General features: G+C 64.5%; 45 protein-coding genes. 28 read left to right on the top strand and 17 right to left on the bottom strand.

All coding sequences use genetic code 11. The features are described 5' to 3' along the window. Nucleotides 1–294 precede the first annotated feature (294 nt). From BLT09_RS07720 to BLT09_RS07710, 3 genes are all read left to right on the top strand, one after another. Nucleotides 295–2316: a hydantoinase/oxoprolinase family protein gene (locus BLT09_RS07720; RefSeq protein WP_091591925.1), complete on the top strand. Its 2022-nt coding sequence runs from the start codon at nt 295–297 to the stop codon at nt 2314–2316. Nucleotides 2317–2484: 168 nt separating this feature from the next. Beyond that, a complete protein-coding gene (locus BLT09_RS07715; protein ID WP_091591923.1) occupies nt 2485–4677 on the top strand; it encodes a malate synthase G in 2193 nt (730 codons plus the stop codon). A 141-nt stretch (nt 4678–4818) separates the two neighbouring features. Next, complete coding sequence (locus BLT09_RS07710) at nt 4819–5361, top strand: hypothetical protein (protein ID WP_091591921.1); 543 nt, start codon at nt 4819–4821, stop codon at nt 5359–5361. A gap of 61 nt (nt 5362–5422) precedes the next feature. On the opposite strand, the gene BLT09_RS07705 is transcribed toward BLT09_RS07710, so the two are convergent. Together BLT09_RS07705 and gshB are read right to left on the bottom strand one after the other, a co-directional pair. Continuing rightward, nucleotides 5423–6955 carry a YifB family Mg chelatase-like AAA ATPase gene (locus tag BLT09_RS07705; RefSeq protein WP_091592418.1) on the bottom strand — a complete coding sequence of 511 codons (1533 nt, stop codon included), beginning with the start codon at nt 6953–6955 and terminating at the stop codon, nt 5423–5425. A 181-nt stretch (nt 6956–7136) separates the two neighbouring features. After that, nucleotides 7137–8078 (bottom strand): glutathione synthase, encoded by a 942-nt coding sequence (gene gshB / locus BLT09_RS07700; RefSeq protein WP_091591919.1) that lies wholly within the window; start codon nt 8076–8078, stop codon nt 7137–7139. A gap of 443 nt (nt 8079–8521) precedes the next feature. Here gshB and BLT09_RS07695 point away from each other — a divergent pair, with 443 nt between their 5' ends. The 12 genes from BLT09_RS07695 (at nt 8522) to BLT09_RS07640 (ending at nt 19462) form a co-directional block, all read left to right on the top strand. Then, nucleotides 8522–9289 (top strand): SDR family NAD(P)-dependent oxidoreductase, encoded by a 768-nt coding sequence (locus BLT09_RS07695; RefSeq protein WP_091592416.1) that lies wholly within the window; start codon nt 8522–8524, stop codon nt 9287–9289. Next, nucleotides 9286–10239 (top strand): 2-dehydro-3-deoxygalactonokinase, encoded by a 954-nt coding sequence (locus BLT09_RS07690; RefSeq protein WP_091591917.1) that lies wholly within the window; start codon nt 9286–9288, stop codon nt 10237–10239. Before BLT09_RS07695 ends, BLT09_RS07690 begins: the two co-directional genes overlap by 4 nt. Beyond that, a complete protein-coding gene (locus BLT09_RS07685; RefSeq protein ID WP_091591915.1) occupies nt 10236–10877 on the top strand; it encodes a 2-dehydro-3-deoxy-6-phosphogalactonate aldolase in 642 nt (213 codons plus the stop codon). Before BLT09_RS07690 ends, BLT09_RS07685 begins: the two co-directional genes overlap by 4 nt. Then, a complete protein-coding gene (locus BLT09_RS07680; RefSeq protein WP_091591913.1) occupies nt 10874–11755 on the top strand; it encodes an SMP-30/gluconolactonase/LRE family protein in 882 nt (293 codons plus the stop codon). The genes BLT09_RS07685 and BLT09_RS07680 overlap by 4 nt, the downstream gene beginning before the upstream one ends. Before the next feature lie 174 nt (nt 11756–11929). After that, on the top strand, nt 11930–13000 hold the full coding sequence (locus tag BLT09_RS07675; RefSeq protein WP_091591911.1) for a D-alanine--D-alanine ligase family protein: 1071 nt from the start codon (nt 11930–11932) through the stop codon (nt 12998–13000). 107 nt (nt 13001–13107) lie between these two features. Continuing rightward, nucleotides 13108–13776, top strand: a complete 669-nt coding sequence (locus tag BLT09_RS07670; RefSeq protein WP_091591909.1) for a helix-turn-helix domain-containing protein — start codon at nt 13108–13110, stop codon at nt 13774–13776. A gap of 29 nt (nt 13777–13805) precedes the next feature. Continuing rightward, entirely contained in the window at nt 13806–14876 is a 1071-nt protein-coding gene (locus BLT09_RS07665) for an extracellular solute-binding protein (RefSeq protein WP_091591907.1), read from the top strand. A gap of 10 nt (nt 14877–14886) precedes the next feature. Then, nucleotides 14887–15777, top strand: a complete 891-nt coding sequence (locus BLT09_RS07660) for an ABC transporter permease (protein ID WP_091591906.1) — start codon at nt 14887–14889, stop codon at nt 15775–15777. Continuing rightward, nucleotides 15777–16562: an ABC transporter permease gene (locus BLT09_RS07655; RefSeq protein ID WP_027154694.1), complete on the top strand. Its 786-nt coding sequence runs from the start codon at nt 15777–15779 to the stop codon at nt 16560–16562. The genes BLT09_RS07660 and BLT09_RS07655 overlap by 1 nt, the downstream gene beginning before the upstream one ends. 1 nt (nt 16563) lies before the next feature. Then, the gene (locus BLT09_RS07650) at nt 16564–17673 is read left to right on the top strand and encodes an ABC transporter ATP-binding protein (protein WP_091591904.1); all 1110 of its coding nucleotides are present in this window, start codon (nt 16564–16566) and stop codon (nt 17671–17673) included. Nucleotides 17674–17697: 24 nt separating this feature from the next. Continuing rightward, entirely contained in the window at nt 17698–19083 is a 1386-nt protein-coding gene (locus BLT09_RS07645; RefSeq protein ID WP_091591902.1) for an NAD(P)/FAD-dependent oxidoreductase, read from the top strand. A 25-nt stretch (nt 19084–19108) separates the two neighbouring features. Continuing rightward, nucleotides 19109–19462: a cupin domain-containing protein gene (locus tag BLT09_RS07640; RefSeq protein ID WP_091591900.1), complete on the top strand. Its 354-nt coding sequence runs from the start codon at nt 19109–19111 to the stop codon at nt 19460–19462. A gap of 63 nt (nt 19463–19525) precedes the next feature. On the opposite strand, the gene BLT09_RS07635 is transcribed toward BLT09_RS07640, so the two are convergent. From BLT09_RS07635 to dnaK, 6 genes are all read right to left on the bottom strand, one after another. Beyond that, nucleotides 19526–19813, bottom strand: coding sequence for a DUF1330 domain-containing protein (locus BLT09_RS07635; RefSeq protein ID WP_091591899.1), 288 nt, complete (start codon nt 19811–19813; stop codon nt 19526–19528). 17 nt (nt 19814–19830) lie between these two features. After that, nucleotides 19831–20514 (bottom strand): orotidine-5'-phosphate decarboxylase, encoded by a 684-nt coding sequence (gene pyrF, locus BLT09_RS07630; RefSeq protein ID WP_091592414.1) that lies wholly within the window; start codon nt 20512–20514, stop codon nt 19831–19833. 20 nt (nt 20515–20534) lie between these two features. Beyond that, nucleotides 20535–21131 carry an NADPH-dependent FMN reductase gene (locus BLT09_RS07625; RefSeq protein WP_091591897.1) on the bottom strand — a complete coding sequence of 199 codons (597 nt, stop codon included), beginning with the start codon at nt 21129–21131 and terminating at the stop codon, nt 20535–20537. Between the two features lie 278 nt (nt 21132–21409). Continuing rightward, the gene (pmtA, locus tag BLT09_RS07620) at nt 21410–22015 is read right to left on the bottom strand and encodes a phospholipid N-methyltransferase PmtA (RefSeq protein WP_027154687.1); all 606 of its coding nucleotides are present in this window, start codon (nt 22013–22015) and stop codon (nt 21410–21412) included. A gap of 142 nt (nt 22016–22157) precedes the next feature. Then, nucleotides 22158–23288 (bottom strand): molecular chaperone DnaJ, encoded by a 1131-nt coding sequence (gene dnaJ / locus BLT09_RS07615; RefSeq protein ID WP_023801455.1) that lies wholly within the window; start codon nt 23286–23288, stop codon nt 22158–22160. A 311-nt stretch (nt 23289–23599) separates the two neighbouring features. Then, nucleotides 23600–25516, bottom strand: a complete 1917-nt coding sequence (gene dnaK, locus BLT09_RS07610) for a molecular chaperone DnaK (protein ID WP_091591896.1) — start codon at nt 25514–25516, stop codon at nt 23600–23602. Between the two features lie 559 nt (nt 25517–26075). Here dnaK and BLT09_RS34865 point away from each other — a divergent pair. From BLT09_RS34865 to BLT09_RS07590, 4 genes are all read left to right on the top strand, one after another. Further along, the gene (locus BLT09_RS34865; protein WP_236473011.1) at nt 26076–29594 is read left to right on the top strand and encodes a hypothetical protein; all 3519 of its coding nucleotides are present in this window, start codon (nt 26076–26078) and stop codon (nt 29592–29594) included. A 167-nt stretch (nt 29595–29761) separates the two neighbouring features. Beyond that, on the top strand, nt 29762–31720 hold the full coding sequence (locus BLT09_RS07600; protein WP_091591894.1) for a hypothetical protein: 1959 nt from the start codon (nt 29762–29764) through the stop codon (nt 31718–31720). Between the two features lie 132 nt (nt 31721–31852). After that, a complete protein-coding gene (gene rpe / locus BLT09_RS07595; protein WP_091591893.1) occupies nt 31853–32530 on the top strand; it encodes a ribulose-phosphate 3-epimerase in 678 nt (225 codons plus the stop codon). Between the two features lie 231 nt (nt 32531–32761). Then, nucleotides 32762–34141 (top strand): malonyl-CoA decarboxylase, encoded by a 1380-nt coding sequence (locus BLT09_RS07590; RefSeq protein ID WP_091591891.1) that lies wholly within the window; start codon nt 32762–32764, stop codon nt 34139–34141. 41 nt (nt 34142–34182) lie between these two features. Here the strand turns inward: BLT09_RS07590 and nagA are convergent, their stop codons facing one another. The 4 genes from nagA to BLT09_RS07570 are packed head-to-tail and all read right to left on the bottom strand — an operon-like array spanning nt 34183 to nt 38061. Beyond that, nucleotides 34183–35361: an N-acetylglucosamine-6-phosphate deacetylase gene (gene nagA, locus BLT09_RS07585; protein ID WP_091591890.1), complete on the bottom strand. Its 1179-nt coding sequence runs from the start codon at nt 35359–35361 to the stop codon at nt 34183–34185. After that, nucleotides 35358–36368 (bottom strand): SIS domain-containing protein, encoded by a 1011-nt coding sequence (locus tag BLT09_RS07580; protein ID WP_208602487.1) that lies wholly within the window; start codon nt 36366–36368, stop codon nt 35358–35360. Before BLT09_RS07580 ends, nagA begins: the two co-directional genes overlap by 4 nt. A gap of 32 nt (nt 36369–36400) precedes the next feature. Next, the gene (locus tag BLT09_RS07575) at nt 36401–37183 is read right to left on the bottom strand and encodes a GntR family transcriptional regulator (protein WP_091591886.1); all 783 of its coding nucleotides are present in this window, start codon (nt 37181–37183) and stop codon (nt 36401–36403) included. Then, nucleotides 37180–38061, bottom strand: a complete 882-nt coding sequence (locus BLT09_RS07570) for a glucosamine kinase nucleotide-binding domain-containing protein (RefSeq protein ID WP_091591885.1) — start codon at nt 38059–38061, stop codon at nt 37180–37182. Before BLT09_RS07570 ends, BLT09_RS07575 begins: the two co-directional genes overlap by 4 nt. A 200-nt stretch (nt 38062–38261) precedes the next feature. Here BLT09_RS07570 and BLT09_RS07565 point away from each other — a divergent pair, with 200 nt between their 5' ends. The 6 genes from BLT09_RS07565 to BLT09_RS07530 all read left to right on the top strand — a co-directional run bounded on the left by BLT09_RS07565 (nt 38262) and on the right by BLT09_RS07530 (nt 45055). After that, nucleotides 38262–39218 carry an N-acetylmuramic acid 6-phosphate etherase gene (locus BLT09_RS07565; protein ID WP_091591883.1) on the top strand — a complete coding sequence of 319 codons (957 nt, stop codon included), beginning with the start codon at nt 38262–38264 and terminating at the stop codon, nt 39216–39218. Between the two features lie 2 nt (nt 39219–39220). Further along, a complete protein-coding gene (locus tag BLT09_RS07560) occupies nt 39221–40480 on the top strand; it encodes an ABC transporter substrate-binding protein (RefSeq protein WP_091591882.1) in 1260 nt (419 codons plus the stop codon). A gap of 247 nt (nt 40481–40727) precedes the next feature. Beyond that, the gene (locus BLT09_RS07555) at nt 40728–41651 is read left to right on the top strand and encodes a carbohydrate ABC transporter permease (RefSeq protein WP_091591880.1); all 924 of its coding nucleotides are present in this window, start codon (nt 40728–40730) and stop codon (nt 41649–41651) included. 242 nt (nt 41652–41893) lie between these two features. Then, on the top strand, nt 41894–42733 hold the full coding sequence (locus BLT09_RS07545; protein WP_023801468.1) for a carbohydrate ABC transporter permease: 840 nt from the start codon (nt 41894–41896) through the stop codon (nt 42731–42733). After that, a complete protein-coding gene (locus tag BLT09_RS07540) occupies nt 42730–43791 on the top strand; it encodes a Gfo/Idh/MocA family protein (protein WP_091591879.1) in 1062 nt (353 codons plus the stop codon). Before BLT09_RS07545 ends, BLT09_RS07540 begins: the two co-directional genes overlap by 4 nt. A 265-nt stretch (nt 43792–44056) precedes the next feature. Next, a complete protein-coding gene (locus BLT09_RS07530) occupies nt 44057–45055 on the top strand; it encodes an ABC transporter ATP-binding protein (RefSeq protein WP_091591877.1) in 999 nt (332 codons plus the stop codon). A 165-nt stretch (nt 45056–45220) separates the two neighbouring features. Here the strand turns inward: BLT09_RS07530 and BLT09_RS07525 are convergent, their stop codons facing one another. The 5 genes from BLT09_RS07525 to BLT09_RS07500 form a co-directional block, all read right to left on the bottom strand. Then, nucleotides 45221–46066, bottom strand: a complete 846-nt coding sequence (locus BLT09_RS07525; RefSeq protein WP_091591875.1) for a fumarylacetoacetate hydrolase family protein — start codon at nt 46064–46066, stop codon at nt 45221–45223. A 61-nt stretch (nt 46067–46127) separates the two neighbouring features. Next, entirely contained in the window at nt 46128–46859 is a 732-nt protein-coding gene (locus tag BLT09_RS07520; RefSeq protein ID WP_091591874.1) for an SDR family oxidoreductase, read from the bottom strand. A gap of 380 nt (nt 46860–47239) precedes the next feature. After that, nucleotides 47240–49612: an aldehyde dehydrogenase family protein gene (locus tag BLT09_RS07510; protein ID WP_091591872.1), complete on the bottom strand. Its 2373-nt coding sequence runs from the start codon at nt 49610–49612 to the stop codon at nt 47240–47242. Nucleotides 49613–49841: 229 nt separating this feature from the next. Continuing rightward, nucleotides 49842–50906: a deoxyribose-phosphate aldolase gene (gene deoC, locus BLT09_RS07505; protein WP_091591870.1), complete on the bottom strand. Its 1065-nt coding sequence runs from the start codon at nt 50904–50906 to the stop codon at nt 49842–49844. A 545-nt stretch (nt 50907–51451) separates the two neighbouring features. Next, a complete protein-coding gene (locus BLT09_RS07500) occupies nt 51452–52279 on the bottom strand; it encodes a ferredoxin--NADP reductase (protein ID WP_091591868.1) in 828 nt (275 codons plus the stop codon). A gap of 222 nt (nt 52280–52501) precedes the next feature. On the opposite strand from BLT09_RS07500, the gene BLT09_RS07495 reads away from it, so the two are divergent. The 3 genes from BLT09_RS07495 (at nt 52502) to BLT09_RS07485 (ending at nt 57236) form a co-directional block, all read left to right on the top strand. Further along, on the top strand, nt 52502–54595 hold the full coding sequence (locus BLT09_RS07495) for a hydantoinase/oxoprolinase family protein (RefSeq protein ID WP_091591867.1): 2094 nt from the start codon (nt 52502–52504) through the stop codon (nt 54593–54595). Nucleotide 54596: 1 nt separating this feature from the next. Further along, complete coding sequence (locus tag BLT09_RS07490) at nt 54597–56342, top strand: hydantoinase B/oxoprolinase family protein (RefSeq protein ID WP_091591865.1); 1746 nt, start codon at nt 54597–54599, stop codon at nt 56340–56342. A 117-nt stretch (nt 56343–56459) separates the two neighbouring features. Next, nucleotides 56460–57236 carry an ABC transporter substrate-binding protein gene (locus tag BLT09_RS07485; RefSeq protein ID WP_091591863.1) on the top strand — a complete coding sequence of 259 codons (777 nt, stop codon included), beginning with the start codon at nt 56460–56462 and terminating at the stop codon, nt 57234–57236. The last annotated feature ends 435 nt before the right edge of the window (nt 57237–57671 follow it).

The raw sequence follows: 57671 nt of genomic DNA, 5'->3' as shown, positions 1-57671 counted from the left end.
GGCAAAGGTCGCGATCCTTCGCACCCCCCTCTGTCCTGCCGGACATCTCCCCCGCACGGGGGGAGATTGGCAGCTTCGCCGGCGGCACCCTGTTTGCAGCGTTGAAATTCGCAAAGGCGTCGGCGACATCCGATCTCCCCCCTTGCGGGGGAGATGTCCGGCAGGACAGAGGGGGGTGCTGTCCCTCCAGCGTTGGGCGAGCCTGCAGCGTATCCATCGTGGCCCAGCGCTCACAGCTTTATCGGCCGCCCGGTATCGGCTAAGGGGCGGGAACGCAAAATCCCGGACCCGCCAATGACCGCCAAATCCTCCCCCCTGTTCCTCGGCATCGACACCGGCGGCACCTATACCGATGCCGTGCTGTGGTCTGAAGCCGGTGGCGCTAACGGAAAGGTTCTGGCCAAGGCCAAGGCGCTGACCACCCGCCACGATCTGGCGGTCGGCATTTCGGGCGCGGTCGATGCGGTGCTGCAAAAAGCCGCCACCGATCCGGCAGCAATAAAACTGGTGTCGATGTCGACGACGCTTGCCACCAACGCGCTGGTCGAGGGCCAGGGCGGCCGCGTCGCGCTGGTGATGATCGGCTTTTCCGAGGGCGACCTTGCCCGCGACGGGCTGAAGGCCGCACTCGGCACCGACCCTGTCGTGTTCTGCCCCGGCGGCCACGATGTCCACGGCAATGCGGCAAAACTCGATCTGTCCGGGCTGGAGGCAGGGCTGCCGGAACTCGGCGCCTCGGTGTCCGGCTTTGCCGTCTGCGCCTATTTCGCCACTCGCAACCCGGCGCATGAGCTAAGCGCGCGGAACCTGATCCGCGGCATAACAGGCCTGCCGGTCACCGCCAGCCACGAGCTTTCGGCCAAGCTCGGCGGCCCGCGCCGGGCGCTGACGACGCTGCTCAACGCCAGGCTGATCTCGATGATCGACCGACTGGTGGCGGCGACCGAGGGCTTTCTTGCCGCGCGCGGCATCGCCGCCCCGCTGATGGTGGTGCGCGGCGACGGCGCCCTGGTTTCGGCCGCCTTCGCCCGCCAGCGGCCGATCGAGACGATTCTTTCAGGCCCGGCCGCCAGCCTTGTCGGCGCTCGCCACATGACCGGCCTCGACAATGCAGTCGTCTCCGACATCGGCGGCACCACCACAGACGTTGCCGTGCTCGACCGGGGCCGTCCCAGGCTTGACCCGGAAGGCGCCACCGTCGGCGGCTTCCGCACCATGGTCGAGGCGGTGGCCATGCGCACCTTTGGGCTCGGCGGCGATTCCGAAGTGGCGCTGGAGGATGGCGCGCTCAACCCAAGAATCCTGCTCGGGCCGCGCCGCCTGGTGCCGCTGGCGCTGGCCGGCATGATGCATGGCGAAGCGGTGACCGTCGAACTGGAACGCCAAATCCGCGCGGCCAACCCCAGCCGCATGGATGGCCGGCTGGCGGTCAGGACTGGCGTGCCGCAGCGGCTGGCTGCCGGCCTGACCGGCGCCGAGGCCAAGCTTTATGAACTGATCGGCGCGACGCCGCTCGCCGTCGACCGGCTTTTGACATCAAATGCCCAGAACGCCACCTTGAACCGGTTGGTGTCGCGCGGGCTGGTGCATGTCGCCGGCTTTACGCCGTCGGACGCCGCCCATGTGCTGGGCAAGCAGGCCAACTGGGATGCCGCCACGGCTCGGCTCGGTGCCGAGCTGTTCACCCGCAAGCGCGACGGCCGCGGACAGGCGATCGCCGCCACGCCGGAGGCGATCTCGGAACGGGTACTGACCACGCTGACCCGGCTGTCGGCGGAAGTCATCCTCGAAACCGCCTTTGCCGAGGACGGGCTGGATGGCGCGGCGACCGTGGCGCACGCGCTGGTCCAGCGCGCCGTCGATTCCCATCCCGGCATCGCACGGCTCAGCGTCGCGCTCGACCGCCCGGTCATCGGCCTCGGCGCCTCGGCGCCGCTGCATTATGCCGGGCTGCCGCCGCTGGTCGGCCATGACTGCGTGGTGCCCGAAGATACCGATGTCGCCAATGCGCTCGGCGCCGTCGTCGGCCAGGTCAGGGTTTCGGCGGAGGCGCGCGTCAGCCAGCCCCAGGAAGGGCTGTTTCGCGTCGCCTCGGGCGAAAGCGTGCGCGACTTCAATGACGAGGCGGCGGCGATCGCGGCAGCGGAAACCGATGTCCGCGCCATTGCCGCCGGGCGGGCCAGGGACGCCGGCACCGACAGCGCCGAAATCGAGATCGCCAGCGAATTCCGCGTTTCGACCGTCGAGGGCCAGCGCATGTTCATCGAGGCGCATGTGGTGGCGGTGGCGTCGGGCAGGCCAAGGATCGCGGTGTAGGGCGCCTTGTGGGAGAAGGGGGAGCCGCACCAGCCTGCGTCAACGCAGAGGGTGAGGCGGCATTCGAAATGGAAGCGATTTGCCCTACCTTCACCCTAAGCTGAATTGACCCTGCCACCCTGACATGTCAAAGGCCCGGCCAAAGCCTTTCGCCTGGAGAAAGCCCCGATGACCGATCGCGTCGAAATCGCCGGATTGCGGATTGCCCGCGAACTTTATGATTTCGTCGTGAACGAGGCGCTGCGGGGCACCGGCATTGCAGCCGACGCCTTGTGGACCGGCTTCTCGGCCATCGTGGATGATTTGGCGCCGAAGAACCGGGCTCTGCTCGCAAAGCGCGACGCGCTGCAAGGCCAGATCGACCGCTGGTATCACGACAATGGCGCGCCCAGCGACATGGAAGCCTACAAGGATTTCCTGAGGGAAATCGGCTATCTCGTGCCGGAAGGGCCGGCCTTCTCCGTAGCGACGGACAATGTCGACCCTGAGATCTCGATGGTTGCCGGGCCGCAATTGGTGGTGCCGGTGATGAACGCGCGTTACGCGCTGAATGCCGCCAATGCGCGCTGGGGCTCGCTCTATGATGCGCTCTACGGCACCGACGCCATTCCAGAGACCGACGGCGCCGAGAGGGGCGCCAGGTTCAATCCCGAGCGCGGCGCCAGGGTCATTGCCTGGGCGAAGGGTTTTCTCGACGATTCGGTCCCGCTGACGACCGGCAAATGGGCAGGGGTGAACGGGCTTTCCGTGGCCAACGGCATGCTGTGGCTGGGCGAGGGCGCCGGCGCCACCACGCTCGCCGATCCCAAACAGTTTGCCGGCTATCGCGGCGACGCCGATAATCCCGAAGCCGTCCTGCTCACCCGCAATGGCCTGCATATCGAGATTGTGATCGACCGCAGCAACCAGATCGGCAAGACCGATCCGGCAGGCATTGCCGACATCGTGCTGGAATCGGCGCTGACCACCATTCAGGACTGCGAGGATTCGGTCGCGGCGGTCGATGCGCAGGACAAGGTTTTGGTCTACCGCAACTGGCTCGGCCTGATGAAGGGCGACCTTGCCGAGGAGATCACCAAGGCTGGCAGCACGTTTACGCGTAAACTCAATCCCGACCGGTCGTACACCGCGCCTGATGGGGGCGCGCTGTCCCTGCCCGGCCGCTCGCTGATGCTGATCCGCAACGTCGGCCACCTCATGACCAATCCGGCGATTACGGACCGCGACGGCAACGAAGTGCCGGAAGGCATCATGGATGCGACGATGACGGCGCTGATCGCGCTACACGATGTCGGCCCGAACGGCCGCCGGCTAAACTCGCGCGCGGGCTCGATGTATGTCGTAAAGCCCAAGATGCACGGCCCGGAAGAAGTTGCCTTCGCCGTCGAGATATTCGACCGTGTCGAGGCGGTGCTCGGCATGGCGAAAAACACCATCAAGATGGGCATTATGGACGAGGAGCGGCGCACCACCGTCAACCTCAAGGAGGCGATCCGCGCCGCCAAAGATCGCGTCGTCTTCATCAACACCGGTTTTCTCGACCGCACCGGCGACGAGATCCACACCTCGATGGAAGCCGGCCCGATGATCCGCAAGGGCGACATGAAGCAGGCCGTCTGGATTGCCGCCTACGAAGGCTGGAACGTCGACGCCGGGCTGGAATGCGGGCTGGCCGGCCGCGCCCAGATCGGCAAGGGCATGTGGGCGATGCCCGATCTGATGGCGGCGATGCTGGCGGAAAAGATCGCCCATCCCAGGGCCGGCGCCAACACCGCCTGGGTGCCGTCGCCGACAGCGGCGACGCTGCACGCCACCCATTACCACAAGGTCGACGTCGGCGCTATGCAGGCGGCGCTGAAGAGCCGCCCCAAGGCAAAGCTCGACGACATCTTGTCGGTGCCGGTAGCGGTGCGGCCGAACTGGTCGCCGGCGGAGGTCCAGAACGAGCTCGACAACAACGCGCAAGGCATTCTGGGCTATGTCGTCCGTTGGATCGACCAGGGCGTCGGCTGCTCGAAAGTGCCTGACATCAATGACGTAGGCCTGATGGAGGACCGCGCCACGCTGCGCATCTCCTCGCAACACATCGCCAACTGGCTGCATCACGGCGTGTGCACCTCAGACCAGGTGATGGAGACGATGAAGCGCATGGCCGGCGTCGTCGACCGCCAGAACGCAGGCGATCCGCTCTACCGGCCGATGGCCCCTGACTTCGACAAGTCGATTGCCTTCCTCGCCGCCTGCGATCTCGTCTTCAAGGGCCGGGTCCAGCCCAACGGCTACACCGAGCCGGTGCTTCATGCGCGACGGTTGGAGCTGAAGGCGAAGGAAAGACCCTCGCTAGCGCGCACAGAGTTCTAGTATAACCCGACAGATATTAGCAATTGCTAAAACATCGTTGTCCCGGTGCACGCGATCTGCTACGATTTAACCACCGACAAACGGCTCTGGGAGGCCGTGCGTCCGACATCATGCACAAGAACTCAAAACCGGAGAACGGCCATGACACGGCTTCTGACGGTCGCTGCCCTTGTGGCGGCGGGCAGTTTGGTTGCGATGCAAGGCGCAGCCGCCGATGACGCTGCGATGATCAAGAGCGCTGAATCCGCCGCACCCCCCGCTGTATCAAGCGGCGCTGCGATCCACGCTATGGCTGAGAAGGGAGCAATGCGCACACTGCGCGAGGGCACAAACGGCTTCTGGTGCATGCCGGACAACCCGGCCACACCTGGCCCGGATCCAATGTGTGGCGATGCCAACGCGATGGAATGGGCGATGGCGTGGATTGGAAAAAAGGAACCGCCCAAGGGCAAGGTCGGCTTCATGTATATGCTGGCCGGCGGCACCGACGGCAGCAACACCGATCCTTATGCGACGAAGCCCGAGGAAGGCAACAATTGGGTGGAGACCGGACCGCACGTGATGATCGTCAACGCAATGGATATGATGCAGGGCTATCCGGCTGACCCCAAACCTGACACGTCCAGGCCATATGTGATGTGGGCGGGCACTCCCTACGCACATCTCATGGTCCCGGTTAAGTAGCTGCCGCGGCGGGCCGGGCCGGTCACTCTCCCTCAAGGGACCCTCAAGGGGGAGGGGAACGTCACGCCGCCTGCGCCATTCGCTCCGAACTCATGCGGTACGAAATCGCCTCGGCCAGATGGATGCGGCCGACAGTCTCGCTGGCCTCGAGATCGGCCAATGTCCGCGCCACCTTCAGCACCCGGTGATAGGCCCGCGCCGAAAAGCCGAGCTTTTCACTGGCATCCCTGAGCAGCGACAGGCCTGATTCATCCGGCATCGCGATCTCCTCGATGACAGAGGGGGAGCAGTGCGCGTTGGTGGTGACGGAGGTCGCGCCGAGCCGCTCGAAACGTTCGCGCTGGGTTGTCCGCGCGCGGGCCACGCGCAGCGCCACATCGGCACTTTTCTCCGCCCGGTCCGGCCGGATCAGATCGCTGGCCGAGACCGCCGGCACCTCGATCCGGAGATCGATGCGGTCGAGCAGCGGGCCTGATATGCGCGCCTGGTAGTCGGTGCGGCAGCGGTCGCCGCGCAGGCAGCGATAGCCCGGCTCGCCGGCCATGCCGCAGCGGCACGGGTTCATCGCCGCGACCAGCTGGATGCGCGCCGGATAGGTGACGCGATGATTGGCGCGGTCGATCATGCAGTCGCCGGTCTCCAGCGGCTGGCGCAGCGCGTCGAGCGCCTGCGGCGAGAATTCGGGAAACTCGTCGAGGAACAGCACGCCGTGGTGGGCCAGCGAGGCCTCGCCCGGCCGCACGCGCAGGCCGCCGCCGACCAGCGCCGCCATCGAGGCCGAATGGTGCGGCGCGCGGAACGGCCGCCGGTCGGTCAGCTTGCCTTCACCAAGCTCGCCGGCCACCGAGGCGATCATCGAGACTTCGAGCAATTCCCTCGGCGCCAGCGGCGGCAGGATCGACGGCAGCCGCTGCGCCAGCATCGATTTTCCCGATCCTGGCGGACCGATCATCAGCATGTTATGGCCGCCGGCCGCCGCCACTTCGAGTGCCCGCTTGGCGGTCTCCTGGCCCTTGATGTCGGCAAGATCCGGCAGGTCGCGCGCCGAGGCATGGATGCCGGCCTCCGGCCGCGACAGCACTTGCGTGCCGCGAAAATGATTGGCGATGGCGATCAGGCTGCGCGGCGCCAGAATGTCGAAATCCTTGCCGGCCCACGCCGCTTCCGGGCCGCAGGCGAAAGGACAGATCAGGCCCTTGCCTTCGGCATTGGCGCCGATCGCTGCCGGAAGCGCGCCGGCCACCGCGGCGATGGTGCCGTCGAGCGACAGTTCGCCAAGCACGACGTAGCCGGCCAGCATGTCGCCTGGAATGGCGCCAAGCGCCGCCATCAGGCCAAGCGCGATCGGCAAATCGTAATGGCTGCCTTCCTTGGGCAGGTCGGCAGGCGCCAGATTGACGGTGACCTTCTTCGACGGCATCGACAGGCCCGATGCGTGCAGCGCCGCCTGCACCCGCTCCCGGCTTTCGGCCACCGCCTTGTCGCCGAGGCCGACGATGTGCATGTTGACCTTGCCCGGCGCGATCATCACCTGCACGTCGACCGGCACGGCCTCGATGCCCTGGAAAGCGACCGTGCGGACCCGCGCAACCATTTTTCTGCCCCCGGACATGGGCTCGCCCGAGCCCATGCGATCATGCCGCGAACGGCGTCATCCGAGACAACCACAGATTTTGCGCAAAGGCAAGAACATTACGGGAACAATCGAACGTTGTGCCTTGATGGCGCCGCATCGGCTACGGATCGGAAAGCCCCTGTTCCGCCAAGCATGGACGCTACTTGCGCTTGTCCTCAACCGCATCCCAGAACAGGCTGGCGATATCGGCGCCGCCGAAGCGTTTTACCTCGCGCACGCCGGTCGGCGACGTCACGTTGATCTCGGTCATGTAGTCGCCGATCACGTCGATGCCGACGAGGATAAAACCGCGCTCCTTCAGCGACGGGCCGATGCGGGCGCAGATCTCGCGTTCGCGCTCCGTTAGTTCGGTTTTTTCGGCGCGGCCGCCGACATGCATGTTGGAGCGTGAATCAGTCTCGGCCGGCACCCGGTTGATGGCGCCGACCGGCTCGCCGTCGATCAGGATGATGCGCTTGTCGCCGGCTCGCACCTCCTTGAGATAGCGCTGCACGATGTAGGGCTCGCGGAACATCTGGCCGAACATTTCGAGCAGCGAGGCGAGGTTGCGATCGGCCTCGTGCAGGTGGAAGATGCCGGCGCCGCCATTGCCGTAGAGCGGCTTGACGATGATGTCGCCGAACTCCTTGCGGAAGGCGGCAACCTCTTGGCTGTCCTTGGTGATCAGCGTTTCCGGCATCAGGTCGGGAAACTCGGTGACGAAGATCTTTTCCGGGCTGTTGCGCACCCAGGCCGGGTCGTTGACCACCAGCGTCCTGGGATGGATGCGCTCGAGCATATGCGTCGTGGTGATGTAGTTCATGTCGAAAGGCGGGTCCTGCCTGAGCAGGACGACGTCCATCTCCGACAGGTCGGTGCGCACTTTCTCGCCGAGTGAATAGTGACTGCCCTTCTCGTCGCGGACCTGCATTTCCTCGACGCCGGCAAACACCTTGCCGTCACGCAGCGACAGCCGGTCGGGCGTATAATGGAACAGCTGGTGGCCGCGCCGCTGCGCTTCCAGCGACAGCGCAAACGACGTGTCGCCGGCAATCGAGACGGTGGAGATGTGGTCCATCTGGACAGCGACTTTCAGGGGCATGGCGGATCTCCGGCGGATCGGATGGGCTGCTTGCCCTTACAACCTCGCCGGTCATCTGCCAATCGCGACATTTTGAGGAGCGCCTGCTGGGCCTCGATGAGGCGCAGGCGGAGCGCCCTTGTCAGTTCGGCTGCGCCGGCGGCAACGATTCCCGTTCGGAGGGCCGGTCGGGTTTCGATGCCACGCTCGGCTATCTCAGAAATTCCCTCCGTGGCACCTTGCGCGTCAAGGCGATCTGACGAGCGACTTGTCAGACATAAGCCCGCGAATTTGCTTTTTCTCCCTTGCTCCCCCGACCGGGCTGGCTAGGATGCGCGCCGACCGAGCCTACGGTGCCGCGCGTCCTTTTGGACGCGCAAACGACGCTGTAGCACTTTGATTTTGCGCATGATCCTTTCCGTAAATCGCAACCGATTTTCGGGGCCATGCGCGAGGAGAAAAAAATGATGCCATCGGCGCGCTTTGCCGACCTTGAGGGCGCTTCGGTGCTGATCACCGGCGGCGGCTCCGGCATCGGCGCGGCGCTGACCGAGGGTTTTGCCCGCCAGGGGGCAAAGGTCGCCTTCATCGACATCGCCGACGGCCCGAGCCTGGCGCTGGCCGATCGCATCGAAAAGGATCTCGGCCGCCGCCCCCTCTATCTCAAGACCGACATACGCGACGTCGAGGCGCTGCGGGCTTCGGCCGCCAGGGCGGCAGAGGCGCATGGCGAGGTCACCGTGCTGGTCAACAATGCAGCACTTGACGATCGCCACGCGGTGGAAGACGTCACCGTGGAGTTCTGGGACAACAACCAGGCGGTCAACCTGCGTCCGCATTTCTTCTCCGCACAGGCGGTGGCGCCGGGCATGAAGCGCGCCGGCGGCGGCTCGATCATCAACTTCACGTCGACGTCGTTCCTGATCAATCACCCCGACATGCCGGCCTATACCGCCGCCAAGGCGGGGATCGTCGGCCTGACCAAGGGGCTTGCCGGCAAGCTCGGCGCCGACGGCATTCGCGTCAATGCGATCGCACCCGGCTGGGTGATCACCGAGCGGCAGAAACAGCTCTGGGTCACCGAACAGGCGCTCGCCGCCCACGTGGCCAAGCAATGCATCAAGCAGGTGATGCAGCCGGAAGACGTCGTCGGCACGGTGCTGTTCCTGGCGTCGGACGCTTCGCGCATGCTGACCGCACAGATGCTGATCGTCGACGGGGGCTTCCTGTGAACTCAGCGAGCAACGTGCCTTCTGTGGCCGCCGTCGATTGGGGCACCACCCGTCTCAGGGTCTGGCTGGTCGATGAGGCCGGAAATGTCCTCGCCGAGCGTCGCGGCGACGACGGGCTGATCACCGCGCAGGCGGCCGGGTTTTCGACCATCCTCGAAGGACATCTGGCGGCGATGGGCGCGCCGGAAGCGATGCCCGTGATCATCTGCGGCATGGCCGGCTCTCGCCAGGGCTGGCTGGAGGCGCCCTATGTCAGCGTGCCGGCGCCGATCGGCGCCATCCTTGCCGGTGCTGCGCGCGTTCCCGGCCAGCGCCGCGATATCCGCATCGTGCCGGGCCTTGCCCAGCGCCAGGCCGACGCGCCTGACGTCATGCGCGGCGAGGAAACGCAGCTTGCCGGCGCCGGTTTGCCGGCAACAAGCCGCCATCTCGTCTGCATGCCCGGCACCCACTCCAAATGGGTGCTGGTCGAGGACGGCGCCGTTGCCGGTTTTGGCACCTGGCCGACCGGCGAGCTGTTTTCGGTGCTGGCGGCGCATTCGATCCTGCGCCATTCGCTGGGCGAGCAGCCCAAGCCGGTTGCACCAGGCAATCCGTTTTTCCAGCGCTGGTGCGAGATCGCGCTGGCCGAGGGCGGCGATGTCACATCGAGGCTGTTCTCGATCCGCGCTGCGGGCCTATTGCAGGACCTGAAACCCGACGATGCCGCTGCTTGCCTGTCCGGCCTGCTGATCGGCGGCGAGATCGCCTCGGCCAGCCGCCGCTATCGAAAAGGCGCGGCGTCGATCGTGCTGGTCGCATCCGGCGCGCTCGGCACCCTCTACACTGAGGCGTTCGGTCTTGCCGGGCTTGCGGTGAGAGCCGTCGATGCCGACGAGGCGGTGCGTGCCGGCCTGATAGAGGCGGCGCGCAAAAATGGCATGATTGCTGGAAGCGGAGTTGCCGCATGACCGAGACCGCATCGTTTCCGAAGCTCGAGCGCGGGCTTGTCGCCATCCTGCGCGGCCTCAAGCCGGACGAGGCGGTGGCCGTCGGCCGGGCGATCTTCGAGGCCGGCATCGAAGCGATCGAAGTGCCGCTCAATTCGCCGGATCCGTTTGTCTCCATCGCGAGAATTGTTGAGGCGCTGCCGGCGACGGCATTGGTCGGCGCCGGGACTGTGTTGACCGCAGCCGATGTCGACGGACTGAACAAGGCCGGCGGGCGGCTGCTGGTCAGCCCCAACATCGATGCGGAGGTCATGGGTCGCGCCATGAATTACGGCATGGTGACGATGCCGGGCGTATTCACGCCGACCGAAGCCTTCCAGGCCATCCGGCTCGGCGCCTCGGCGCTGAAATTCTTCCCGGCCAGCGTGCTCGGCGCGGCCGGGATCGCGGCGATGCGCGCCGTTTTGCCGGCTGAGACGCTGGTCGGCGCGGTCGGCGGCGTGTCGGAGAAGGACTTTGCCGGCTACAAGGCGGCCGGTGTCAGCGTCTTCGGCCTCGGCTCCAGCCTGTTCAAGCCTGGTATGAGCGTCGACGAGGTGGCAACGCGGGCGCAGGCCGCAGTCGCGGCCTGGGACGCAGCGTTTGGAGCAACGCCATGAGCGAAGCCATCGTTTCGGTTTTTTCCGACCATGTCTGTCAACTCGGCGAGGGCCCGAGCTATGACCCCGCCACCGAAACGCTCTACTGGTTCGACATCGTCAACGGCCAGCTTCTGGAAAAGCCCCTGTCCGGCGGTGCCGTCAAAATCCACGAGCTTGGCCAAATGGCCAGCGCGATCGCCATCGTCGACGACAAAAGACAGTTGATCGCCACCGAAACCGGCCTGCATGTCCGCGACGTGGCGACCGGCAAAATGACGCTGCATACGGCCATCGAGGCCGACAATCCGGCGACGCGCTCGAACGATTCGCGCGTCCATCCCTGCGGCGCCTTTTGGGTCGGCACGATGGGCAAGGGCGAGGCAAAGGCCGCTGGCTCGATCTACTGGTTCTTCAGGGGTGAATTGCGCCGGCTCTTTTCGGACATCACGGTGTCGAACTCGATCTGCTTTTCCGAAGATGGAACCGTTGCCCATTACACCGATACCAGCACCGGCCTGTTGATGCGCGTCGGCTGCGATCCGGCGACCGGCCTGCCGGCTGGCGAGCCAAAAATCTTCGTCGATCACCGCAAGGCCAAGGGCTATATCGACGGTTCGGTGCTCGATCGCGACGGTGTCCTGTGGAACGCCTGCTGGGGCGGCAGCGTCGTTGAAGCCTACGGGCCTGACGGCAAGCTCATCCGTTCGGTCGCGATGCCGGTGACGCAGCCGTCCTGCCCGGCCTTTGTCGGCAGGAATGCCGACCGGCTGGCGGTCACCTCCGCCTGGTCGGGCAAGGATGAGAAACAGCGCCTGCTGGACCCGCAAGCCGGCATGACGTTTCTGCTCGACATTCCGGTCAACGGCCGCTTCGAGCCGCGCGTGCTGATTGGCTAGACCATGATTCCGAACCTCCGGTTCGAATGATCATGGTCAAACAGGAAGATTGCGCCAGCACTGTCGCGCAGGCGCCCGGCTGACGTCGATTTCGCGAAAGCCTGATGCATCCGCCGTGCGATGGTAGGCAGTCGCGCTGCCAGGACCCGTTCATCTCCGGGAATCGTTCATGTCATGTCAAGCCGCAGGCCGAAGCTGATCCTAGTCTACGAGCCGGAAAACGCCTGCTTCGAGCGGCTGGTTGCCGATGGCCACGTGCCGGGGCGCGCCGCCGAAATCGCCTCCTATCTGGCGCAATCGACCGACATCGCCCCTGAGTTCGACGCGCTGGCCGCAGCCTGCCAGACGCGCGGCCTGTCCTTCGCGCCGGTGGCGCTCGACGATGCCGCAAATCTGCTTGCCGGTGAGGATCCGAAGACGACGCTGGTGTGGACGCTGACCGACGGCATCGCCTATTTCCGTGGCGGTGCGGCGCCGGCGCTGGCAAGGCTGAACGGCCTGAAGCTGCTCGGCGCCGATGATGCGCTGTTTGCGCTCTGCCAGGACAAGTTCCGCTCCGGCGCCGTGCTCGGCGCACTCGGCCTGCCGGTGCCGCAATCCGGTTTGGCACGCGACGGACGCTGGCTGGTCGAGCCACCGGCTTCGCCAGCCGGCTGGTTCGTCAAGCCGAGCCGGCTCGGCGCCAAGATTGGCATCTGGCCGGATTCGCGCAGCAGAGATCTCGGCCACGCGCTTGAGCTTAGCCGGCGCGTCTTCGCTGCCTATCGCGACGATGTCGTCGTGCAGCCCTACGTCACCGGGCGCAATGCGCGCGCCAGTTTTCTCGGTCTGAATCCGGACACCGGCGTCGAAGCGCTTGGCATCGTCTTTGTCGAGTCGGGAAGTGATTTCCAGACAATGGAACACAGCCTGGCGCTCTACGGCGACACCGGCGAGGCTGCCAGGGCGGCGGGAACATATGCCGAGCCGGTGCTGCTGCCGGTTGCCGCCAGCCAGCCGCGAGCCGATGCAAGGATCCGAGGGATCGCGCAAAGCCTGATCGCCGGGCTTGGCCTGCGGGATGTGTTTTCCGTCGATTTCCGGATCGAAGCCGACGATAGCATCCACCTCATCGAGTTCGAGGTCTGCCCGGGCCTGCCTTGCTTCGATTTTCGCGCCTATTGCCGCACGCAATGGCAGATGGGCCTCGCCGATGCGATGGCCGCGACCGCCGCGAGCCGTTTTTTCGCCTCGCCCACGAAATGAGCAGCGCCCGCGTACGCAGCCGCGCCGACGGGCCAGGACCGTGCCTCGACAAACGGCTTGCGTTCCGACATTTCACTTAATAAGGTGTTAAGTGAAGGAGGCACTCGGTGAAAGTCGACCCTGCGACATCCCCGGAGGTAGCCGCGCTGGCGACGACGGAAGCCGGCAAGGCCAAGCATGTCGGCGGCCGGATCAAGGCCATTCGCATGGCCCGACGCATTTCGCTTCGCCAGCTGGCCGACATGGTCGGCACGACGGCGAGCTTCATCAGCCAGCTCGAGCGCAATCTTAGCGGCGCCAGCGCCAGCACTCTGATGCGGATCGCGGCAGCCCTGGATCTCGGCATCAACGAGCTGTTCGAGCAGACCGAAGGTGGGTTCCACAAGGTGCTTACCAGAGCCGACCGCCCCCTGCTGCCGATCAGCCACGGTTGCCGAAAGACGCTGCTGTCGCGGCGGCCGATCCATGAATTCGAGGTTTATTCGGGGGAGTTCGACGTCGGCGGCTCGACCGGCGACGACGCTTACACGCATGGCGGCAAGCACGAGATGTTCGTCGTCCTGAAGGGCACAGTCGAGCTGACGCTGGCAGACGAGCGCTTCGTCATGAACGAGGGCGACAGCATCGAGTACGCCACCTCGACGCCGCATCGTACAGAGAATATCGGCAAGACGCCGGCGCAGGTGCTCTGGATCATCGCCCCTCCGACCAGTGGCGCGGCGGAACTCAATCGATACACGCCCGGACAAGGCTCGCAGCCGGGCGGACCGAAGTAATGCGGGTGCACATAAATGGGAGATTAGACATGAAGACCAGGATCGGACAGGTGGCCGCGCTCGGGCTGCTGATGATCACCACAGCAGCGCTTGCGCAGAGCAAGCCGGTGGCGGGCGAGGTGGCAGAGGGCTCGCTGAAGGGCAAGACGCTTACCTTCGTCTCGTATGGAGGCATTTATCAGGATGGTCAGATCGCCGCGCTGAAAGAGTTCGTCGACAAATCAGGCGTGACGCTGCTCAGCGACGGGCCAACCGAGATCTCGAAATTGCAGGCGCAGGTCGAGTCCGGCAATGTCACCTGGGACGTTGTCGATACCGGCGATTTCCCACCCTATGTCTATTGCGGCAAGCTGTTCCAGAAGCTGGACTTCTCAAAGATCGATACGTCCAACATTCCGGAGGGCCAGACCAGCGAATGCAGCGTGCCGGCCATGAACTATGGCGTGGTGCTGATGTACAACACCGAAAAGTACAAGGATAACCCGCCCAAGAGCTGGAAGGATTTCTTCGACATCGAGAAATTCCCGGGCTCGCGCGCCCTGGAGGGCAGCGGCGATCTGTCCGGCGGCATGATCGAGCAGGCACTGCTCGCCGCCGGCGGGTCGGTCGAAAACATGACGGTGGCCGATATCGACAAGGCTATCGAGAAGGTGAAATCGCTTGGCCCGGACACGATCTTCTGGAAGACCGGCGCCGATTCCCAGCAGCTCGCCGAATCCGGCGAAGCCGACATGATCGCGATGTGGACCGGACGTGCCATGACCGCGGTCAAGAACGGCGCGAAGTACACGCCGGCGTGGCAGGACTGGCTGGTGGTGATGGACCAGATGACTATTCCGATGGGCGTCAAGGACCCCGACGCGGCGCATGCGCTGATCAACGCCTATCTCGGCAAGAGCGCGCAGGAGACGCTTGCAAAAACCACCTCGTATACCCCGATCCACAAGGACGCGAAGCCCGAAGTGGACGAGATCACCGCGGCGTTCATGACCAACACGCCGGACAAGCTGAAGCTTGGCTATCAGCAGAACATCAAGTTCTGGGTGGAGAACTTCGAGGTGGCGAACGAAAAGTGGAATGGGTTGATGGCCGGCAATTAGGTCCGCCGCCGTGGCAACGAGAGCAATCGACAGCCGGGACACTGTTCCGGCTGTCACGGCAGACGGCCGGCGGCGCTGGTTTCGTGGACAGGCTTTCTGGCTCGTCGCGCCGGCGCTGCTGCTGCTCGTCATCTGCCTGGGCCTGCCGCTCGCCATCGTGACCTTGCGCAGCTTTTCCGAGCCGCAATGGGGATGGCAGAACTATGCCTGGTTCTTCGGCACACCGGTCAATCTGACGGTGCTTCAGCGGACCTTCGCGATCTCCGCCTGGGTGACGCTGGTATGTCTCATCGCCGGCTATCCCTATGCCTATGTGATGACCGCGGTCGGACCCAGGATGCGGCTCGTCCTCATCCTGTGCGTGCTGGTGCCGTTCTGGGTGAGCGGCGTGGTGCGCACTCTGGCATGGGTCATCCTGCTGCAGGATTCCGGCGTGATCAACTCCGCCATCAGGGCAGTCGGCCTCAGCCCGGTCAAGCTGATCCGCACGCAGACAGGCGTGGTGATCGGCATGGCGCAGGTGCTGTTGCCGTTCATGATCCTGCCGCTCTATTCGGTGATGAAGACGATCGACCTGCGGCTCATGCAGGCGGCACGGAGCCTCGGCGCGAGCCCGGCGCGCGCCTTTGCCCAGGTCTATCTGCCGCTCTCGCTTCCGGGCGTCTACGCGGGCGCCATCATCGTCTTCATTCTTGCACTCGGCTTCTACATCACCCCGGCGCTGCTCGGTGGTCCGCGATCGACCATGCTCTCGACCCTGATCCAGAACCAGGTGCTCAGCCTGCTCAACTGGGGCCGCGGCGGTGCGATGGGTGTGGTGCTGTTGATCGCGACCTTCGTCCTGCTCGCGCTCGCAGCGCCGCTATCGCGTCAACCGCACAAGACGGGCTCGAGGCGCTGATGAAACAGCCCGGTCGAATCCTGCTCGGTCTGTACTGCCTGCTGGTAGCGGTCTGGCTGGTCGCACCGACAATCGTTGTCGTGCCGATGTCGTTCAACGACAAGAAGTCGCTGGCCTTTCCGCCATCCGGCTTTTCCTGGCAGTGGTACCAGAACTTTTTCACCAACCCCGAATGGTCGGCGAGCCTGGTCGGCTCGCTCAAGGTTGCCGTCGTCACGGCGCTGTTCGCCACCGTCATCGGCACGCTGGCGGCATTCGGCCTCGATCGCATGAAAAGTCGCGTCAGCGGCGTGCTGCGCGCGCTGCTGATCACGCCAATGGTCGTGCCGGGGGTGGTGCTCGCCGTCGGAATCTACGCGGTCTATCTCGATACGCGGTTGGTCGGCACCATGACCGGCTTCGTGCTGGCCCACACGATGCTCGCCGTTCCTTTCGTCATCATCGCCGTCTCCGCCAGCCTGGAAGTCTTCGACAAACGGCTTGAGACTGCTGCGGCCAGCCTCGGCGCGACCCGGCTGACGGCGTTCAGGACGGTGACCTTGCCGCTGATCGCGCCGGGCATCCTGTCGGGACTGCTGTTTGCGTTCGTGACCTCATTCGACGAGATCATCGTCGCGCTGTTCATCACCAGCCCGTATCTGAAGACACTGCCGGTCCAGATATTCTCGAGCATCACCCGGGACGCCGACCCCACCGTTGCGGCAGTGGGCACGCTGCTCTTCATCGTGACGTCGCTAGTGATCGGGGCGGGGCTGCTGATCGGTTCGAGACAGGGAAAGCGTTGACATGGCCTCACCATCGACCCGCGGCGCAGCCATAGATCTCAAATCCGTCAGCAAACACTATGGCAGCTTCATCGCCCTCGACAAGGTCTCGCTGCGCATCGAGCCGGGGGAGTTCATGACGCTGCTCGGACCCAGCGGTTCGGGCAAGACGACCACACTCAACGTCATCGCCGGCTTCACCGAAGTCAGCTCGGGTTCGCTTGATGTCGGCGGCAAAAGCGTCATCGGCGTACCGGCGCACAAACGCAATATCGGCGTCGTCTTCCAGCACTACGCGCTGTTCCCGCATATGACGGTGAGCAGGAACGTCGCATATCCGCTGACCCTGCGCGGCATCGCCAATCCCGATCGCGCGGCCCGGGTGCGCAAGGCGCTGGACATGGTGAGGATGGCCGATTTCGGCCACCGCTTCCCCAGCGAGCTCTCCGGCGGACAGCAGCAGCGCGTCGCGCTGGCGCGTGCCATCGTATTCGACCCGCCGCTGCTCTTGATGGACGAGCCGCTCGGCGCACTCGACAAGAAGCTGCGTGAATGGCTGCAGCTCGAGATCAAACGGATCCACCGCGAACTGGGCACCACCTTCGTCTACGTCACGCACGATCAGGAGGAGGCCCTGGTCCTCTCGGACCGCATCGCCGTGTTCAACCAGGGACGCATCGAGCAGATCGGCACCGGTCGCCAACTCTACGACGAGCCCGAGACGTTGTTCGTCGGAAAGTTCGTCGGCGACTCGACGATACTGCGTGGTGCAGCCTCCACCTCCGGCAACGAGACCGCCATCGACGTAGCCGGATGGAAAGTGGCCGCCGCCAAACGCCTTGCCGACGGCGCCAAGCCGGTGATGCTGCTGCGGCCGGAGAAGCTGAGCCTCGCCAGGCGGGGAAAGGGCGGACAAGATCGAAACACCCTGCCCGGGCGCATCGGCGAGGCCATCTATCTCGGATCTGGCTCCAAATACGAGGTCGTGCTGGCCGACACCTCGAAGGCGATCGTGCGCTCGACGCTGGAGGCCGAGACCTTCGCCATCGGCGACGAGGTCGACCTCGTGTTCGCGGGCAGCGACGTGAAGCTTCTGGCCGACGACGAAAACGCCGATTTCACGCTGACCTAAAATCCTGTCTGGGAAATCGCGACAATGGACGTGAAGAAGAACGGCGACGTTTCATTCTGGTATGCCGACATCGGCGGGGTGCCCGGCTATCGGCCGCCGCTGCAGGGCGATATCGTGGCCGACGTCTGCATCGTCGGGGCCGGCTACACCGGCCTTTGGACCGCCTATTATCTGAAGCAGGCAGCCCCGCATCTCAATATTGTCGTCATCGAGAAGGAGTTCGCCGGCTTCGGTGCTTCGGGGCGCAATGGCGGCTGGCTGTCCGGCGGGTTCTCTTGGTCGCGTGAAAAATATGAGGAGGCAACCTCGCGCGCTGCAGTCATCGCCATGCAGGCGGCAATGACGGGCACGGTGAACGAGGTCATATCGGTTGCGGAAGCTGAAGGCATCGACGCTGACATTCGTCGCACCGACGAACTGCTGGTCGCAACCAACGAGGCGCAGGAGCAGCGCGCCAAGGCGATGTATGCCCATGCCAGATCCTGGGCGCTGACCGACGAGCGCGTCGGGTATATCGATGCAGCCGAGATGCGTCGGCGCATAGCGGTGCACAACGCCCGCGGCGCCTTCGTCATCAAGAAGGTTGCGCGGATTCAGCCCGCAAAGCTGGTGCAGGGGCTCGCCAGGGCAGTGGAGCGGCTCGGCGTCCCGATCTACGAACAGACGACCGTGCTGTCGATCGAGAAGGGCACGGTCGCAACCAACCGGGGCGTGGTGCGAGCCGAAAAGATCGTGCGGGCGACCGAGGGCTTTACCGCGGGAATCGCCGGCCACGAAAGACTGTGGTTGGCGCTCAACAGCGCCATCGTGGTCACCGAGCCGCTTTCCGACAAGCTGTGGAGCGAAATCGGCTGGGATGGCTACGAGGTGCTCGGCGACGCCGCGCACACTTACTGCTACGCCCAGCGCACCCGGGAAGGACGCATTGCCATGGGCGGGCGCGGGGTGCCCTATCGGTTCGGCTCGAAGACCGACGTTCGAGGCGTCACCCAGCAGGCGACGATCGACAAGCTGCATAAAATCCTGACGACGCTTCTGCCGCAGACCAAGGGCCTCAAGCTCGACCACGCGTGGTGTGGAACGCTGGGCGTGCCGCGCGACTGGTGCACGACGGTGGGCTTTGACAGGCACACCGGAATAGGCTGGGCCGGCGGTTATGTCGGCCTCGGCGTTTCCACCTCGAACCTCTCGGGGCGCACTCTGCGCGATCTGCTGCTGGGCAACGACACCGAGTTGACGCGGCTTCCCTGGGTCAATCGAACCGTGCGCAAGTGGGAGCCAGAGCCGCTGCGCTGGCTTGGCGTCCATTCGATGTATCAGCTCTATCGAATTGCCGACGAGCGGGAAGCAAAGGGGCTGCCGCGCACGTCGCGGCTGGCCGCCCTGGCCGATCGCATCACCGGGCACTGAACCGCATCACTTCAGGGATTTAGCAATGATCGACTTCAAGACCTTCGCCCACCTGGCGCATATCGACCTCGGTGAGCCCCAGCCGAAGCCCACCTCGCTGGAAGCCGATCAGATGGAAGCAGCCAACACGCTTTGGACTTCGGAGGATGGCAAGATCGAAGTCGGTGTCTGGGAATGTTCGCAGGGCCGGTTCACCGCGCGCCGTGACACGAATTCCGAGATTTGCCACATCGTGTCCGGCCGCGTGACGCTGCACGGTCCTGGTGGCGCAGCCAAAGATGTCGGACCCGGCGAATTGCTCGTCCTGCCGCTTGGCTGGGAGGGCGAATGGACCATTCATGAGAAAACGCGCAAGCTTTACATCCTGCATGCGGTTTGAACGCCGCGGGCACGTTCGCGACGGTTCCAAATGACTATGCACGCCACGGCGGTGGCCGCTGAACTAAACCCCTTCGACCAGCACGATCTCGCCGTCGGCCACCTTCTGCCGGATCGCGACGGCGCGCTGGTATTCGGGCGAGTGATAGCAATCGTGCGCCGCAGCCAATGACGGAAACTCGATGATCACGTTGCGGTCGCGGCCCGGCCCTTCTGCTTTTTCATGCGCACCGCCTCGTGCCAGGAAAACGGCGCCGAAACGATCGAAAGCCGGTTTGGCGGCAGTGACATAGTCCTTGTAACCTTCCGCATCGCGCACATCGACGCGGGCGATCCAGTATCCCTTCGGCATGCTTGTTCTCCGAATTGTTAGGCCGAGCGCATTTCGTCAAGAATTGCTTCCGCGACCGCTCGCCTGTCGGCGGCGCTGACGATCGGCCGGCCGACGACGAGATGGCTGGAGCCGTTGCGGATCGCCTGCGCCGGCGTGACGACGCGTTTCTGGTCGCCATGGTCGCTGCCCTTGGGCCGTATCCCCGGCGTGACGACGGCCATGTTGGGGCCGACGATCCGGCGCACCGCCTCCGCTTCCTCGGCCGAGCAGACGATGCCGCCCATGCCGGCATGCAGCGCCTGCTCGGAGCGCCTCAGCACCAGCGTATGCGGGTCATGCTCATAACCGGCGTCGATCACGTCCTGCTCGTCCATCGAGGTCAGCACGGTGACGCCAAGCAGGCAGAGATCGCTGCCCCTGGCGGCCGCGACCGCTGCCTTCATCGTCTTCGGATAGGCGTGCAGCGTCAGCATGGTCATGCCCATCCTGGCAATGGCCTCGACGCCCTTGGCTACCGTGTTGTCGATGTCGAGAAGCTTCATGTCGAGGAAGATCCTGGTGCCGCCGCTGGCGAGCTCGCGAGCGAAGTCGAGGCCGCCGGCGAAGGCGAGCTGATAGCCGATCTTGTAGAAGGAGACGACCCCGTCGAGCTCGCGCACCACCGTCTCGGCGTCCTTCAGCGTCGGCACGTCGAGGCCGACGATCAGCCTGTCTTGCATGGTGCTGGCGCGCTCCTGGATCACGCCTCGATCCGCGTCGACAGCAGGCGCGAGGTTTCGATCAGCGTGCGGCATAGGTGCTCCATCGATCTGTGCAGTCGCTCGTCCCTGAAATTCCCGTCCTCGTCGAAGGCGTTGCCGCCCTCCGGGACAGAGCACTCCGGCGTCACCACCTCCATCTGGCAGCGCACCAGCACGGCGCGCAGATGGTTGATGCAGCGTACCCCGGCGAAATGTCCTTTGGAAGACGAACAAAGGCCAGCGGGCTTGCCGGTGAACGGCCTGAACGACCGCCCGTCATCCGTGCGCACCCGGCTCACCCAATCGATGGTATTCTTGAGCAGCGGCGGGATCGAGCCGTTATATTCGGGCGTCGCGATCAGCAGCCCGTCATGGGCCGCAATTTGCCGGGCAAGCTTGATGGCGTTCTCGGGAATGCCTTTCTCCTTTTCCAGGTCCTCGTCGAGGATCGGCAGCGGATAGTCGGCAAGCGAGATGCGGGTCACCTCGGCGCCGTGCAGGGCGAGTTCCTTCTGCGCCACATCGGCGGTCCTGCCGCTGTAGGCGCCAAAGCGATTCGAACCGGCGAAGACGAGAATTTTCGCGATCACTGCCATCGGGCCCCCTTGTTCCCGGACAGGTACAGCCAGGGATCTGTCAAATCAACGCCAACTTCGTCATCCCTGGGCGGAGCAGGAGCGAAGCTCCGTCGCGGAGACCCTGGGATCCATTCCGCGACCTTGGCCGCGGAGTGCCGCGGAGCAGAATTCTGTACCGCTGCGGTGCTCAGATGTCCCGGCATGGATTCTCGGGTCTGGGCTGCGTCGCTACGCTCCCGTGGATGACGAAGTGACGCGCGTTTCCACTAATCGCCGAACGGCTTTGCGCGGAGAAGCTAATGCGCCCCGCGCCGGTAGATCCACAGCTGCGTTGGTGGGATGTTGCGGATGACGAAATGGAAATGCTCGACCGTGTAGTCGCCGCGGCCGGGCGGGATCGGCGACAGCGGGCCGTAGGTCAGCTGCACGACCGGGCGGCCCGTCGGGATGCGGTCGAGAAGGCTTTCGACGTAGGCGACGCGCTGTTCGACCGGGAAATTGAGCAATGGCACGCCGGAGATGACCGAATCGAAGGTCAGGCCGCTCTTGTCGCCGAGCGTCGCATCGAGATTGAAGGCATCGCCCTCGATGACGTTGACGCCGGGATAGAGCTGTCGCAGATGGCGCACGAAATCGGGGGAGTATTCGACTGCGTAGAGATTTTCAGGCTTTACGCCGTGGGCGAGGATGGCTCGTGTGATGACACCGGTGCCGGGCCCGACTTCGAGCACCGGCAGGCCCGACATCGGGTTGACGACGGAGGCCATCTTGCGGGCCGTGATAGAACTGGTCGGCACGATCGAACCGACCGCCTTCGGCTTGTCGATCCAGCCCTTGAAGAACTTCAGTTCGTCGTCGAACTTCTCTGCCAGCGTCTTTCGCAGTCCGGGACCATGTGCCATGCAAGTTCTCCTGAACGGTCCCCCGAGTGGCTACTTAGCAGCTACGGGCTTCAAGGCAAGGCGGACGCCGGTATAAGGTGTTGATGACGCTAGGGGAGCTTCCGCTCGGTTGTATTCTACATCCGATCGGCGAGAGTCGCCATCAGCGCTCGCTGAAGGTCTCGAAAAAGTCCTTCATGCGGGCGAAAAAGCCGCTCGACTGCGGCGAATTATCCTTCGAGGAAAGCTGCTCGAACTCCTCCAGCAACTCGCGCTGGCGGCGGGACAGGTTCTGCGGCGTCTCGACCGCGGTCTGGATGTAAAGATCGCCGACATTGTGCTGGCGCAGCACCGGCATGCCCTTGCCCTTGAGGCGGAACTGACGGCCGTTCTGGGTGCCTTCCGGCACCTTGACCTTCGTCTGGGTGCCGTCCAGCGTCGTCACCTCGAAGGAACCGCCAAGGGCAGCCGTCGTCATTGAGATCGGCACCTTGCAGTAGAGATCGGCGCCGTCGCGCTGGAAGAATTCGTGCGGCTTGACCGCCAGGAAAATATATAGATCGCCCGACGGGCCGCCGCGCAGGCCGGCCTCGCCCTCATTGGCGAGGCGGATGCGGGTGCCGTCCTCAATGCCGGCCGGGATGTTGACCGACAGCGAGCGCTCCTCGGTGACGCGGCCCTGGCCGGCGCATTTCGCGCACGGCTCCTTGATGGTCTGGCCACGTCCCTGGCATTGCGGGCAGGTGCGCTCGATCGAGAAGAAGCCTTGCGTGGCGCGCACCTTGCCGTGGCCGTTGCACATCGAGCAGGTGACGGGCTGGGTGCCGGGCTTGGCGCCGCTGCCGGAGCATTCCATGCAGGAGATCGATGCCGGCACGTGGATCTGCGCCGTCTTGCCGGCAAACGCCTCCTCCAGCGTGATTTCCATATTGTAGCGCAGGTCTGCACCGCGCTCGCGTCCGCCTGACGAACGGCGCTGACGCCCGCCCATCATGTCGCCGAAAATATCCTCGAAGATGTCGGCGAAACCGCCGGCGCCGAAGCCGTGTGCGCCGCCGTTCATGCCGCCCTGTTCGAAGGCGGCGTGGCCGAAACGGTCGTAGGCCGCCCGCTTCTGCGGATCCTTCAACGTCTCGTAGGCTTCGTTGATTTCCTTGAACTTGTGCTCGCAGGCATGATCGCCGGGATTGCGATCGGGGTGGAACTGCATGGCCAGCTTGCGGAAAGCGCTCTTGAGCTCCTTCTCGTCGGCCCCCTTTTGCACGCCCAGCGTTTCGTAGAAATCAGCTTTCATCTTTTCCCGCAGTCCGGATATTCAACGTCTTGAAGCACTTTGCGTCGTTCGCCGGCACGCTGTTCCGATTTAGGTGCGATGGAGCCGGGATGCCAGTGTTGACACGGGCTTGCCCGCATTTTTTCGATCAGGCGCGCACTTTTTCGGCCAGAGTGGCAAAAAAGCCCGGCTTTACGCCGGGCTTTACTACAGCGCCGCGCGTCCTGTTGGACACGCAAAGGACGCTATAGCACTTTGATTTTTGCGCATGATCCTTTCCGGAAATCGATTCCGATTTCGGGGTCATGCGCCTAAACCTGCCGGCAGGCCGCTTAGGCCGACTTCTTCTTGTCGTCGTCCTCGTTGATTTCCTCGAAGTCGGCGTCGACCACGTCGCTGTCCTTGGCGGCGTCCGCCTTGGCGTCAGCTTCCGCGGCTTCCTTCTGCGAAGCCTCGTACATGGCCTGGCCGAGCTTCATCGAGGTTTCGGCGAGCGCCTGCGTCTTGGCTTCGATCTCGGCCGCGTCGTCGCCTTCGGCAGCGGTCTTCAGCGCCGCGATCGCATCGGCGATCGCCGTGCGGTCGGCCTCGGAAACCTTCTCGCCATATTCCTTCAGCGACTTTTCCGAGGAATGCACCAGCGCCTCGGCCTGGTTGCGGGCCTCGACCAACGCGCGCCGCTTCTTGTCGGCCTCGGCATTGGCTTCGGCGTCCTTCACCATCTTCTCGATGTCGGCGTCCGAAAGGCCGCCAGACGCCTGGATGCGGATCTGGTGCTCCTTGCCGGTGCCCTTGTCCTTGGCCGAGACGTTGACGATACCGTTGGCGTCGATGTCGAAAGTGACCTCGATCTGCGGAACGCCACGCGGCGCCGGCGGAATGCCGACCAGGTCGAACTGACCGAGCGCCTTGTTGTCGGCGGCCATTTCACGCTCGCCCTGGAAGACGCGGATGGTCACGGCCGATTGTGAATCCTCGGCAGTCGAGAACACCTGGCTCTTCTTGGTCGGGATCGTCGTGTTGCGCTCGATCAGCCGCGTGAACACACCACCCAGCGTCTCGATGCCGAGCGACAGCGGCGTCACGTCAAGCAACAGCACGTCCTTGACGTCGCCCTGCAGCACGCCGGCCTGGATGGCGGCGCCCAATGCGACGACCTCATCCGGATTGACGCCCTTGTGCGGCTCCTTGCCGAAGAACTGCTTCACGATCTCCTGGATCTTGGGCATGCGGGTCATGCCGCCGACCAGGACGACCTCGTCGATTTCGCCGGCCTTCAGGCCGGCATCCTTGAGCGCCGCCTTGCAGGGTTCGATCGTGCGCTGGACGAGATCCTCGACCAGGCTCTCGAACTTCGCCCGCGTCAGCTTCAGCGTCAGGTGCTTGGGGCCGGTGGCATCGGCGGTGATGAAGGGCAGGTTGATCTCGGTCTGCGTCGTCGACGACAGCTCGATCTTGGCCTTTTCGGCCGCTTCCTTGAGGCGCTGAAGCGCGAGCTTGTCGCTGCGCAGGTCGATGCCCTGTTCCTTCTTGAACTCGGCCGCCAGATATTCGACCAGACGCATGTCGAAATCCTCGCCGCCGAGGAAGGTGTCGCCATTGGTCGACTTCACCTCGAACACGCCGTCGCCGATTTCGAGCACCGAAATGTCGAACGTGCCGCCGCCAAGGTCATAGACGGCAATGGTCTTGCCTTCCTTCTTGTCGAGGCCGTAAGCAAGTGCGGCCGCGGTCGGCTCGTTGATGATGCGCAGCACTTCCAGGCCGGCGATCTTGCCGGCATCCTTGGTGGCCTGGCGCTGGGCGTCGTTGAAATAGGCCGGAACGGTGATCACCGCCTTCTCGACCTTCTCGCCGAGATAGGCTTCCGCCGTTTCCTTCATCTTCTGCAGGATCATTGCCGAGATCTGGCTGGGCGACTGCTTCTTGCCGCCGGCCTCGACCCAGGCGTCGCCATTGTCGCCCTTGACGATCTGGTAGGGGACAAGCTTCTTGTCCTTTTCCGTAACCGGATCGTCATAGCGGCGGCCGATCAGGCGCTTGACCGCGAAGATGGTGTTTTCAGGATTGGTGACCGCCTGGCGCTTGGCCGGCTGGCCGACGAGGCGCTCGCCGTCGCTGTTGATGGCGACGATGGATGGGGTCGTGCGCGCGCCTTCCGCATTCTCGATGACCTTCGATTCCTTGCCGTCCATGATGGCGACGCAGGAGTTGGTGGTCCCCAGATCGATACCGATTACTTTTGCCATTTTTCTAATCTCTCCGCTAAGCAGGCTCTCAGGACCCGTACAGGCGTTCCGACGAAAGCCCCTGTTCACAAGAAATTCCGCTTCGGCAACCGGCATTCCGGCGCCGAACGGCTTGGCGCGTATATAAGAACAGGCTGCGCGGCGCGCAAGCATTCTGCGCAAGGCATCCAACACATCCTTTTCCCGGCCCGGCCAGGGTTCTCCGGCCCATGAACCTTTCCGCGTCGGTTCGCGACTGACACCCAGATGCGCCGCGTGGTGCGGCCCTGGAAAGGAAAGGCCATGACTGGAAATCCAGGCTCGGCGCGACCACCGCTTTCGGGGTGGGGTCGATATGCCAGGCGTTTCGCTTGTTGCGTTGACCATGCGTAAGAGCCGGCATATCGTGATCACGAGGAAAGCAGACAATTCGATCAGGGAAAAACGTGCCGGAACGTCGCGCCTTGCCCTGATTTGCGCGGAAACGTCGGATGTTTCGCCCGTCGCCCGCGGGGGGAATTCCATGTCTTGCGACCACGGCGCGTTCGTGCGCTCTCGTGCTGGCCGTTTGCGCCGTGCGATGCAACCGGCCAGCGGCTTTCCGGCGTTGGCGCTCGCCACCATCCTGTGGCTTGGCGGTGCCGTCCAAGCGCAGGAAACGCAGATCATCTATCCAGGCTCGATGGCCGTGACCGGATTTTCCGGTACCGTCATTCGTGATCTTGAGGAGGGCCTGCCGCCCAGCGTCGACCCGGTCGACGAAACCTTTATCGACACGACGCGCGCAACCTTGCGCGTCTTTGACGTTTCAAGGCTGGGCGGGCGGGCCTCCGGCCAACTCGTCTTCACGCCGCCGCCCTTCGAAGTGACGGCCGGGCAGATCGGCCAGGTGTTCGGCATCACCTATGCCGACGGCGTACGAGACGGTGCTCCCTCGGGCATTGCGAACCTCTATGCCGGCGCCACCTCGCTGCATGGCGTCCGCATCGTCACGTCAGACGAAGATGCGGACGGTCGTCCCGAGCGGCAGCGTCGCGGTGCTGCCGGCGCCACCTTCATGGACGGCCAGTTCGGCACCGAGAACGGTGGCGGACCGGGCACGATCTGGAAGATCAACGGCATCACCGGCCAGGTCAGCAAATTCGCCGACCTCGACACCAACAGCGGCCCTGGCATCGGCGACGTCACCTTCGATACTATCCGCCGCCAGTTCTTCGCCAGCGACCTCGACACCGGTCTCATTCACCGCATCGACGCCAACGGCGTACTGCTCGACAGGTTCGACCATGGCGTTGCCGGACGCCCGGCGCACGGGCTGGTCCCGCTTGCCGACGATGGCCTGGTGATGGACATCGAGGATGCTGCCTTCGACAGCGAGGACCCCGACAGCTGGGGTTATACGCAGGATGAGCGTCGCGTCTGGTCCGTCGCCTATCACGGCGGCCGCCTCTATTATTCCGTCGCTGAAAAGGCCGAGCTCTGGTCGGTGGGCGTTGCCCGCGACGGCAGCTTTGCTGGCGACCCGCGCTGGGAATTGACGGTCAAGGCCGACAACGACCACGCCGTCACCGACATCGCTTTCGACATCAGCGGCTTCATGTACCTGGCCCAGCGCGGCCCGGTGGAAAACCGCTACGACTACAGCCGGTTCGCCGATACCGGCACGGGCGAGGTCTTCCGCTACGGGCGCGAAAACCCGGACGATCCGGCGACGGAATCAATCTGGGTGGAAATGCCGCAGGACTATGCGGTCGGCTTCCCGCAAGACAACCGGCAGTCGGCTGGCGGCCTCGACCTGCAATATGGCTATGACGCCGACGGCAATCTCGACGCGAGCATCTGCACCGAGACGCAGGTCAAGACCGCAGATAAGTTGCGCGACAACCCCGTGCTTGCCGAACGGCTTGCCGGCGGCGGGCCGCTCGCCGTGCACGGTGTGCAGATCACGCCGACGGCGCTGGTCAAGCCGGCCAACGTGCCGCCTTTCGGCGCGTGGTTCGTCGACTTTGACGGCTATTTCGAAGACCCCGAGGTAGAAGGCCCTGAGGTAGAAGGGCATGTCGGCGACGTCGAAGTCTGGCATCCCTGTGAAGGCCGTGCCGGCGCCTCGATCCCGATCTGCCGGCGTGGCGACCGGGACCGCGACTGCCGGCCGCCGGTGGAAAAGAAGGTCGATCTGATCCTGAAGAAGCGTGCCCGCACCCCGGTCTGCACGGCAGATGGTGTCTGCACCTTCGTGATCGATATCATCAACAACGGCAACGTCCGCTACGACGGGCCGCTGACGGTTACCGACACCTATCCGGGTGGCGTGCCGGCATCGTCGAGCTTCGGCCCGATCCCGCCATGGACATGCGGACCGAACGGCCCCGGCCAGTTCCGTTGCGACAATGCCGGCATTGTGCTCTCGCCGGGCGCTTCCACGCCAATCTTCGTCAAGGCGGTGATGCCGGCCGGCTACCGGCCAAACACGGTCCAGAACTGCGCCGAGGTGAAAGCCATCCCCGGCGAGAACGACCTCACCAACAACAGGGCATGCGCCAGGCAACGCATCCGTCATTCTGACAGCGGCAAGCCGGCCATGCGCCTCACCAAACTGTGCAGCGGAGCGCTGGCCGGTGCTGCGGCCGTCACCTGCCGCATCACCGTCATCAGCACCGGCACCAGTGCCCCCACCGGTCCGGTTTGGGTCAACGATGCCGCCACGCTGGTGGCTGGCAGCGCGCCCGTCCAGATCCAGACCGTCACTCCCGACGGCGCGGAATGGACGTGCGGACCGGTTCCGGCCAATGCGTTGTCGTGCCAGATTCCCGGCGCCGTCATGACGCCCGGAACCAGCCGCCACTTCGACGTGGCGCTTGCGGCGAATGGCGTGTTCGAGAACTGCGCACGCGGTTCCTACGGTCCGGCGCCAGGAGACGACATCGTCCATCCGATCGGCAGGGCCTGCGCCAAGGGTGGCGGCGCCTTGAGCATCCGTTTCGAGAAGACCGGCGATGCCGAGTGCCGGATCGGCCAGCCCTGCTCGTTCGAGTTGACCATCGCGAATGATGGGAAAAACGCCTTCTCCGGTCCGGTTCGCATTGGTGATGCGATCGGTGTCGAAGGCCTCGGCCGGCTGGAAGGCGTGGCGATCACCTCGATCGACCCGCCCTTCGGCTGTGCGCCGGAACCGGCGACCTTGCCGGCATCCTGCATCGCCAACCTGACGCTCGGCGCCGGGGAAAGCCACGTTCACCGTGTGACCGCGATCATTCCCGACGACGGCCGCCTGGCCGATCTGCAGGGCGCCGTCAGCGGCCAGAACTGCGTCGGCGTGCTGTCGCCCGACACGCCGGTGCGAGGTGCCGGCAAAATGCTCTCAGGCGACCTGACCAGCGTGCAGGGCGATCGCGGCAAGGCCTATGCCTGCCATCCCTTTACCATCAAGAATAATGAGGGGAAGAAGGCGTGCTCGCAGGGCCTCGTCATGAACGACGCCGGCCGCTGCGTCTGCCCGCAAGGCACCACTTTCCGCAACGGCCAGTGCTCGTCGGCTGGCGGCACGGTCATCATACCGAAACCGAAGGAGCGCTGCGTGCTGCTCAAGGGCCAGATCCGTACCTCCGACGGGCGTTGTGTCTGCCCGCGCGGAACCGAGCTGGATAACCGCAGGTGCGTGTCGACCGACGAGCCGCCGGCACGCCTGTGCAAGCTGCTGCCTGACCAGATCCGCACCAAGAGCGGCGATTGCGTCTGTCCGAGACGGACGGAACTGAGGGGCAGGGCCTGCTTGCCGATCGTCAAGCAACCGACGGTTGAACTGTGCACCATCCGCGGCCAGGTTCACAACAAACGCGGCGCCTGTGTCTGCCCGCGCGGGACCGAGGTGATCAGAGGCGCATGCCGCCGGGCGCAGCTGGAGTGCGCGCCTGGTTCACGGCTGATCAACGGCCGGTGCCAGCCGATCATCAGGCGGCGCTGCCCGGTCGGGACAGTCGGACAGTATCCGGACTGCCACCCTATACGCAGGGCGCCGACGCTGCAGATCAATCCGAACCTGCTGCTGAACCCGAACATCCTGCAGCAGCCGAGGCGAAGGCCGCGGGCTCTCCAGTAGGGGACCCGGCGCGCACCAGTCCGTCACCTTGGACCGCAACACCAAGACCTCGCCTGAGCAATCCGGCGGGGTTTTGGTGTTGGTCGGACGCGTTTCAGCCGCCGCGTGAACCTAATCGCTGCAGTCGGCGACAAACTCCGTGAAGCAACATTTCAGGGAGAGAGAAAATGTCTTCAGCCAAGCATGCTTTCCGCAACACGGCGGCGACCGCTGCCCTGATCGCAGCCGCGCTCGCTACCACACCGGCCTTCGCCAAGCAGGCGAACATCAAGTCAATGTCGTTCAACACCGAAAGCGCCAACACGACGATCCATGTCGGTTCCAGCGACAAGCAAAAGTGGGACACGCTTAAGAGCGGCAACGTCCAGTTCTGGGGCCACATGAAGCTCAACACACGGTGGCCAGGTTATGTGCAGGATGTCGGCGTGGCGCTCGGCGTTTGTGGCCCAGGCCAGTGCGGCGCGTTTCCGCCGATCTGGAGCACGTCACCTGTCAGCCGGGACTACGATCATCAGGAAAATTTCTCCTTCGATCCCTCCATAATACCGCTGTCGTCGGACACCGGTATCGCCGTCGTGCCTTACGGCGACCAGATCATTGCCCGGTGCAATCAGCACCTCCAGCCCGATGGGCCGACAAAGTCTTACTCGTTCACGCACAGCTTCCATGCAAGCTTCTCGGCACTGACCGACACGGCGCTCGACATGGACAATGCGGTCAGCGAGGCCCAGGGCGGCAACTGGCCCCATCCGCTGTACGACTCGCACTATGCCGAGCATGGAACGTTCGACGTCCAAATTGTCTGCGACCCCGTCATCAAGCCGCCGGTTCAGGACGTCGCCAATGATTTCGGCGAATTCGACGTGGACAACGTCAAGCTGTTCCTGACCACCTACCAGTCGAACCAGATCGGCTCGACGCCCGGTACGGTCTGCCCGTCGTTGAAGGTCACGAGCCGGGCGCAGGTCAACCAGGCCGGGCCCGTGTCGATGCGCATCTGGCGCCAGAAGAACGACGGGCCGATCACCTCCGAGGTGCAGCAGGCGTGGGCGTCACACGACGCGACCAAGAATGGCTATTTCGCCACCTATGAGAAATGGGAGGATGTCGGCGCCACCGCCTATTTCCAGTACAAGACCGAGATCGTCGGCAACGGACCGTTCGAACCATTCGACGGCTGGAAGGACATCACCGTCAATTGCACCGGCGCGGGTGGGGGCGGCTTCACCGACGCACCTCAGGACAACCCCGACAACCCGCCGGCGCATTCGGACTGGCAGGGCGAGGTCACTGTCTCGGACAGCGCTGGCTTCAAAAAACTCTGCCCGCGCAAGGGCCAGGTGGCGTTTGACGTCGAGCGCGAGGCGCCGGGTGCGTTTCACTACCGCATCAGCTGCTCGAACGGCGCATTCTTCACCGACACGACGGCCGCCTTCAATGATGGCGGTGTGTTCAAGGCGAGCGCCGCACACGAGTTCAGCATCGTCAGAACCCGCTCGATCCAGTGCACCCTGCAGGAGATCAAGCAGAACGGTTCGATCGCCACCGTCGACAACAGCAGCGAGGATTTTACCTGCATCAAGCGCAATTTTGATCCGAATGCCGATGGTCTGGCGGTCGATACGCCACCCAATCCCGGCAAACCGCAACTTCCGCCGGTCGTCATCGATGCCGGCCGCACATGCCTGCCGAGCCAGAGGCCGATCCGCGGCAAATGCGTCGACAAGCCGCTCGTGGCTGCCTGCCGCAGCACCGAAAAGCGTGTCAACGGCAAGTGCGTCGGGGTCAGCATCCACTGCCTGCCCGGTTACCATCAGGTCGGGCTGAAATGCGTGCGCAATGCAGTGATCGCCGACAGGTGGAAGCGCAACGAACAGCGCATCGACGGGAGATGCGTGGGCAAGCCCTCGATCGTTATCGGCTGCAAGCGCGGCTATCATCGGGTCGGCAAGGCATGCGTCAAGAACCCGCTGATCATCACCGCCTGCCGGGCAACCGAAAAACTGGTGCGTGGACACTGCGTGCCCAAGCAACCTGTGAAGAAGCCCAATCTGCAAAAAGTGAGGCAAGGCAGCGGCAAGGTCTTGCTGCCACCACTGGCCAGGCCGCTGCATCCGGTGAACTGAAGTCGCGACGCTTGAACAGGGAGAGAGGTGGCCGACGCTGCCTCGCTCCTTTGCGCGCAGGCACCGGATTCCTGTCGACAAGCAGCGCTGAGACGATTACGGCGAAGGCGGACTCAAGAACGGGAAGCGAACATGGCTCACAAGACCCTGATCGCGCCATCTGTGCTGGCGTCGGATTTTTCGAAGCTCGGCGACGAGGTCGAGGCGGTGGTGGCGGCCGGCGCCGACTGGATCCATCTCGACGTCATGGACGGGCATTTCGTGCCCAACATCACCTTCGGCCCGCCGGTGATCAAGGCGATCCGCAACCGCACCAAAACCTTCTTCGACTGCCATCTGATGATCGCGCCGGCCGATCCCTATCTGCAGGCGTTTGCCGAAGCCGGCTGCGACGGCATGACGGTGCATGCCGAGGCCGGGCCGCATCTCGACCGTTCGTTGCAGACGATCAGGGACCTCGGCAAGCAGGCCGGCGTGTCGCTCAACCCGGCGACGCCGGAAACGGCGATCGAATATGTGCTCGACCGGCTCGATCTGATCCTGATCATGACCGTCAATCCGGGTTTTGGCGGCCAGGCCTTCATTCCAGAAGTCGTCGACAAGGTGAAGCGGGTGAAGGCGCTGATCGGCAATCGGCCGATCCGGATCGAGATCGACGGCGGCATCTCGTCGCAAACAGCACCTTTGGTCACCGCAGCCGGCGCCAGCGTGCTGGTCGCCGGTGCGGCTATCTTCAAGGGCGGCAGCGTCGAAGCCTATCGGGCGAACATCGAGGCGATCAGGACAGCGGCCGACCAGGTGGCCGGCTGACGCAGCCGCTGCCGGCGCGCCGTCACCGGCACGCGCTGTTCTCCCAGCCGGTCAGGAATTCGTTGGCCGACGCCGGTGCGCTTGTGCTCGTGACATGCGATCCCCAGCCAAAATGGCCTTGTCCATTTTTGGCGATCTTATTGGCATATCCAAAACTACCATCCATATTCTCTGTCTCACCCTCATGTCTCTCCGGACCCTCCCGCAGGCTCCTCTTCGACGATCGGATCGATGAACCGCAGCCCTTTCTTCGCTGACCTGCTGAACACCATCGCCGACCGCGGTCGGATGATGCTGAACCTCGTGCGCGGTGACGAGCCGGTTTCGGCCGACAGCCTGGCACGTCTGTGCGTCCGTCTGCTTTCCAGCCAGGGCGAGGCATCGGGCGTCGCCTATGCAAGAGAAATACTCGATCGCTGGCGCACCCTCGGCGCCGACGGCAGGCTGGCTTTCCTGCATGTGCTGCGCGATCGTTTCGGCACCGATCACGCCAGGCTTGCCGCCGCGGTGGATGCTTATCGCGCCACGCCGGACGATCGCTCGGCACTTGCCCTGCACGACGCCGCCGAGCCGGCCAGGCAGGAGCTCCTGCGCCGTCTGAACCTGGCGCCCGGCGGCATCGAGACGCTGGTGCGCATGCGCGAGGATCTGCTCGCCCGGCTCCCCACATCGCCCGATCTCGCCATCGTCGATGCCGACTTCACCCACCTGCTGTCGTCGTGGTTCAACCGCGGCTTCCTGGTGCTGCGGCGGATCGACTGGTCGACGCCGGCCAACATCCTGGAAAAGATCATCCGCTACGAGGCGGTGCATGCCATCCACACCTGGGACGATCTGCGCCGCCGGATCGAGCCGGCCGACCGGCTCTGCTATGCGTTCTTTCATCCGCAGCTCGGCGACGAGCCGCTGATCTTCGTCGAGGTCGCGCTGACCCGGGCGATGCCGACGACGATCGCCGAGCTGCTCGCCGATGAGCGGCCGCCGGTGCCGCCCCGGCTGGCCACGACGGCGGTGTTCTATTCCATCTCCAACTGCCAGGAGGGCTTGCGCGGCATCTCCTTCGGCAATTTTCTGATCAAGCAGGTGGTCGAGGATCTGCGCCGCGACCTTCCCGGCCTGACCGATTTCGTCACGTTGTCGCCAGTGCCGGGCTTTGCCCGCTGGCTGGCCGAGCAGGCCGAAACCATCCCCTCCGCCGCCGAAGTGCTGGACCTCGTCGCCGTCGAGGGTTGGCATGCGGACGCTGCCGCTCGCGACCGCGTCGGCCCGGCGCTGCTTCCTCTTGCGGCACAGTATTTCCTCGAATCCCGCACCGCGTCTGGCAAGGTGATCGACCCGGTCGCCCGGTTCCATCTCGGCAATGGCGCGCGGCTGGAGCGCATCGACCTTTTCGGCGATCTGTCGCCCCGCGCCTTGCGTCAGGCGCATGGCCTGATGGTCAATTATCGCTACAAGCTCGACGACATCGAGAAGAACCACGAGTTGTTCGCCGCCAGGAACGATGTGGCGGCCGCGCCGGCCGTGCGCCGCCTGCTGCCGAAACCGGCGAGACCGTCTGCACCGCGGCTTCCGGCGCCAGCCCAGGTGATTGGGGACAAGAGGGACACTTGAACAACCACCCGCTTCAGGCTGCGGGCCGAACGGCTGATACCTTAGGCGCCCTTTGCGACACCGACCTCGAAAACCCTCTTGCCTTCTATCCAGACGCCCTTGACGTCCAATTCGTCCGACAGCGCAACGATATCGGCGGCGGTGCCGTTGGCGAACCGCCCGAGCCGGTGTGATTGGCCGATCGCCTGCGCCGGATAGAGCGAAGCCATGCGCAGCGCCTCCGACAGGTCCAGTCCGACGACGCGGTGGACGAAGCGGATGGCGGCGATCATGTCGAGATCGGCGCCGGCCAGCGTCCCGTCGGCAAGCCGCAGGCTGCCGTCCCTGCGGTAGACGGCGCGGCCGTTCAGCGTGAACGAGGTCATGTCGGTGCCGATCGTCGCCATCGCGTCGGTGACGAGGAAAATTTTTGCGGGGCCCTGCTTGGCGCGCAAAGCGATGGCCATGGTGGCGGGATCGACATGGATGCCGTCGGCGATGATCCCGGCAAACAATGTGCCTGTATCGATGGCGGCACCCGCCAGGCCCGGCTCGCGGTTGCCGATCTGGCTCATGGCGTTGAACAGATGGGTGACCATTGTTGCGCCGGCATCGGCGAACGCGCGCGCCTTGGCATAACCGGCGTCGGAATGGCCGAGGCTGACGACGATGCCGGCCTTGACCAGCGCCGAAACCCTCGCCGGCTCCACCGATTCCGGCGCTACAGTCGTCAGCAGCACCGGCAGGATTTTCCGCGCCGCAATCAGCATCGCCTGGTCGGCATCCAGCATCGGCCGGATCAGCGCCGGGTCATGCGCGCCCTTACGGGCGACCGACAGATGCGGGCCTTCGAGATGCAGGCCCAAAAAGCCAGGCACGTTTTGCCTTGCGGCCTCGGCACCGGCGGCAACCGCCGCTGCGGTGATCTCAGGCGTGTCGGTGATCAGCGTCGGCAGCAGCGCGGTCGTGCCGAACGGCGCGTGCGCCCGGCAGATGGTTTCGATCGAAGCAACATCGGGATGGTCGTTGAGCATGATGCCGCCGCCGCCATTGACCTGCAGGTCGACGAAGCCCGGTGCCAGCATGCCGCCGCCGGATTCGATCCGCACGACGCCGGTCGGAACGGCTCCGGTGGCAACGATGGCCTCAACGAGACCGTCTCGCACGACAAGGGCAGCGTCGTCGTGCCAGTCGTCGCCGTCAAAAATCCGGGCGCCAGTCAGGGCAAAACGGTCGCTCATATGGTTTCCGTCACCTTGCGAAGATTGGGCGGCGTGTCCGGATCGAGACCGCGATGGCGGGCAAAGGCCTCGACGAAGCCATAGAAGGACACGATCAGCGTCAGCGGGTCGGTCAGTGGATGGCCGGTGGCGACATGCGGCAGGTGCTGAGCGCTTGTCGCCTTGTACGAAGTCACGAAGACGGCCGCGCCCTTGGCCGCCAGGCTATCGGCGGCCTCCGCGACCGACGGCTCGGAAGCATCGCGGGCGGCGAGCGCCAGCACCGGAAAGTCAGGCCCGACCAGCGCCAGCGGGCCATGCATGACTTCGGCTGCACTATAGGCCTCGGCGTGCATGGCGCAGGTTTCCTTGAATTTCAGCGCCGCCTCATTGGCGATCGCCGCGGACGGACCACGACCGAGGATGAACAGAGACTTCTGCGTCTCAAGGGCGCTGGCCAGCGCCATCCAGTCGCAGGCGATCGCCTTGCGGAAATGTTCCGGCAAACGGGCGAGCGCTGCCAGCAACTTGTCGTCGCCGGTGCTATGCGCCATCAAGGCGAGGCCGGCGACGGCTGAATTGACGAAGGTCTTCGTCGCCGCGACGCTGCGCTCCGGGCCGGCCAGGATGTCGATGGCATAATCGCAGGCCCGCGCCAGCGGCGAATCGGCGGTGTTGGTGATGGCGACGGTCAGCGAACCGCCGGCTCTCGCGGCTTGCGCCAGGGCGACGATATCCGGGCTCTTGCCCGACTGCGAGATCGCCAGGCAGGCCGAGCCGGCCAGCTTGAGCCTGGCGCCATAGATCGAAGCGATCGACGGGCCGACCGACGCGACGGCAAGGCCGGCGGTCAGTTCCACCGCATACTTCATGAAGGTGGCGGCATGGTCGGAGGAGCCGCGCGCCACGGTGACGACGAAGTTTGGGTCGCGCTCGCGAATGCCGCGCCCGGCCTCGATCAGCACTGCCGCCGAACCGTCGAGCAGGCGCGCGGTGGCCTCCGGGATCTCCTCGATCTCGCGCCGCATATGGGTAATCCCCATTTGGGTGTTTACTGTGCTCATGGCCGGCCCTCTTCGCCCGGCCCGCTCAGCCGGAGCTCGGCGACGAAATCATAGGCGTCGCCCCTGTAGATCGAGCGGGTGAATTCGATCACCTTGCCGCTCGCCAGATAGGAAATACGCTCGATGTGCAGGCCGGCAATGCCTGACGGCACTTCGAGCAGGCGCGCGTCGTCGTCGCCGAGATTGGCGGCGGAGATGCGCTGCACTGCCCGCACCGGCCGATGGCCGGTCGTTTCAAGCGCCGCGTAGAGCGACGACCCGATCGCCGCCGGGTCGGGCAGCACGCTGGCAGACAGTGCCGCGCGCTCGATCGCCAGCGGCGTATCGTTGGCAATGCGCAGCCGCGCCACCCGCGCCACCAGTTCGTTCGACGACAGGCCGAGCACCATCATCTCGTCCGGCGAGGGCGCATAGAGGCCGCGGTCGAGCCAGGCCGAACGCACCGCCATGCCGCGCCGCGCCATATCCTCGGTGAAGGACGTCAGCCGCGACAGCGACTGCTCGACGCGCTCCATCCGCGGCGCGACGAAGGTGCCGGAGCCGTGACGCTGGACAAGGATGCCGCCCTTGACCAGATCCTGCACCGCCTTACGCACGGTGACCCGCGAAATGTCGGCCTTGCTGGCGATGTCGCGCTCGGACGGCAGCGCGTCGCCCGGCCCGATCAGGCCGCGATTGACCGCGTCCTCGATGCTCTTCCTGAGCTGCAGATAGAGCGGCGCGCCGCTTTGCGCCGACTGTTTCAGCATGGCGAAGATCTGATCGGCGGCCTCGCTCATCGCGTTGCCTCCGCTGCTTTGGCGAAGACACGCACCGCCATCTGCACGGCGCCGCCCAGCGCATCGTCGAGCGGCGGCTTCAGCAGCGCCCGGTAGCGCGCCGACAGGCGTGGTGCATACAGCGGCGCCAGCCCGCCAAGCAGGCAGAGCGGATCGTCGTCGCCGAGATCGAGCACGCCAAGTGCTGCCTCGACATCGGTGATTGCCTTGTCGAGGATCCAGTTGGCGACGATGTCGCCCTTTTCGGCATGCTCGAAAACCTTGGGCGCGAAGCCGCCGAAATCGCCGGGTTTTGCGTTGGTGGTGAACTCGACCAAATCCTCGGGATTGTCGCGGAAGATGGCGAGCATGGCCTGCGTCAGCGGCGATCCCTGGCGGATGCCGTCATAGGCGAGCAGCGTCTGCTCGAGCAGGTCGCGGCCGATGCGGGCGCCGCTGCCCTGGTCGCCAACCTGGAATCCCCAGCCGCCGATGGCGCGCGACTTGCCGTTTTTGCGCGCCATGTAGGCGGTGCCGGTGCCGAGGATGGCCATGGCGCCGTCACCGGAGCCGACCGCGCCTTCCAGCGCGATCTCGGCGTCGGTCTCGACGCGGCTGACGCTGAACGGCAGGATCGCTTCGAGCTGCTGCCTGTAGGTGCCGACATTGGCGCCGGCGAGGCCGAGGATGGCCGGGGTCTGCGGGATCAGTTCGGGGTCCTGCCCGGCGGCGACAAAGGCCTGCCTTGCCGCCTCTACGATGTTGGCCCTGGCGCCGGTGAGATCGGTGCGGATGTTGGCCGCACCGCTCTTGGCGCGGCCGACGACAGTCCCGTCCACCGTTGCAAGAGCCGCCCTGCAGCTGGTGCCGCCGCCATCGATGCCAAGCACGAATTTCACACGATTTCTCCTCCTGGCGGATAATACCAATAAAATACCAATAGCCAAGGCTTAATTTTCGTTTCAAAAAGATTAAGGCGTATATTATTGAAAAACCTATGCATTTTGACGAAAGGCCAGTTCCGAGGCAGGGAAATCGCTAATGCGTGTGGACAAGTGGTATTTTTTTGGTATTGTTTTCTGGATTGGAGGGAAAGCGGATGGCCGAAACGCGTACCGAAGCGCTTCACCAGAATGCCGAGGGGCTGGACATCCAGGCTCCGGACGCCATCCTTTCCTCGTTGGCCAACGCGCAGATCGAGGCCGCCAAGGCGGTGCGCGGCGCCGTTCCGGCCATCGCCAAAGCCGCTGAGATCATCGCCAGCCGGCTGAACAGCGGCGGCAAGCTCGCTTACGCGGCAGCCGGCAGCTCGGGCCTGATGGCGCTCGCCGATGCGCTGGAGCTGCCGGGCACCTTCGGCATTCAGCGCGACCGTATCGCCATCCTGATCGCCGGTGGCGACGATGCCTTCAAGGCACTGGCCGGCGGGCCGGAGGACGACACCGACGAAGCCTCGGCAGCGGTTGCCGCTGCCGGCATCGGCGAGGGCGACTGCCTGATCGCGGTCTCGGCCAGCGGCTCGACGCCCTATGCGGTCAGGGCGCTCGAGGAAGCCCGGGCCCGGGGGGCGGCGACCATCGCCATCGCCAACAACAAGAATGCGCCGCTGCTTCGGCTGGCCGACATCGCCATATTGCTCGAAACGCCGCCGGAGCTGATCGCCGGCTCGACGCGCATGGGCGCCGGCACCGCCCAGAAGATTGCGCTCAACATGCTGTCGACGCTGGCCGCCATCCATCTTGGCCATGTCCATGACGGCTATATGGTCAATCTCATGGCCGACAACATCAAGCTGCGCGACCGCGCTGCCCGCATCGTCGCCGCCATCAGCGGACGCGACAGGGACGATGCGGCGCGCCTGCTCGAGATCAGCGGCGGCGCCGTCAAGACCGCCATTCTGCTCGCCGCCGGCGCCGCCAGCGCCGATGCGGCGCAGAAGATGCTGGAAGGGACCGGCCAGAAGCTGCGCCCGGCGCTTTCCGCGATCGAGGGGAGCATGAGGCAGAAAGCCTCTGTTCTCAAAACCGAACCTGAAAAAGGTCAACAGGGAGACTGAGCATGACAACCAAACTACTGACGGCACTGCTTCTCGGCACCAGCATTCTCGGCTCGGCCGGAATGGCCTATGCCCAGGACGTAACGCTCAACATCGAAAGCTGGCGCGGCGACGACCTTGCCATCTGGAAGGACAAGCTGATCCCGGCTTTTGAGGCCAAGAACCCGGGCATCAAGGTGGTGTTCGCGCCGTCGGCGCCGACCGAATATGACGCCGCGATGGGCGCCAAGCTCGCCGCCGGCTCGGCGGGCGACCTGATCACCTGCCGCCCGTTCGACAAGTCGCTGGAGCTGTTCAAGAAGGGCAATCTTGCCGATATCTCGACGCTGCCCGGCATGGAGAATTTTTCCGACGTCGCCAAGGCCGCCTGGCAGACCGACGACGGCAAGTCGAGCTTCTGCGTGCCGATGGCTTCCGTCATCCATGGCTTCATCTATAACAAGGACGCCTTCGACCAGCTCGGCATCAAGGTGCCGACGACCAATGAGGAATTCTACGCCGCGCTCGATAAGATCAAGGCCGATGGCACCTACATCCCGATGGCGATGGGCACCAAGGACCTCTGGGAAGCCGCGACAATGGGCTACCAGAACATCGGCCCGAACTACTGGAAGGGCGAGGAAGGCCGCACCGCGCTGATCAAGGGCGAGCAAAAACTGACCGACCCGCAGTGGGTCGCGCCGTTTGCCGAACTCGCCAAATGGAAGCCCTATCTCGGCGACGGCTTCGAGGCGCAGACCTATCCGGACAGCCAGAACCTGTTTACCCTCGGCCGCGCCGCCATCTACCCGGCCGGCTCGTGGGAGATCGGCCTGTTCAACACCCAGGCGCAGTTCAAGATGGGCGCGTTCCCGCCGCCGGTGCAGAAGGCCGGCGACACCTGCTACATCTCAGACCACACCGACATCGGCATGGGCCTCAATGCGGCGTCGAAGAATGCCGATGCAGCCAAGACCTTCCTGACCTGGGTCGCCTCGCCGGATTTCGCCACCATCTACGCCAACGCGCTGCCGGGCTTCTTCAGCCTGAACAAGACGCCGGTGAAGATGGAAGACCCGCTGGCCCAGGAATTCGTCTCCTGGCGCGACAAGTGCAAGTCGACGATCCGCTCGACTTACCAGATCCTGGGCCGCGGTACGCCGAACCTCGAAAACGAGACATGGGTTGAATCGGCTAACGTCATCAATGGCACCGATACGCCGGAAGCTGCCGCCAAGAAGCTGCAGGACGGCCTCGACAGCTGGTATAAGCCGGCGAAGTAAGAGTGCAGATAGAAGCAAGGCCGTCGCAAGTGGACGGCTCTGCTTTTTTCGATAGCATCGACTGCAACCGACGGCGCCGCCCCTCATCCGCCTGCCGGCACCTTCTCCCCGTATAGTGACGGGGAGAAGGGAGAAGCTCCGGCGCTGACGCCCCCCTCTCCCTGTCCTTCACGGGGAGAGGGTAAGGGTGAGGGGCAGCGCTGCCGTCGAAAGCATCGCAAGAACCTGATCGGCGGGGACCGAACGCATGGCCGCAGCACCGAAACGACCGTTCCGCTGGCATATCGTCGTCTTCCTGGCGCCGGCGGTGCTGGTCTATTCCGCGATCATGATCCTGCCGCTGGCCGGCACGCTACAGCTCTCGCTGTTCCGCAACATAGACCAGTCCCAAATCTTCGTGGGGCTGGCAAACTTCCGCACGCTGTTCGGCGATCCTAACTGGTCCGTGGGCTTCTGGAACGCTCTCCGGAACAATGTCTGGTTCTTCATCATCCATATGATCGTGCAGAATCCGATCGGCGTGCTTCTGGCCGCACTGCTGTCCAGCCCGCGGCTGAGATTCTCCGCCTTCTACCGCACGGCGATCTTTGTGCCGACGATCCTGTCCTTCGTCATCGTCGGCTTCGCCTGGAAGCTGATCCTGTCGCCGCTGTGGGGCGTGGCGCCGAACCTGATGGATCTTGTCGGCCTCAAAAGCCTGTTCACGCCGTGGCTCGGCAAAGAACAATATGCGCTGACCACGCTCAGCCTGATCTCGGTGTGGCAGTTCGTCGGCATCCCGATGATGCTGATCTATGCCGCGCTGCTGTCGATCCCCGAGGAGGTGATCGAAGCGGCCGAATGCGACGGCATCACCGGCATGTCGCAGTTCTGGAAGATCAAGCTGCCGCTGATCCTGCCGTCGATCGGCATCATCTCGATCCTCACCTTCGTCGGCAATTTCAACGCCTTCGACCTGATCTACACCGCGCAAGGCGCGCTTGCCGGGCCGAATTACTCGACCGATATTCTCGGCACCTTCCTCTACCGCGCCTTCTTCGGGTTCCAGCTGCAGGTCGGCGATCCCAACATGGGCGCGGCGATCGCCACGATGATGTTCCTGATCATCCTTGGCGGCGTCTGCGTCTACCTGTTCCTCGTCCAGACGCGCCTGCGTCGCTATCAGTTTTAGGGGGCCGATATGTCGAGCTTGAATACCCCCCTCTGGCCTGCCCTCTTTGCCACCACTTGGCATCTCCCCCTCAAGGGGGGAGATTGGCAGCTTCAGCCCGGCGACTTCTCTTGCAACGTTGATGAGTGGCGAAAGCAATGCTGCAGTCCAATCTCCCCCCTTGAGGGGGAGATGTCCGGCAGGACAGAGGGGGGCGCCCTGGCGCCATCCTTTGGAAATGCAGCTCGTCAGGAGACTTTCCAATGAGCACGGCAACCCACTCCCTGCCCCGCACCATTGGCGCCCATGCGGTGCTGTTGACCTACACGGTGATCGCGCTGTTTCCGGTGATCATCGTCATCATGAATTCGTTTAAATCCCGCGCCGGCATCTTCGGCGCGCCGTTGACGCCGCCGACCCCGAAAACCTTCGACCTGATCGGCTACACCACCGTCATCGGCCAGGGCGATTTCATCCACTATTTCCAGAACAGCCTTGTCGTCACCGTCGCTTCGCTGTTCTTCGTGCTGCTGTTTGGCGCGATGGCCGCCTTTGCGCTGTCGGAATACCGTTTTCGCGGCAATTCGCTGATGGGGCTTTATCTCGCCCTCGGCATCATGATCCCGATCCGCCTCGGCACCGTCGCCATCCTGCAATTGATGGTGGCGAGCGGACTGGTCAACACGCTGACGGCGCTGATCCTGGTCTATACGGCGCAAGGCCTGCCGCTCGCCGTCTTCATCCTGTCGGAATTCATGAAGCAGGTCTCCGATGATCTGAAGAATGCCGGACGCATCGACGGCCTGTCCGAATACACCATCTTCTTCCGGCTGGTGCTGCCGCTGGTGCGGCCGTCGATGGCGACGGTCGCCGTCTTCACCATGATCCCGATCTGGAACGATCTGTGGTTTCCGCTGATCCTGGCGCCGTCGGAGGAGACCAAGACGGTGACGCTCGGCGCGCAACTGTTCCTCGGCCAGTTCGTCACCAACTGGAACGCGATCCTGGCCGCACTGTCGCTGGCGATCATGCCGGTGCTGATCCTCTACGTCATCTTCTCGCGGCAGCTGATCCGCGGCATTACTTCGGGAGCCGTCAAGTGAGCTCGGAAAAATCTCTTCGCGTCGTCGTCGCCGGGCTCGGCAACATGGGCCGCAGCCATGCGCTGGCCTATCATACCAACCCCGGCTTCCAGATCGCGGCGCTGGTCAACCGCTCGGACGTGCCGTTGCCGCCTGGGCTTTCCGGCTATGGCACCAGGCGCTCCTTCGACGAGGCGCTGCGCGAGGAAAAACCAGATATCGCCTGCATCGCCACCTATTCCGACAGCCACGCAGACTATGCGGTCAAGGCGTTCGAGGCCGGCTGCCATGTCTTTGTCGAAAAGCCGCTGGCGACGACGGTGGCGGATGCCAAACGCGTCGTTGCGGCAGCCAAGGCCAACGGCAGAAAACTGGTGATCGGCTACATCCTGCGCCATCACCCGTCCTGGATCAGGCTGATCGCCGAGGCGCGCAAGCTCGGCGGTCCTTACGTGTTCCGCATGAACCTCAACCAGCAATCCTCCGGCCATAGCTGGCAGACGCACAAGCAGTTGATGCAGACGACGTCGCCGATCGTCGATTGCGGCGTGCATTATCTCGACGTGATGCTGCAGATCACCGACGCCAGGCCGGTCGAGGTACGCGGCATGGGGCTGAGGCTGAGCGACGAGATTGCGCCAAAAATGTACAATTACGGCCATCTGCAGGTGCTGTTCGACGACGGTTCGGTCGGCTGGTACGAGGCCGGCTGGGGGCCGATGATCTCGGAAACCGCGTTCTTCGTGAAGGACGTGATCTCGCCGAACGGCTGCGTGTCGATCGTCATGAAGGAGGGCGTCAGATCCGACGACATCGACACCCACACCAGGACCTCAACGATCCGCCTGCACAGCGCGGCGACCGGCGCGGACGGCAAGTTCGCCAAAGCGGATGAGATGCTGTCGATGGAAGGCGAACCCGGCCATCAGGATCTCTGCGACCGCGAACAGGCTTTTCTGCTCAAGGCGATCCGCGAGGATATTGATCTGACCCGCCACATGGGCGACGCGGTGAAGTCGCTCGCCGTCTGCCTTGCCGCCGACGAGAGCGTGCGCAGCGGGAAGGCGGTGCGATTGTGAGAGGGGTCGAGTTCCACGCCACCCCCCTCTGTCCTGCCGGACATCTCCCCCGCAAGGGGGGAGATCAGCTGTCGGTGTCGCTTTCGCTAGTTATCAGCGCCGCAGAATGGCGCGAGGCCTCGAAGCTGCCAATCTCCCCCCTTGCGGGGGAGATGGCCGGCAGGCCAGAGGGGGGTGCCTTGGCGCCAACATCCGCCGAGATGCCAAAAGAGGGCAGGCCAGAGGGGGGTGCCTTGGCGCCCACATTCCAATCCGGAGGAACGCCGTGGGCTCGCTGAATATCGAGAATGTGAAGAAGGCGTTTGGGCCGGTCGAGGTGCTGAAGGGCATCAACCTCGAAGTGACCGATGGCGAATTCGTCGTCTTCGTCGGCCCCTCCGGCTGCGGAAAATCGACCTTGCTCAGGGTCATCGCCGGGCTGGAGGATTCGACCTCGGGCCGTGTTGTCATCGACGGGGCGGACGTCTCCGCAACCCCGCCGGCCAAGCGCGGCATCGCCATGGTGTTCCAGACCTATGCGCTCTACCCGCATTTGACGGTGAAGAACAATATGGGCCTTGGCCTCAAGCAGGCGGGCACGCCGGCGACCGAGATCGACCGCCGCATTGGCATCGCCTCCTCGATGCTGTCGCTGGAGCCGTATCTGGCCAGGCGGCCGGCCGAGCTGTCCGGCGGCCAGCGCCAGCGCGTCGCCATCGGCCGCGCCGTGGTGCGTGAGCCCAAGCTTTTCCTGTTCGACGAGCCTTTGTCCAACCTCGATGCCGCACTGCGCGTCAACACCAGGCTGGAGATCGCGCAGCTGCATCGCCGGCTGAAGGCGACGATGATCTATGTCACCCACGACCAGGTCGAGGCGATGACGCTGGCCGACAAGATCGTCGTGCTCAACGCGGGCAAGATCGAGCAGATCGGCGGACCGATGGAGCTTTACAATGCGCCGGCGAATGAGTTCGTCGCCGGCTTCATCGGCTCGCCGAAGATGAATTTCGTCGACGGCGCCAGGCTTGGCGAGACGGCCAAGACCATCGGCGTCCGTCCCGAGCATTTGACCGTCGATGCGAAATCCGGCGCCTGGAAAGGCACGGTCGTCCATGCCGAGCACCTCGGCGCCGACACCAACCTCTATCTCGACTGCGAAAAGGCCGGCCTGATCACCGTGCGCATTTTTGGCGTCTACAACGCCGAGCCGGGAGCGACGCTTTATGCGACGCCGGATCCGGCGAAGACTTATCGGTTTGGAGCGGATGGCAAGGTGCTGAAGTAGCGCGCCCCTTTCTCCTTCTCCCCCTGTGGAACAAGGTGGATCGGCGCGCAGCGCCGAGACGGATGAGGGGTGTTGGACGGAGTGCTGTCGGTGCCAAGCTGGAGCACCCCTCATCCGACCGCTTCGCGGCCACCTTCTCCCACAAGGGGAGAAGGCAGAGCGCCCCTACTCGTCCGCCTTGAACGTCTGCTTCTGCATGCCCAGCCCTTCGATGCCGAGCTCGACGACGTCGCCGGGCTTCAGGAACACCGGCGGCTTCATGCCCAGCCCAACGCCGGGCGGCGTGCCGGTCGAGATGATGTCGCCAGGATGCAGCGACATGAACTGGCTGAGATAGGAGACCAGGTGGGCGACGCCATAGACCATGGTTTTGGTCGAGCCGTTCTGCATCGTCTTGCCGTTGACCTTCAGCCACATCGGGATGTTCTGCGGGTCCTGGATCTCGTCCTTGGTCACCAGCCACGGGCCGATCGGCCCAAAGGTGTCGCAGGACTTGCCCTTGGTCCACTGGCCCTGGCGCTCGGCCTGGAAGGCGCGCTCGGACACGTCATGCGCGACGCAGTAGCCGGCGACATAATCCAGCGCCTCGGCCTCGGTGACGTATTTGGCGGTTTTGCCGATGACCACGCCAAGCTCGACTTCCCAGTCGGTCTTGACCGAGCCGCGCGGGATCAGCACGTCGTCGTCGGGCCCGACGATGGCCGAGCTTGCCTTCATGAAGATGATCGGCTCCGGCGGCACGGTGGCGCCGGTCTCGGCGGCGTGGTCGGAATAGTTGAGGCCGATGCAGATGAATTTGCCGGTGCCGGCGACGCAGGCGCCGATACGCGGATTGCCGGAAACCGCCGGCAGCGATTGCGGATCGAGCTTCGACAATGTCTCGAGCGATGCCGGGTCGAGCGCCTTGCCGGCAATGTCGGTGACATGGCCGGAGAGGTCGCGGATCGTTCCATCCGCATCGAGCAGGCCGGGGCGTTCGCTCCCCGCTTCGCCATAGCGCAGCAGTTTCATTCTTTTTCTCCTGATTGCGGCGCAGAGGCCGTTTGCAAACTCAGAGTTTTCAAATGGCCTCTTAGATCGACCAGCCACCGTCGATATTATAAGCCTGTCCCGACGTATAGGTGGCGCCGGCCAGATAGACGGCGAGATCGGCGATTTCCTCTGGTGTGCCGAGGCGGCCCATTGGCTGGCGTGCGATGAAGGCGGCGCGGGCTGCCTCGTAGTCGCCCTGCGCATGCATGCGGTCCTCCAGCGACGGGCTCTCGACCGTGCCCGGGCAAATGGCGTTGCAGCGTATGCCCTTGCCGACATAGTCGGCGGCGACCGATTTGGTCAGCCCGATGACGGCAGCCTTGGTCAGCCCATAGACGAAGCGGTTGGGCACGCCCTTGGTCGAGCCGGCCAGCGACGCCATGTTGATGATCGAGCCGTCGCCGCGCTCCAGCATGCCGGGCAGCACCGCGCGGATGGTGCGGATCATCGAGCGGACGTTGAGATCATAGGCAAAATCAAGATCGGCGTCCTTCATCTCGAGGATCGATCCGGAGTGGACGAAGCCGGCGCAGTTGAACAGCACATCGACGGCGCCGATCTCGGCGAAGGCAGTTTCGACCGCCTCGTCGTTCAGCACGTCGAGCTTGCGGGTGTTGATCCCGGGGGTCTTGCCGAGTTCGGCGAGCAGCACCTCGTTGATGTCGGTGGCGTGGACGACAGCGCCCGCCTTGGCGAAAGCCAGCGCGCTCGCCCGGCCGATGCCTTGCGCTGCCGCCGTGACGACAACGATCTTGCCTGCCAGATCCGCCATGCCTTTTTTCTCCCTCTGTGGCCGCCGGTTCTTACCGGCACGCGGCCAAGGCGCAATGTGCCAGCTACCATGCCGCCTATTCCGATGCTCGCCTGCAGGCCAAATGTTTTTTCTCGGTAAAGAACATCTTTTGGCCCGTCAAGCCCCGGAGATCTCCCAGCCTTTCCGGGCTTTGGTGCCGCCCCTCACCTGCCTGCCGGCATCCTCTCCCCGCATAGTGACGGGGAGAGGGGCGCTGTCATCGATGGTTTTCGCCAAAATCCAACGCTGTAGAATGTGCGCCGAGGCTGCGGCCAGCCCTTTCTCCCCGTCACTATACGGGGAGAAATGCCCGGCAGGGCAATGAGGGGCGGCGCCGACGTCGACAATCGACACCACGCTCAGTCGCCGTAGGGCACCCAGACGTTCTTGACCTCGACGGCACGGCGCAGCAACGCATCGCCGGCTGCCTCGGTCGACGTCCAGTCGAGGCTGCGGCCATTGCCGGTCCAGACACGCTTGAGATTCCCGACGGAGTCGGCTTCGGCCCTGGCGCAGGTCTCGGCATCGGCGAACAGCCAGAGCCCGTCGACATCGTCATGCCTGGCCAGCACGCCGGCGAGCTCGGCGCTGCGGCCGGTGACGATGTTGATGGCGCCGGCCGGAACGTCGGAATATTCGATGACCTGGTAGAGATCGGTGGCAAGCAGCGGATATTTTTCCGAAGGCACCGCGACCACGGTGTTGCCCATGGCCAGCGCCGGCGCCACCAGCGAGATCAGGCCGAGCAAAGGCGCATTGTCTGATACCACGATGCCGACGACGCCGACCGGCTCATGCAGCGCCAGCGTGACGGCGCGGGCCGGCGGCTGGTGGACGCGGCCCTCGAACTTGTCGGCCAGGCCGGCATAGAGGAACAGCCGCTCGATCGATTGGTCGACCTCGTCGCGCGCGGCCTTGGCGGTGGCGCCGGTAAGCTCCGTGAGGCGCGCGCCAAATTCATCGACACGGCCGGACAGGTTTTCGGCCAGATAATACAGCACCTGGCTGCGGTTGTAGGCGGTCGCCTCCGGCCAGGCCTTGCAGGCACGTGCAGCCGCGACGGCATCGCGAATATCCTTGCGGCTGCCGAGACCGACCTCGCCGGCAAGCTTGCCCTTGGCGGTGGCGACGGCAAGCGAATAATTGCCGTCCGGCCGCACCTGCTTGCCGCCGATGAACAGCTTTGCCGTGCGGTCGATGGCGTCGCCTTCCGCCCGCTCGACAGGTTTTGTCGTAGCCGGTGCCGGCTTGATGGCCGGGCCGAGCGGCAGCTTTGCCGAGAGATATTCGAGCATGCCCTCGCGCCCGCCTTCGCGGCCAAAGCCGCTCTCGCGGTAGCCGCCGAAGCCGCAGGCGGCGTCGAACATGTTGGTGCCGTTGACCCAGACGACGCCGGCCTTCAATTGCGGCGCGACGTGCAGCGCAAGGTTGACGTTCTCGCTCCACACCGAGGCGGCCAGGCCATAACGCGTGTTGTTGGCGAGCTCGATCGCTTCCTCGGTGTTGCGGAAGGTCATGGTCGCCAGCACCGGGCCGAACACCTCTTCCTGCGCCAGGATGTTGGCCGGCGAAACGCCTGTCGCCAGCGTCGGCAAATGGTAATAGCCGGAGGACGGCAGCGCCACGTCCGGCTGCCAGCAGACGGCGCCCTGCTTGGCGCCTTCGGCGACCAGGCCCTTGACGCGATCGAGCTGGGTCAAGTCGACCAGCGGGCCGATATCGGTGTTCTTGTCGAGCGGGCTGCCGACACGCAGCCGGCTCATCCGCGTCTTGACCTTGGCGATGAAAGCCTCGGCGATGCCTTCCTGCACCAGCAGGCGCGAGCCGGCGCAGCAGACCTGGCCCTGGTTGAACCAGATGCCGTCGACCAATCCCTCGACGGCGCTGTCGAGGTCGGCGTCCTCGAAGACGACGAAGGCCGATTTGCCGCCAAGTTCCAGCGATATTTTTTTCCCCAACCCGGCAGTGGCTTTGCGGATGATCTTGCCGACCTCGGACGAACCGGTGAAGGCGATCTTCTGAATGCCGGGATGGTTGACGATGGCCGCTCCCGCTTCGGGTCCGCCCTGGACGATGTTGACGACACCCTTCGGCACGCCGGATCGTTCGCAGATCTCGGCGAACAGGATGGCGGTAAGCGGCGTGAACTCGGCCGGCTTGAGCACTATCGCGCAGCCGGCGGCGAGCGCCGGCGCGATCTTCCAGGCCAGCATCAAAAGCGGAAAGTTCCACGGGATGATCTGGCCGACGACGCCGACGCCCTTCTGACCCGGAAAATCCTTGTCCAGCGCCTGCGCCCAGCCGGCATGATGGATGAAATGGCGGATGGCCAGCGGCACGTCGATGTCGCGGCTTTCGCGGATCGGCTTGCCGTTGTCGATCGATTCCAGCACCGCGAACAGCCGCTGGTGACGCTGCATGGCGCGGCCGATGGCATAGAGCACTTTGGCGCGTTGGTAGCCGGTGGCTGCGGCCCATTTCGGCAGCGCCTTGGCCGCAGCCGAAACCGCCGCGTCGATCTCGGCAGCGCCGGCATCAGACACCTTGGCCAGCAATTTTCCCGAAGACGGGTCGCTGGTATCAAAAGTCTTGCCGCCGCCGGCCGCTTTCCAGTCGCCGCCGATGAACAGCGCCTTGGAAAAATCACGCGCGGCAAGCCAGGCATCGGCCTCATTGCGGGCCTCCGGCGCCGGACCGTAGTCCATGGCGTGATAGCGTTCGAGAATGTTCATGGAGCGCTCCCGATAATTGTCTTGGTGGGCGTTCCTTGGCGCCCCCCTCTGTCCTGCCGGACATCTCCCCCACAAGGGGGGAGATCGGCCTTCAACTTTGATTTCGCCAACGGCCAACCTCGAAAAAAGAGGCGCCGCCGGCGAAACAGCCAATCTCCCCCCAAGTGGGGGAGATGTCCGGCAGGACAGAGGGGGGCGCCACAGAACTCCACGTCCAAGACCTCCCGCCTCACGCCATTGCGTGGCGATGGTTGGCCGAATAATGACCGGTCAGATGGTGTTCGAGCTGGCGCTCGATGTCGGTCAAAAGGCTCGACGCGCCGAAGCGGAACAGGTCCGGCTCCAGCCACCGCCGGCCAAGCTCTTCCTTCATCAGCACCAGCCAGTCGAGCGAAGCCTTGGCGGTCGAAATGCCGCCGGCCGGCTTGAAGCCGATGAGGTAGCCGGTCTCCTCGAAATAGGCGCGGATGGCGCGCACCATGGCGAGGCCGACCGGCAGCGTCGCGTTGACGCTTTCCTTGCCGGTCGACGTCTTTATGAAATCCGCGCCCGCCATCATCGCCACCATCGAGGCAAGCATGACGTTGCGCAGCGTGGCGAGGTCGCCGGTGCCGAGAATCACCTTGAGATGCGCCTCGCCGCAGGCGGCGCGCATCGTAACGATTTCGTTGTAGAGTTCCTGCCATTTCGCGGCGAAGACCAGGCCGCGCGGAATGACGACGTCGATCTCGTCGGCGCCGTCGCTCACCGACGCTTCGATCTCCTGCAGCCGCGTCGACAGCGGGGTGAGGCCGTGCGGAAAGGCGGTGGATACGGCGGCGACATGGATGCCGCTGCCGCGCAGCGCATCGACGGCGGTGGCGACGAAGGGATGATAGACGCAGACCGCCGCCGGGCGGATCTTTTCACCCGCAATGCCGAGGCCTTCGACGATGTCGCGGCGGAACGGATTGACCGCCTTGGCGCAGAGCCGGCGCACGCGCTCGTCGGTGTCGTTCGAGTTCAGCGTCGTCAGGTCCATGCAGGCGACGGCGCGCAGCAGCCAGGCGGCCTGGTTGTCGGCCTTGATCGAGCGCCGCTTGGTCAGGCTGGCGACACGCCGTTCCAGCGCCGAGCGGTTGACGCTGCGCATCGATTCCATGAAGCCGAGATCGAGCTTCATGCCGGGGTTGCGGGCAATGCCGTGCGCTTGCGGCACCGGCGCATTGGCAGCGGTGCGCGCCGGCAGCGGCGTGATTTTGGAAGGTCCCAATCTGTCGGTACTAAGCTCTGCTTCGCGGCTGGTGCTGCTCATCTCCTGCCCCTTTGTTCGACGACTTGCGGTCGAAGATAGACCGTGAAGCAGCGCTTCACGAGTCCTTCAGGCGGTCATAGTTGAAAAAGCCTGCCGTGACATCAGCCGAACAGCGCGGCGGCGTAGAATGAAAGCAGTAGCGATCCTTCCCACCGCATCAAAAAGGCCTGCAACATTTGCGATTAGCCGTAAGCCCCCATGCCTTCGTCATCCTAGGGCGAAGCAAGGAGCGAAGCGACGCGGCGCAGACCCTAGGATCCATGCCGTTACGCCAGCCGGAGAATGCAGCGGCTCAGGATAAATGCTGATCTGTAGCGATCCTTGGCGCCCCCCTCTGTCCTGCCGGACATCTCCCCCACGAGGGGGGAGATTGGCAGCTTGGCCGCTCCGCTCAATCCTGCAACTTAGACAATTGGCGAAAGCCGGGATCACAGCCGATCTCCCCCCAAGTGGGGGAGATGTCCGGCAGGACAGAGGGGGGCGCTGTCCCGCCGACGTCAAAGGTTCAGCACCGTCGTGGCGCTCGACCGAACTGTGTCGAGGCTCTACCCGACAAACGCGCGCTCGACGACGAAGCTTGCCGGATGATGCAGCGAGCCTTCCTCGAAGCCGAGGCTTTCGGCCAGTTCCTTGACATCCCTGAGCATGTGCATCGAGCCGCAGATCATGATGCGGTCGGTCTCCGGATCGAGCTTGTCGATGCCGAGATCGGCATAGAATTTTCCCGAGCCGATCAGCGCGGTGATGCGGCCCATGCGCTCGGAGGTTTCGCGCGTTGTCGAATTGTAGAGCGTGACGCGGCCGCCGGTCAGCTCGCCGATCAGCGGGTCGTTCTCCAGCTCTGCAACCAGCTCCTGGCCGTAGGTCAGTTCGGCATTGTCGCGGCAGGTGTGGGTCAGCACAACCTGCTCGAATTTCTCAAAAGTATCGGGATCGCGCAGCAGGCTGGCGAAGGGCGCGATGCCGGTGCCGGTCGAGATCATGAACAGCCGCTTGGCCGGGGTCAGCGCGTCGACCACCAGCGTGCCGGTCGATTTTTGCCGCATGATGACGGTGTCGCCGATCTCGATCTTCTGCAGCTCAGAGGTCAGCGGGCCGTCCGGCACCTTGATCGAAAAAAATTCCAGCTCGTCGTCCCAGGCCGGGCTGGCGATCGAATAGGCACGGAACACCGGCTTTTCGGCATTGGGCAGGCCGATCATGACGAACTCGCCGGAGCGGAAGCGCAGCGACTGCGGCCGGGTGATGCGGAACGAAAACAGCCGGTCGGTATAATGCTTCACCGAGACGACGGTTTCGGCATAGACATTGGCCGGAATCGGGAACTGCAGCGGCCGGGCGCCGGCGGTGTTGAGCGCGGATGTGGTGTTCATCAAACCTAACCTTTTGGCCCAACCCGAGGGCGCTGACGCCAAACTTTCTCCTGCGCGCCCGAACCGAATCAGGTTCCGGCGTGCCGTTTGCACACTGCCAAGCGGTAAGCTCTTGTGTCCGGAATTTATTAGTATACAAATGATATTTGCGTCAAGACGCCAGGCTGAAACACCTTTCCAAACTGAGACATATCTGTAGTCCTGACATTTCGGGTTTCGACAATGGAAGAGAATTTTTCGGCGCAGACGCTGGATTCCTCGGGCAGCGTCGTCGCCGGCATCGATGTCGGCGGAACCTTTACCGACCTGCTTCTGATCGACGGCCGTGATGGCGGCAAGGTGCATATCGCCAAGACCCCGACCACCATCGACAACCAGGCCTTCGGCGTCGTTTCGGCGCTCGACGCCACCGGTTTTCCCATCCGCGGCATCGACCTCATCGTGCACGGCACGACCACCACCACCAACGCAGTGCTCGAACGCCGGCTCGCCAAAACCGGCATGATCACCACGCGCGGTTTTCGCGACGTTATCGAGCTTGGCCGGCGGACGCGGCCGCAGGCCTATGGCATGACCGGAACCTTCGTCCCGATCATTCCGCGCAATCTGCGGCTTGAAGTGTCGGAGCGCGTCGAAGCCTCGGGCGCGGTGCGCATCCCGCTCGACGAAGCCGAGATGCGGGCGGCGGTTTCACAATTGATCGCGGCCGGCTGCGAATCGCTCGTCATCCATTTCCTGCATTCCTACGCCAATCCGGCGCATGAGCGGCGCGCCGCCGAGATCGCCGCCGCGCTTTGGCCGAACAGCTACATCACGACAGGCCATGCGCTGCTGTCGGAAGCGCGCGAATTCGAGCGCGGCGTTACCGCTTCGGTCAACGCCTCGGTGCAGCCGATCCTCGAGCGCTATGTCGAGCGGCTGCGCAAGGAATTGGGGTCGAAAGGCTATGCCCGCGACTTCCTGATCATGAACGGCAATGGCGGCATGATCTCGGCCCGCTTCGTCACCCGTGAATCGGCCAAGACCGTGATGTCCGGCCCGGCCTCCGGCGTCATCGCCGCCGCCTATACCGGAAAACGCGCCGGCTTCGAAAATCTGGTCACCTACGACATGGGCGGCACCTCGACCGACGTGGCGCTGATCCGCAATGCCGAACCGGCGGTGTCGAACGAGATCGAGATCGAATATGCGATGCCGATCCATGTGCCGATGGTGGCGGTGCACACGGTCGGCGCCGGCGGCGGCTCGATCGCCCGCGTCGATGCGGCCGGCCTGATCCAGATCGGCCCGGAAAGCGCCGGCGCCAATCCCGGCCCGATCTGCTACGGACGCGGCGGCAGCGAGCCGACCATCACCGATGCCAATCTGGTGCTCGGCCGGCTGGCGCCGAAAAAGCTGCTCGCCGTCGAAAATCCGGTCACATCAGAGCACGTCACCGGCATATTCGAAGACAGGATCGGCCGCCCCACCGGCCTGTCCGGCGTCGAGGCGGCGGGTGCGGTGCTGCGGCTCGGCAACATCAAGATGGCCGGCGCCATCCGCATGGTCTCGGTGTCGCGCGGCCACGACCCGCGCGATTTCGCGCTGTTCGCCTTCGGCGGCGCAGGGCCGCTGCATGCGACGGCACTGGCGCGCGAACTCGGCCTGCCCAAAGTGCTGGTGCCGGCGCGGCCGGGTATCACCAATGCGCTCGGCTGCGTCGTCGCCGATCTCAGGCACGATTTCGTCAACACCGTCAACCAGCCGGTGGCCGGACTCGATGAAATCCAGCTTCACGAGATATTGGAACGGCACCGAAACGAAGGTGAAGAGCTGATCGGCAAAGAGGCAGTGAAGCCGGAGACGATCCGCGTCACCCATTCCGCCGACATGCAGTTCGTCGGCCAGACCCACATCATCAACGTGCCGCTGCCGTCGTCTTCGGTGACGCGCGCCGTCCTGCAGCAGCTGTTCGAAAAGGCCTATTTCGCCCGCTTCAAGGTCGAGCTGCCGGAAATCCGCGCCAATCTGGTCAACCTCAACACCTCGGTCACCGGCGTGCGGCCGGCGATCGATCTTTCGCGGCTGATCGACCCGGCTGGCCGCGCCAAAACGCTTGATGAGGCGCGCCGCGAGATCCGGCCGGTCTGGTATGGCGGGCGCTGGCACGACACGCCGGTCTATGTCAGGGAAAAGCTGCCGCTCGACGCCGTCATCGCAGGCCCTGCAATCCTCGAACAGATGGACGCGACCACCGTGCTCGAGCCCGGCGACCGGGCGCGCTCGGACGCCGACGGCAACATCATCATCGACATCGGCAATGAGTGGAGGGCCTGAGATGCAAGAGCTCGACGCCATCACGCTTTCGGTCATCCAGGCGGCGCTGCAGCAGGTCTGCGACGAGATGGACCTGTCCTTTTCGCGCGCCGCCTTCTCGCCGGTCATTGCCGAGGCCAACGACCGCTCCGACGGCATCTATTCGGCCGTCGATGGATCGCTGATCGCACAAGGCAGCCAGGGCCTGCCGGTGTTCGTCGGCGTCATGCAGTATTCGACCAGGACGGTGATCGAGATGATCGCCGACGGTCGCTGCCTGCCGCCCGAGCCAGGCGATATCTACATCGTCAACGACCCCTATCTCGGCGGCACCCATCTGATGGATGTGCGCTTCGCCATGCCGGTCTATAGGGACGGAAGAATTTTCTGCTGGCTGTCGAACACCGGCCACTGGCCCGACATCGGCGGCTCGGTGCCGGGCGGTTTTTCTGCCTCGGCAACGGCGGTCGAACAGGAAGGCCTGCGGCTGCCGCCGGTGAAACTGTTCAAGCAGGGCGTGCTCGACCGCGAGATCTACGCCATCATCTGCTCCAACATCCGGGTTGCCGACCAGCGCATCGGCGACATCCGCGCGCAGGCGGCGGCACTGCTGATCGGCCAGGACCGGCTCAATGGAATCCTGGATCGTTACGGTGACGAAACGGTCGTCGAGGCGATCGCCGAACTGCGCCGCCGCGCCGCCGAGCAGATGCGCGCCAACATATCGGCCATTCCCGACGGCATCTATCGCTCCAAGGCCTTTGTCGATTCCGACGGGGTGGTGAACGAGCCGCTGACCATTGCGCTGGCGGTGGAGAAACAAGGCGACACGCTCAGCTTCGATTTTTCGGGCTCGTCAAAACCTTGCGCCGGACCGATGAACAGCGTCCTGGCGACGACCTTGTCGTCGGTCTATCTCGCCATGCGCCACATTTTCCCCGATGTGCCGATCAGCGCCGGCGCCTTCGAGCCGCTGATCGTCAAGCGGCCGGAAGGCACTTTCCTCGACGCCAGATACCCGCGCCCGGTGTCGGGCTGTGCGGCCGAGGTTTCGCAGCGCATCGCCGAGGCAGTATTCGCGGCGATGGTGCAGGCACTGCCCGACAAGGTGACGGCGGCTCCGGCCGGCTCCAGCGGCAATTTCGCGCTCGGCGGCAACGATCCGGCGCGCGGCCGCGATTACGTCATGTACCAGATCTCCGGCGGCGGCTATGGCGGCAATGCCGGTCATGACGGCCTGACCAATGGCTGCTCAACCATTGGCATTTCAAAATCGCCGCCGGTCGAGATCATGGAGCAGGCGTTTCCGGTGCTCTATCGCCACTATGCCCTGCGCGAGGGCTCGGGCGGCGCCGGCAGGCATCGCGGCGGTTTTGGCCTCGCCTATGAGGTCGAGATCCTGCGCGGCGACGCCCGCGCCTCCTTCGTCATGGACCACGGCCGTTTCGGCCCGCAAGGCGCGCTCGGCGGCAGGGACGGCGCGGTCAACATGGTGACCGTTTTTCGCGACGGCAGGGAACATGTGCCGCCGCATCTCTCCAAGGAGCAGGACATCGCGCTGAGGGCCGGCGACCGCGTGCGCGTCGGCACGCCCGGCGGCGGCGGCTATGGCGATCCCCTGCAGCGCGATCCGGAACTGGTGCTGCGGGATGTCGCCCTGGGCTATTACACGCCCGAACAGGCCAGCGAGAAATTTGGCGTCGCTCTTTCCGCCGACGGGTCGGCAATCGACCACGCCGCCACCGAGCGGGCACGAGCAGCCGGCTGACCGCCGAAGCCGCCAATCGGCCTTGCCGCGCCGTGATCGCCGCCGCGCATGTCGTTTCCGTCTTCGCCGCGCCCACAAAACCCCGTAGACTCAGGCCCATCAACGGAGATCTGGATCATGCGCCTTTTCGGTCGTTTCTTGGCTGCCGCGTCCGTCGCCATGGCTGTCGCCACCGGTGCTGCCTCCGCCCAGGACAAGAAACTCAGGCTTGGCACCGAGGGCGCCTATCCGCCTTTCAACTATGCCAATGCCGACGGCACGCTGGGCGGCTTCGACATCGATCTCGGCAAGGCGCTGTGCGCCGAGATGAAGACCGAGTGCGAGTTCGTCGTGCAGGATTTCGACGGCTCGATCCCGGCGCTGCAGGCCGGCAAGTTCGATGCCATCATCAACATCACCATCACGCCGGAACGCGCCGAGAAGGTCGACTTCACCCACAAATACTACCAGACGCCGCCGGCCATCGCGGTGCCGAAGGATTCGACCGTCACCGGCACCTCGCCCGAGGACCTGAAAGGCAAGGCGCTTGGCGTGCAGAGCGCGACGATCCACCAGAATTTCGCCGAGCAGAAATACGCAGGCTCGACCATAAAGCCCTATCCGACAGGCGACGACGCCCGCACCGACATGGTCAACGGTCGCCTCGACGCGGTGATGGACGGCTCTATCCTGCTGACCGAATGGCTGAAAAAGCCCGAGGGCGCCTGCTGCAAGCTCCTCGGCACCCTGGCGCCAGACCCGGCCATCCACGGCCCAGGCGTCGGCATCGCGCTGCAGAAGGGCAACAAGGAACTGGCCCAAAAACTCGACGCGGCGATCGACGCGCTGCGCGCCAACGGCAAATACAAGGAAATCAACGACAAGTACTTTGCCTTCGACGTCTACGGCGAGTAGGCGGGGCTCCGAGCGGGGGGCTTGTTCAAACGCCAGGGCAATCGCTGTAGGCTGCCCCTCATCGCTACATCGCTTTCGTCATCCTGGGGCGAAGCAAGGAGCGAAGCGACGCGGCGCAGACCCCAGGATCCATGCGTGCGCCAGGCATGGCGCGTAGCGCCGTGACTGGCGCTGTTTCGGCCGCTGTGGTGGCGGTCGAGGTGACTTGGAGGTGCAAGTCCTCTGCGGGCCCGGGTGATGGGAACCGCTAGCCGAACAGCAAGGGCGTCGCCGCGAGGCGGGGTCTGAAGGAAGCTGCAAGCAAAGTGCCGGCCTGACGAACAGCAAGCGCATATGAGGCGGCCGCAACCGGGCGAGGGGGCGCATGGACCCGAAGCCCGATATCACCCCGGAGGGTGCGGCCGTAGATGCGACAGGCACATGGCACGAAGGTCA

It is taken from the genome of Mesorhizobium muleiense (assembly GCF_900099905.1).
Classification (GTDB): Bacteria; Pseudomonadota; Alphaproteobacteria; order Rhizobiales; family Rhizobiaceae; genus Mesorhizobium; species Mesorhizobium muleiense.
The sequence above is the reverse complement of the archived record's forward strand: the minus strand, read 5'-3'. Positions and strand labels throughout refer to the sequence as shown.

What these genes read in the sequence shown, in the direction of transcription:
- BLT09_RS07485 (WP_091591863.1), top strand. Translation starts at nt 56,460, where the DNA reads ATGCGCCTTTTCGGTCGTTTCTTGGCTGCCGCGTCCGTCGCCATGGCT.
- BLT09_RS07645 (WP_091591902.1), top strand. Translation starts at nt 17,698, where the DNA reads ATGGACGTGAAGAAGAACGGCGACGTTTCATTCTGGTATGCCGACATC.
- BLT09_RS07635 (WP_091591899.1), bottom strand. Translation starts at nt 19,813, where the DNA reads ATGCCGAAGGGATACTGGATCGCCCGCGTCGATGTGCGCGATGCGGAA.
- BLT09_RS07720 (WP_091591925.1), top strand. Translation starts at nt 295, where the DNA reads ATGACCGCCAAATCCTCCCCCCTGTTCCTCGGCATCGACACCGGCGGC.
- BLT09_RS07710 (WP_091591921.1), top strand. Translation starts at nt 4,819, where the DNA reads ATGACACGGCTTCTGACGGTCGCTGCCCTTGTGGCGGCGGGCAGTTTG.
- BLT09_RS07565 (WP_091591883.1), top strand. Translation starts at nt 38,262, where the DNA reads ATGGCCGAAACGCGTACCGAAGCGCTTCACCAGAATGCCGAGGGGCTG.
- dnaK (WP_091591896.1), bottom strand. Translation starts at nt 25,516, where the DNA reads ATGGCAAAAGTAATCGGTATCGATCTGGGGACCACCAACTCCTGCGTC.
- gshB (WP_091591919.1), bottom strand. Translation starts at nt 8,078, where the DNA reads ATGCCCCTGAAAGTCGCTGTCCAGATGGACCACATCTCCACCGTCTCG.
- rpe (WP_091591893.1), top strand. Translation starts at nt 31,853, where the DNA reads ATGGCTCACAAGACCCTGATCGCGCCATCTGTGCTGGCGTCGGATTTT.
- BLT09_RS07655 (WP_027154694.1), top strand. Translation starts at nt 15,777, where the DNA reads ATGAAACAGCCCGGTCGAATCCTGCTCGGTCTGTACTGCCTGCTGGTA.
- BLT09_RS07640 (WP_091591900.1), top strand. Translation starts at nt 19,109, where the DNA reads ATGATCGACTTCAAGACCTTCGCCCACCTGGCGCATATCGACCTCGGT.
- BLT09_RS07715 (WP_091591923.1), top strand. Translation starts at nt 2,485, where the DNA reads ATGACCGATCGCGTCGAAATCGCCGGATTGCGGATTGCCCGCGAACTT.
- pyrF (WP_091592414.1), bottom strand. Translation starts at nt 20,514, where the DNA reads ATGCAAGACAGGCTGATCGTCGGCCTCGACGTGCCGACGCTGAAGGAC.
- BLT09_RS07525 (WP_091591875.1), bottom strand. Translation starts at nt 46,066, where the DNA reads ATGAAACTGCTGCGCTATGGCGAAGCGGGGAGCGAACGCCCCGGCCTG.
- BLT09_RS34865 (WP_236473011.1), top strand. Translation starts at nt 26,076, where the DNA reads ATGCAACCGGCCAGCGGCTTTCCGGCGTTGGCGCTCGCCACCATCCTG.
- BLT09_RS07560 (WP_091591882.1), top strand. Translation starts at nt 39,221, where the DNA reads ATGACAACCAAACTACTGACGGCACTGCTTCTCGGCACCAGCATTCTC.
- BLT09_RS07680 (WP_091591913.1), top strand. Translation starts at nt 10,874, where the DNA reads ATGAGCGAAGCCATCGTTTCGGTTTTTTCCGACCATGTCTGTCAACTC.
- BLT09_RS07580 (WP_208602487.1), bottom strand. Translation starts at nt 36,368, where the DNA reads ATGCGGCGCGAGATCGAGGAGATCCCGGAGGCCACCGCGCGCCTGCTC.
- dnaJ (WP_023801455.1), bottom strand. Translation starts at nt 23,288, where the DNA reads ATGAAAGCTGATTTCTACGAAACGCTGGGCGTGCAAAAGGGGGCCGAC.
- BLT09_RS07495 (WP_091591867.1), top strand. Translation starts at nt 52,502, where the DNA reads ATGGAAGAGAATTTTTCGGCGCAGACGCTGGATTCCTCGGGCAGCGTC.
- BLT09_RS07675 (WP_091591911.1), top strand. Translation starts at nt 11,930, where the DNA reads ATGTCAAGCCGCAGGCCGAAGCTGATCCTAGTCTACGAGCCGGAAAAC.
- nagA (WP_091591890.1), bottom strand. Translation starts at nt 35,361, where the DNA reads ATGAGCGACCGTTTTGCCCTGACTGGCGCCCGGATTTTTGACGGCGAC.
- BLT09_RS07695 (WP_091592416.1), top strand. Translation starts at nt 8,522, where the DNA reads ATGATGCCATCGGCGCGCTTTGCCGACCTTGAGGGCGCTTCGGTGCTG.
- deoC (WP_091591870.1), bottom strand. Translation starts at nt 50,906, where the DNA reads ATGAGCAGCACCAGCCGCGAAGCAGAGCTTAGTACCGACAGATTGGGA.
- BLT09_RS07510 (WP_091591872.1), bottom strand. Translation starts at nt 49,612, where the DNA reads ATGAACATTCTCGAACGCTATCACGCCATGGACTACGGTCCGGCGCCG.
- pmtA (WP_027154687.1), bottom strand. Translation starts at nt 22,015, where the DNA reads ATGGCACATGGTCCCGGACTGCGAAAGACGCTGGCAGAGAAGTTCGAC.
- BLT09_RS07555 (WP_091591880.1), top strand. Translation starts at nt 40,728, where the DNA reads ATGGCCGCAGCACCGAAACGACCGTTCCGCTGGCATATCGTCGTCTTC.
- BLT09_RS07520 (WP_091591874.1), bottom strand. Translation starts at nt 46,859, where the DNA reads ATGGCGGATCTGGCAGGCAAGATCGTTGTCGTCACGGCGGCAGCGCAA.
- BLT09_RS07685 (WP_091591915.1), top strand. Translation starts at nt 10,236, where the DNA reads ATGACCGAGACCGCATCGTTTCCGAAGCTCGAGCGCGGGCTTGTCGCC.
- BLT09_RS07650 (WP_091591904.1), top strand. Translation starts at nt 16,564, where the DNA reads ATGGCCTCACCATCGACCCGCGGCGCAGCCATAGATCTCAAATCCGTC.
- BLT09_RS07665 (WP_091591907.1), top strand. Translation starts at nt 13,806, where the DNA reads ATGAAGACCAGGATCGGACAGGTGGCCGCGCTCGGGCTGCTGATGATC.
- BLT09_RS07545 (WP_023801468.1), top strand. Translation starts at nt 41,894, where the DNA reads ATGAGCACGGCAACCCACTCCCTGCCCCGCACCATTGGCGCCCATGCG.
- BLT09_RS07590 (WP_091591891.1), top strand. Translation starts at nt 32,762, where the DNA reads ATGAACCGCAGCCCTTTCTTCGCTGACCTGCTGAACACCATCGCCGAC.
- BLT09_RS07600 (WP_091591894.1), top strand. Translation starts at nt 29,762, where the DNA reads ATGTCTTCAGCCAAGCATGCTTTCCGCAACACGGCGGCGACCGCTGCC.
- BLT09_RS07625 (WP_091591897.1), bottom strand. Translation starts at nt 21,131, where the DNA reads ATGGCAGTGATCGCGAAAATTCTCGTCTTCGCCGGTTCGAATCGCTTT.
- BLT09_RS07500 (WP_091591868.1), bottom strand. Translation starts at nt 52,279, where the DNA reads ATGAACACCACATCCGCGCTCAACACCGCCGGCGCCCGGCCGCTGCAG.
- BLT09_RS07705 (WP_091592418.1), bottom strand. Translation starts at nt 6,955, where the DNA reads ATGGTTGCGCGGGTCCGCACGGTCGCTTTCCAGGGCATCGAGGCCGTG.
- BLT09_RS07575 (WP_091591886.1), bottom strand. Translation starts at nt 37,183, where the DNA reads ATGAGCGAGGCCGCCGATCAGATCTTCGCCATGCTGAAACAGTCGGCG.
- BLT09_RS07490 (WP_091591865.1), top strand. Translation starts at nt 54,597, where the DNA reads ATGCAAGAGCTCGACGCCATCACGCTTTCGGTCATCCAGGCGGCGCTG.